This is a genomic window from Phocaeicola massiliensis B84634 = Timone 84634 = DSM 17679 = JCM 13223 (assembly GCF_000382445.1).
In the GTDB taxonomy this organism is placed as follows: domain Bacteria; phylum Bacteroidota; class Bacteroidia; order Bacteroidales; family Bacteroidaceae; genus Phocaeicola; species Phocaeicola massiliensis.
Genome location: NZ_KB905474.1, coordinates 286861 through 344531, shown reverse-complemented (window position 1 = coordinate 344531; position 57671 = coordinate 286861). Strand labels below are relative to the sequence as shown.

The following is a 57671-nucleotide window of genomic DNA, read 5'->3' as shown; positions in this document are numbered from 1 at the left end:
GCGAACAAGGGCGATGCGGAACAATTAGCCGCACAAGTTAAAAGTCTGGAGAAAGAGCTGGCAGGCATCAACAGGCAACTGGCAGACAAGCAGGAGAAGTTACAGACGGCTGACCGGCAGCTTGCCGAGCTGAAAGAGAACATGGATGCCATTGAGGAACGTACCGGGGAACTCAAGGAGGAAGCCTACAAATACTCCCATGATATACATTCCAAAGTGGACACGTTGCTCAAGGATGTCCTGCTGGAAAATGTGGTCGGCGAGTATAGGAACGTATCGGCACAGATGGACGTGGCGGAACGGCAACTGTTCGACGGCTCGCTCGTCCAGTCCATAGCGGAACAAGGTACAGACGTGATGCACTGCGCGACGATGCTGTTTCTCGGTATGGTCGATGATGCCACCACTTTTGCCGAAACTCGTGGCGGCGGAGGTGGCGGCAGCGACCTGAAATGGGGGCGCGATGAGGACGAGGACAACCGTGCATGGGCACTCCGCAGCATGAGGATGGCGAGCCGCATGATGCGTCCGGCCATTGGCAAGAAACCCAAACGGTAAGTGGCATACGTCTCATGACAAATCAAAAAGTATAACGAATAATATCATTGGAATATGACGAAACAAATCTTTTTTATATTGGCCGTGCTTTGCACGTTGCAGGCACAGGCAAGTATACAACCCGTACAGGTGGATACTGTACAACATACACCGTACTATAATGTCTCGGAGGAACTGCAACCGATACAGCCCGTCTATCTTGACGGAGTGGTACTTCCGGCATCCCTGACTGGCAACTGGTTTGTCAGTATTGCCGGGGGTACGTCCGCCTTTCTCGGCACACCTCTCGGCTGCGAAGACCTCTTCGGACGCTTGAAACCCTCGTACAGTTTCGCAGTCGGAAAATGGTTCACTCCGTCCGTCGGCGCACGTATCAATTACAGCGGTGTGCAGTTCAAAGATGGAACATTGTCCAATCAGGACTACCACCATATCCATGCGGATCTGCTGTGGAATGTCCTTGGCTGCAGATATGCCCGGCAAGAACAGGTACGCTGGAATCTTGCTCCCTTTGCCGGTGTCGGCCTGTTGCACAATGCCTCTAACGGGAATAATCCCTTTACTGTTTCGTATGGCGTACAGGGAGAATATCGGATTTCCAAACGAGTAAGTGCCATGTTGGAACTCTCCGGCACGACCACCTTTCAGGACTTCGATGGTTACGGACGCCCGAACCGCCTCGGCGACCACATGGTATCGCTGACCGCCGGTTTCACGTTTCATCTCGGAAAGGTCGGTTGGAAACGCGCGGTTGATGCGACATCTTACATTCGTCAGAATGAGTGGCTCGTGGATCATGCCAATATCTTATCCGGAGAAAACAAGCGTTATAAAGACTGGTACGACCGCAACCGACGGACGGTCGCAGAATTGAAGAAAATTCTGGAAATAGAAGGATTGCTTGACAAGTACGGTCATCTGGTTAATGACGATGAGACCGACCGCCGTCAAGGTTATCCCAGAAATAATTACAGCGGATTGAACTCACTACGGGCAAGATTGAAAAACCGGCATTGGGATGGAATCTCGCCGCTTGATTCTGCAAGTATTGGATATGGCAACAACGGAGATGATGCCGAGAAACCGGGCATAATCGTCTCTGAAAGGACGGAACTCATACAAGCCGGGAATTGCATCGGGTCGCCTGTCTATTTCTTTTTTAACCTCAATACGGCGCACCTGACGGATGCTTCCCAAATGCTTAACCTTGATGAACTGGCTCGCGTGGCCAAGAAATACGGATTATCCTTGAGAGTAACCGGTGCGGCCGACAGTTCGACTGGAACTCCTGTGCTTAATGGTTCATTAAGTACATCGAGAGCGGATTATATCGTTGCAGAATTGAAAAAGCGTGGCATACCGATCGAACGCATCGTCAAGGTAAGCAGAGGCGGCATAGCCGACCATGTACCGGTCGAAGTCAACAGGCATACGAAAGTAGAGTTGTTCTTTTAGTTTTTACATTCACTTTCATCGAGTCCCTCAATCTATAATTCGGATTGCAGGGACTTTTGTTATCAATGAGGGTAATAAGATTATAGGTTTCCTGAATCCTGATTACGCTTCGTATGACTGATAATATTTTCTGCCGAATTATGAAATAATCCGCTTACAATCACAAGATATTCCGGTAGAATACCATCCTTTCCCCAAAGCAGCTCTATCCCGAAAAGTTCCGAGAGTGTTCGTGTCATATCGAACCCGAATGCTTCAAGCGAGGGACGTACTTTGTCCGGATGCAGGCAAGGACGGTTGCATTTGCGGGCGCATTCGGAATCGGGACAGTATAGGCATTTTCCTACATAGGCGAATGCCCGACCTCCGTATCTGTGCTCCATTTCCAGCAATTCCCTTTCTATCCTGAGCCGTTCCGGTTTAATCAATTCCTGCGTTCTGTCTATCGGAATATTTTTCTCGACCGGAATTATTTTCGTGGCCATCAGGTGGGCATATTCATATTGGCGCAGAAATTCTCCGGTATCGAAATCGAACGGCGGGCATCCCCAACTATTACCGTAGTTGGGGCATTGTTTGCAAAATTCGACAAAACGTTTTTCGTCCCGGAAGCGTGAAATATATTCGTCCACGCTGATATTTGCTGTGAAATTCTCTATGATATATTCCTTAGTCATTGTCCCACTTTTATGAATCCTGTCGTGGCATCGAACGTCACACAATTATTTCGGAACAGCCGCTCGATGCAGCCGCTCCGGCGCATCTCTTCGGTCGGCATATACGACAACTGGGGTGGGTCGATAAGGGCTATCGCATCGGCAAGCGAGAGGGCGATATCCAGCTCGTGCGTGGAAAAAAGGATGCACTTGTTTTCTTCATGCGCCAGCCGTGCCAGCAGTGTACACAATTCGTAGCGGTTGGGCATATCGAGAAACGAGGTGGGTTCGTCGAGCAGGATAATCGGCGTATCCTGCGCCAACGCCCGTGCGATCATGATGCGCTGGCACTCGCCGTCCGACATCTTGTCCATCGTGCGCTCCGCATAAGCCTCCATGCCCACCGAGGCGAGCGACCGCATGACGATCTCCTTGTCGACCTCCTGCATCTTTCCAATCCAGTTGGTATAGGGTGCGCGGCCGATAGCCACGACATCCTTGCATTTGAGATTGGCGATGCGTGTGCGCTCGGTCGTGACGAATGCCAGCGTTCTGGCCATTTCTGCTGCTCGCATATCGGCGGCGTTATGCCCGTCGAGCAGGATTCGGCCGGTATAACGGCGGTTCAGTCCGGCGATGGCTCGAAGCAGTGTCGATTTGCCCGTGCCGTTGCGCCCGATAAGGGCAGTCAGCCTGCCCTTTTCTATGGTGGTTTCCACCTCGCAGAGCAAGGTGCGCTCGCCGTAGCCTATGGAAAAATCGTGTAACTTTATCATGCGGTGACGGATTTATTGCGCAAGACCACCCACACCACGATGGGGATTCCCAGCAATGCGGTGATGGCGTTGATCGGCAGGGTGAACATTTTAGAAACGAGGTCGCAAAGAAGCAGCACCGCCGCACCCGAAAGAACGGTTCCCGGTACGAGTACCCGATGGTCGCTGTTGCGGAACAGCATTCTCGTGACGTGGGGCATGGCCAGTCCGATGAAGCCTATCGGACCGCAAAAGGCGGTCACCGTACCAGCAAGCAGCGTCGTGGAGAGGAACAGCAGCCCGCGCGAGCGTCGGATGTTCAGCCCCATCGTCACGGCATACTCCTCGCCGAACAGCAGTAAGTTGAGCGGCTTGATCGTCACCACCGCCAACAACAGTCCGGCGATAATCGACGGGACGAGTACCGCAAGCTGGTCGAAGGTCACGTCGCCGAGCGACCCCATCGTCCAAATGACAAAGGCTTTCAGGGATTCTTCCTTGCTGAGATATTGCAATATCTGTACAATCGCGCCGACTCCCGACGAGAACATCATGCCGAGAATCAGAATCACCATGATGTCCTTGATGCGGTGGCCGACGGCGGCGATGACGACCAGCACGAGCGCCGCTCCGAGCCAAGCCGCCCCGGCAATGCCTATCGACGAACCGAAGCCTGCAAGCACGACGAGTGCCACGCCGAGGCTCGCGCCCGAACTGATGCCGAGCACGTAGGGGCCGGCAAGAGGATTGCGGAAGAGGGTTTGCATCTGAAGACCGCTGACCGACAGAGCTGCTCCGGCCAGCAACGCGACCACCGCCTTAATCAGTCGGATATTCAGTATAATTTTCGCCGTCGCCCGCGGGCAGTCGCCGCCCGTCAAAGCCGCCCATACATCGCCGAGCGGTACGGCGACTGCCCCCACCGCCAAATCCAGCAGAAACAGGAAAAGGGTGAGGGCGGCCAGCATGGCAAACAATATGGCGGAACGGGAGCGCATCTATTTCAGTTGCTTGTAATAGACGAAATCTTCCTCGACCAGTTCGGGGTGGAATATCTTCACGAGGTCTCGCAGCACGAGGTCGGGATTTACGACCGCCGACTCATAGTAGTCGTTGCCGCCAGCAGCATTGGTGCGGGCGTTGTTGTTATAGACCTGTCCACCACGGAAACAGCGGGTGTCGATGAACTTCGGGCATGCGGCTTTCAGTTCATCAAGCGTGTTCGCCATCCCCACATGCAGCCACATATCGGCTTGCGAGGCCAGCAGATACGCCTCTTCGAGGTCGATGGGCGCGGAAGCGTTTCCTGTGTTCTTCTTGTAGATGTAATCGCCTCCGGCATCTTTGATTAACCGGGCGACATAGCTTTCGGTCGAGGGCATGAACCAGCTGTCGCCGTAAGGCGTGTTGAGCATGACTGACGGAGCGTCGAGGATATTGTCCGCTACTTTCTTTTTCAGGACATTGTATCTGACGGGGATTTCCGCGAATACTTTTTCGCCCTCCGCCCGTTTTCCGATAACCTCCGAAAGTGCCACCAGCCATTCGGCTTTGCCCAGCGGAGACTCTTCGAGGTAATCGCCGACATACATGAACGGGATATCCAACTCTTTGAGCTTACCCTCCATCGAGCTTGCCCCGTTCACGCCGTAAAGCAACACGAGGTCGGGGTCAAGCGAGAGCAGCAGTTCGTAATTGATGTTCCCTTCGTAGCCCACATCTCCAACGCTGTCCCGCCGTGCCTGAATGTCGGGATTGGAGATGTAGTCGATGCCTGACACGCCGACTACGCGTCCCGTTTCGCCGATTGCGTCGAGCATGGCGATATGGGTCGAGGACATGCAGACGATGCGCTCGGCATCCCCCTTGAGCATCTGACCGGTGAAATCCGCCGGAACCTCTTCGTCATCACGGGCAATGAACAGGTTCGTAGTGATGCTGTCGGCGCCCTGCCAAGGGTTCGTGACGGTAACCAATACGCTCTTTTTGCCGTCTGCACCTTTTATGTCAAACCCCGAAGCGTATTCAGGTGTATAGACCGTTCGGTTGAAATCGGCGAGTTTTGAACTTTTATTGTGGCAGCCTGTGAATGCCAATACAAGTAGCAACAGCAGGCTTAAATTCTTTAATGCTTTCATATCGTTACATATTTGTATTTTCGGACTTTTTCTTGTTTTTCCCGAACTTCGGGGTAATGCCGATGAAGAACTCGAAGTTGATGCCGGGCATGGGGCGCGAGAGTACCGAAAGGTAGTCCTCGTTGAAGAGGTTGTTGACGGCGAATTTTAACTGGATGTCCACCGGTTTGAAAAACAGGTTTTTCTCCAACGAGACATTGCTCATGAAATATTCGGGCAGGTGTCCTGTCAGCGTATAGTCGTTGCTCGACATGGTGTAACGTTCCGAGTAGAACGCCCATTTGTAAAGGAACGCCCAAGTCCGCCACGACAACCGTCCGGTCAGCGATGCGGAGTGCTTCGGCACGTAGGGTAACTGCTTGCCCACTGACTGGTCAGCAGGCGACATCTTCTCACCTTCATTGATGGAGGGTGTCCACGAATAGGACCCGTTCAAGTCGATGAGCCAATCTTTCGCCGGCTGCACGGCGAAGTTCGCTTTGACCTCGACGCCGTAGGCGTGGACCTTCTTTACGTTGCGGGGCGAGAAGAAGCCCTTGGTGGTGGGCAGCCAGATAATCCAGTCGTCGATGTAGGAGTCGAACCAGTTCGCACCGCCGCTCAACTTGTAAATGCCTTTCTTGCCGACATCGAAACTCACCCCGGCATCATAACTGAAACCTTGTTCGTTTTTCAGGTTGGGATTACCTCCCGGCAAAAAGTATAGGTCGTTCAGAGTTGGGAAACGGTAGTTACGCGATATGGATGCTTTCAGCATCACATTTCCTTTCGGGGAAATGATACCGTCAATGAAGAAAGCCGGAATGAGTGGAATCCAATCGGAACCATACATCTCTTCCCGCAGTACCACCGACATACCCAAGCGGTCTATCGGCTGCCACTTGGCGGATACGGAGCCGGAGAGTTCCACGCGCCCCTTGTCATAGCCCACGATGGCCTTGCCACCGTCCTGCAAGATGATGTTCTTGTCCTCGCTCCGTACCAAATGCTGGTGTGCCGATACATTGGCGGTGAAAAACCATTTTTTATCCAAAGAATACTCTCCCTCCGCCTGACCGTAAAACGTGTTTACCTTGCTGCGGGAGCGGGTCATCGACGCCCAGTTGTCAGGTGCGACCTCACGCTTGTAGTCGTAGGCCATCCATGTGTGTATGTAACCGCCTTTCACGCCGAGTTTCCAGTTGCTTTTCATGTGATCCCAGGACAAGACGCTGCGGAACGTCTGTTCTCGCTGGCGGTTCTCGAAGTCGGTTGCATCTCCATAGTCGGTCGTCAACATCGGAAGTTCCCGGTTGGAGTTGATATACCAGGCGTTCAGCCCGAAACGGTCGCCTTTCCCGGTATTGTAATACACTTCCTGAAGCAAATGCAGGTCCTTGAACGCCCCGGAGCGGTTGCGCTCTTTCGGGTGATACTGTCCGACGATGTTCTTATCCTCGTCGTAGATGTTTATCTTTTTGTCGTGGTTGGTGTACTTGTAATCGTTAGGCGAGGAAGAATAGACCGCACGGGTGGAGACGTGCCACCGCTCACTTCCGTAGGTGAAGCGGGCGAACTCATCGAAGGTCTTGAACGAGCCGATGCCCTGCACGTACTGGGCGTTGAACCCTTCAGCGACTTCAGGAGCCGTGCCGAGTTTGACCAGACCGCCCAGTCCACCGCCCGTTTCGTTCACCGATGAAGTACCGTGCAGCAGCGATGCCCGGTCGATGAAGTAGGACGGAATGGTGGAGAAGTCGGTCATGCCGAGCATGGGGTTGTTGATGCGCATCCCGTTCCACGTCACCTGCGTATGGCTGGGCGACGTGCCTCGGAAGGCGACGGTCGAGAGCGTGGCGCGGCCGTAGCTCTTGACAAACACGGACGAGTTGAACGTCAGGATGTCCGCCATCGAGAGGGCGATATTTTCTTTCAGTGCGAGTGAATCGAACTTCGTCTTCTGCACGCCGATTTCCTTCATCGGCCGTTTGCCCCATACGGTCACCTCGTCTATCTGGTGAATACGCCGGGTGATTCCCTGCGCAGACAGCACGGATGGACAGACAACCAATATTGAGAAAAGTAAATATTTTGTATATGTCATTTCCTTTTGTTTTTAATATGGTTATTTACCGCAGCATATGCAGAGAATGATGCCCGCATAAAATCTTGATAGGCATTGAATCCGTTTTCTTCAAGCAGTTGGTCGTATTCGTCCTCGAATGAAAGTTCCTGATGAACCGTCTCTTGTTTCTCAATGTGGTGTTTTACCCGATTCAGATCATTGAATGACACGCTAAACGAATCAAATCCGGCTGCCCATCCTGAAAAATCCGCATATTCCGGATATTTTCGATAGACAACGCCTGTAGAACTTTTTACTTTATTGATAATCTTTGCGAAGTCCGTGGGAGATGGTATCTCTACAAGTATATGAACATGATTGAGAAAAGCATTGCAGGCATAGACATGACAGCCTTTCCTTGTGAAAATTTGTACCATCTGATCGAGAATCATTCCTTTGGTTGTCATTGGAATCGTCATCTCCTGTCTTTTCGTGATGAAAATAATATGGTATATATGCCGCAATTTATTCTTCATTTCCAACAAAATGCACCGGGGATAATCCCGACATAAAATTCATCTATCAATTTCCCTTCGGGCGAGTAGCGGTATATCATGCCCTGCTGCTGGTAATCGATGGCATCGGCGATGTACACTTCTCCGTTGGCGGGGTTTACCGTCAGTCCGTAATAAATCGTGCCGCTGTATTCGAGGAACGGACGTACCGGCACATGGCTGGCTGTCACGTCCATGCTCCAAATGGCCTTGTTGATCCAGTAGAGTTTGTCCCTGTCGCCATTGAGCTGCACCTCCGAGGGCCAGTCGCCCAACTTGAACTTGAACTGCTTCTCCACGGTGAAGGTCTCGGCATCGATGCGGTAGAGCGACGGGGCTTCGTAACCGTAGGGGCTGCCCTCATAACCGCCGTCGGTCACCGTCCACATTTTGTTGTACTTGTCCATGACCAGCGATGTCGGTTGTATGCCGACCTTCAGTTCATCGACTACTTGATCGGTTTCGGTGTCGATTTTGATGATGCGGTTCTGGTAACTCCAGCAGTTGCAATAGACGTATTTGCCGTACTGCACCATTTGCTCCGTCGAGCCGCTTTCCATCGTCATGTCCGGCACTTGAATATAGCCGGTAATTTCGTATTTCTTCGGGTTGATGATGAAGATGCGGTTGTCCCACAATTGGGTGACGTATGCTTTTTCGTCGCTTAGGAAATGAATGTAGCGCGGTGAGGTCAGGTTCTCGATGCGTCCTACCTCCTTGAAGGTGTTCAGGTCGATGGCGAAAATCACGTGGGAGTTGTTCACCACGACCCAGCCCTTGTTGTCGTAGATGGTCATCGACTGTGCCACGTCGCCGAGTTTCATGCCGTTGGCACGGAAGAAGATTTCGTTCTGCACCTGTTTGGTTGCCGGGTCGTAATAGGACAAGGTAGCATTGCCGTACTGGAAGTTGCCCTCGTTGGTGATGAACAGTCCGGCTCCCGTGGCGTTGAAATCTTCCACGGCATCGCCGTAGTCCCACTTCATGCAGGATGTCAAGGATAGTGTCACTCCGACAACTACGCTCCATAGCAGATATTTCAATTGGTGATAGGTCATACCGTTATTTTTATAGTTAATCCCCGGCAGCTTACCTTACGGTAAGCATACCGAGGATTGGCAGAAAATTTATTGTTTCGTTATCTATTCGGCAAGCTTGTACTTCCCGTCTTTCATCTCTTGGAAAGTGGGGTTGTAACCACATTCTTTGACAGACCATTGAGATTCTCCTGTTAGAACATTGTTTTCAAACAGGTATTTGAAAGAACTGAAATCAGTAACATCTCCTTGCCCGCTTATACTAATCCCTTTTGCTGATTTGAGACCTGAAAAATCAATGGACAAAATACCATTAGAACCAAAATCAGAATACGGGCATGTTATTGAAAGATTTTCGGATATTGATTCTACGTTAGGATAAGATACTTTATCTACTTCCATATCAAACATAAAAGAAGATGTTGCAATATCAAACTTCCCATTTATCGTTTTTAATTTGGGACATAGAATATTAGTAGCCTCAATCTCAAACTTAATTTGTGCATCAGCTCCATCCGTTCCAATGCTTTCCAGATTGGTAAACTCAATATCATTCTTAAGTTTGTAAGTCGTAACTGAACATGAACCGAGAATTTTTTTCAATAACGGGAAGGTAATATTATTTGCATTCCTATTTGTCCCTAATGTTAAGGTCCCTCCAATTTCCTGCAATTTAGGAAATTCGATTTCCGCCGCCGTATTAACACTTCCCGAATTCAATGCAATAGTCATATCTCCTGCCACACGAATAAATGGCATAACAAATTCTTTTACATAAAAATAATCTATGCATTGGAAGTCACCCTGTATATTTGAGATTCCTTCCAACGTAAATTCTGTCAATCGACAATCTTTAGGAAGTAGAAAAAGGCTACCGTTAAATGTTTCCGATCCTACGATTTTATTTAGTTGCTTACATTGTAGGGTAAGTGTATTTCCGTTAAAATTTATCTGGGACAAATCCAGTTCTTCTATGAGCAGATTAGTTAAAGTCATATCACCGAGTACATCTTTCAAAGAAGCTATATTGAGTTTATTGACTTTATTCGCATCCACACTGGTCTCTCCGCAGGAAATAAGACCGGGAAGTTCAACAATGGAAATTTCTTTGCAATTTTTTATAGTTAGTCCTCCAACCGAATGTAATTCGGTCATTGCAAGACTTCCGATGGAGGACATATCGGAGAATGAGGCAGTACCGGCCACACTTTCCAATGCCGGTAGATAAATTCCTTGCAGTTTGGGAAAATATTGGATTGTAAGTTCATTCCCGACCTGTTTGAGCGCTGAGAAAACAATGGCTTCGGTTGTCGCTGATTCTTTTTGTGCTACCGAACCTTTGACAATTAAGGAAGCTCCGACAGATTCAACGGCATTTGCATCCAAATCAAGTAAAGCATCGGAAGTTATATACATATCCTCACCAATGAACTCGACTTTGGGTATAGATATTTTTTCAATGACAGAACTGTTAACGACAAAATCACCGGTCACTCCAAGCAAAGAGGGCAGATTAACCGTTTTGAGCATTATGTTTTTACTGGCAGAAGTTGTCGAACCTAATTTGAAACTTCCGAGTTGTTCCAGATTATCCAACCCGGTCAAATCCGTTCCTTTGTAAGACGGATTGATGACAAGGGAGTTACTGATTTGTTTCAGGTTGGCAAGTCCGTCCAGATTGGTGATTTCTTCTCCGTCTGCCGTTCCGATGGTCAGGCTGCCTTCGATTTTGTTTATTCCTGTCTTTGCAAAATTATCAACCTCGGCTTGCGTGGCAAGTACTACGCTGCCGCTCTGTTCGATGTCTGTATATTGATAAGTATAGGAATATACTTTGCTATCCTGCATTTTGGAGGTAACTACGAATTTCCATTCATTCTCCCAATCCTCTATGGTCGATGGATTCGGGTTAATAGAGGCTCCCTCGCAAAGGGCATACTCTACGGTAGCCCCTTTCAGACTGGTATTATAAGGTATCTCAACTGTAATCTTGTCCCCGACTATCATGGCTTGATAGGTAATGCCATCTACAGTTAGAGCAAACTCGGAGATGAAGTGATCCTTGCCGTCTATTCCGCTTACTTCAGGGTCGTCATCACTACATGCAGCAAGGCAGAGCGTAGCGAAACAGAATAGGATGAAATGATATATTTTGTTCATAATGAATTTTATTTGTCGTTATTGTTGTTTTCATCACAGAACTTGAAAACTTCCGTGGAATTTTCCCCTAACCATCCGGCTTTTACATTGACTCCGGTCTGCACCTTGATAAAGTCGATATGGGAAAGGTTTGCAGACGTGCCGTCGATATTGAGCGCATCGGAAATCTTAAAATAGTTTCCAAGTGCTCCCGCGTTAGGATTGTCTTTATTGGGCATATCATCACCAATATTATCGGCATATCCCCACCCGAACGGATTATTGGACCACATGCCTGTCGACGGGCTTTGTTCGGTACGTGCTTTCAGGCATGTGCCGTATAACGTATAGGAATCCTCTTCAATCCACAAAGGATAATAAAACTCTTGCGGGTGATAGTTGCCGAGACGGTCAATCGCCCCTTTATTTCCCTTGTTGTCTTGCCATTGGGTGTCCATGTTGGGACCGGGACGGAAATAAGTTACGGCATAGTCCTGAATGGTTTCGGGTTTTCCATATTCAGAACCCTTCAGTTCATACCATTCATCGTTGGGCAAGCCGTCTCCATTGACATCTTGCATTACCCATACAATGCCCGGTTCATTTGACGAATCAAAGGCATTTCCTTTGATGGAAAAATCATAACCGCCTTTGTTTTCGATACTGTGGTCGAATCCTACTACAATATATCCTCCCCAACCTCCGAGAGAAACATATTGTTCATTATCAAGACGTTTTTGTGCGTAAGCACAGGCTGCTTCGTGCGTGCTTTCCCCATTGAAACCTGCTGTATTCGTTTCGTTTACAAATTGTCCCGGAGCCGGAACAAATTCATATACTTTATTGCTGTAAATGGAATTTCCGGCAGCAAAAGGTCTTTTTCCGGCCGCTTCACAACATTTCACCGGAATATTGACACTGACTTCATCGACACCGGAGACCGAAATATTACGGGTGAGCACTGCTTTTGTATCTTGATTGTCGTATTTCACAGTAAAGGTAAGCGTGTGTTCTCCGGTTTTAGCGGGTTTGAAACCGTAAACCAAAGAATTGGCTCCCTCAATCGGTTGCCCGTCCAAACTCCATTGATAAGAAGGCTCGGCACTTATTGATACAAAGGGGCGGACAAACAAAGTACGTCCTAATTCTACGTATTTGGTATTATTCTCGGTAAAATATAAAGATGACGGAACTACGATTTCAATCGGAAGTTTATCGACAACCTCAATAGAAACTGTCTTCTTTGATTGTCCGTCTTCATTTGTTACGGTTAAGGTCAGTTCATAAGTTCCCAACTCATCTTGCTTGAATGTATAAGTATTTTCCGTTCCGACTTCGTTTCCGTTAAGAGTCCACAAATAAGTAGCTCCTTCTGCATTTTGAATGTCGGGTGTAAGGATATACTCACGTCCTGCGACAACTTTAAGCCCTATAGAGGGGGTTACCAATGAAATAACGGGCGGAGCCAATTCATTGACATCCACACGAATTTCTTCCTCTGTGCTGGCATCCCTCGTATCCACACGCAGGGTAACGTAATACGAACCGCATTCGTTGAAAATGTATTTCAATTGAGGCTCGTCGGAAATGATACGACCGTTGCATTTCCATGAATAAACGGCGTAATCGACATTCTGATAGGTCGGCTCAATAACGACCTCTTTTCCTATCTTTACAACGTAGATTCCGTCCTCGCTATCCAACTCAATGACAGGAGGCAATATCACGTCCTGCGATATTTCTTCGTCTTTGTTGCATGCAAATAGAAATATCGTCAAGGAGAATAAAAGCAAATACTTCTTCATTATATTTATAATTTTAATGCTGAAATTCCCTTGAAGAAAGTATTTGATTCCAATCTCCATTGGGATATAATAAAAAGGGGCAAATACTTTGCACTTGCCGTTAAAAAGCATTTGCCCCAAATTCATGTTATTCGTTTACGGTTACATCAATATCGTCTATAGCAACGTAAGCAGGAGTGTTCAATCCGTATGCGCTTGAATCGCTTCCTTCGAAATTGATAGCTACAGTACATACGCTGTCACCTAAACCGCTTAAATCCACTTGATTCCATCCGGTACGGATTTTATTGGTCAAACCTGATTCTGCATCTTTACTGGAATCGAAGTTTGCCAAATAGTATTCTACTTCCTTACCTGTAGGTTTACCCGTCGCATCCAACGCAACAAATACCACCTTAAACCATCCTTTTTGTGCCGACAAAGAGCCTTGTGTAAACGAGTTGCCATCCTTCATGACTAAGTAGGTATAAGTCGTATTACAAACCCATACGCTGTTGAATTTACCATATTTCGGTGTACCCTTGACAGGAGTGTTTGTGGTAACGACTCTGTAGCCGGTTGCATCGGTCAGGTAAATCTTCGCACATTTGTCATAGGTTGCTTGTGAATCATTGTATGAATCGCTATAACCGAAAGCTACAGCAAAATTTTTACCGCTATGACCGCCGTTGGGCCAGTACACGCTACATTGGTTTTGATAATCCCCCTGTGTCAGATTATGGAAATTAGAGATGGCAAAACCACCATTCCAAAATTCATATTCCCAAGGCTGTCCGCTTACCCATTCTTGTTCCAAATAGTTAATCGGGAACTGAATGTACGTACCGGTTTGCCCGATTTGAGTGATGTAGCCGGTCGTTACCTGCTTGCCGTTGGCCGTGGCAGAATAGAGATTGTTTCCATACTGGTCAGAAGCCATTACGCTGGAAGGTACGTTATCAAAATCGATAAGCGCATTGGTAGAACTTATCGCGCGGGTTTGAATCGCACTCTCCTCATACGGAGCAAGGAAGTCATCGTCGGATGAACATCCCGTGAACACTGCGGCGGCCATTGCTACAACAGCCATTGCCAAGAATCTAAAATTCTTTTTCATAACTTAATTATTAAAAGTTAAACAAAAAGTTTAAACACACATTCGTTTTTATTGCGACAGATTTGCAACGAATGAGAAATCGGTTATCAAAAAGAATATAGGTGCCTGTGGACGAGCCTCTGTTCATTTTAATCTAATGCCAATTATCCCGTGGTCACTAAATCTATCTCATCAAGCAGGTCTTCTGGCTCATCCCGCTTATCGCGCCTTCCCAGCTTTCACCAGTGGCAAAGAGTGCGATAAACTTTAATAGGACTTACAGCTGCGAGTACAGCTCCGGATTTTCACCGGGATTCCCTTTTAATTCCGTTCGACGCTTCGATTGGAAACTTGACTGGTGCAAAGTTAATGGTTATTTTTTAATCTTGTTTCTTTTTCTGTGATTTTTATTTCAAGAAAGGATTATTTTATGGCGCGAATTGTATTTTCATGTTAATCAAGCATTTATAACAACCACGAATAGTCTTTTCCCCTTATGAATAATAGCGTTTCTCAATTATGGTCTCTTTTCATCTCACGTCGGCAATTCTCTTCGGAGAGATTTTATATGCAAAGGTACAGCGTGCGTCTGGTCGTCAAGTATCGCTTTCACTAACGGTTCCCGGATATTCTTCACGGCAGCCTTCCACAAATCGAAGATTGACTTTCACTCCCCACCTCGTTGCAGGGCATAGTCGGACGAGCCTGACTGTGCTCTTACATTGGGCGGTTGGGTATTCCGTTTCATCCCGTACACTGTTTACTTGCCTTATCCGTCCTTTTCCCGCTGTCAGTCCTGCATAAAAATCATTCCCCGACGAGAAGCCAAAAGAGTTTCAAGAAAAGGAAAAAAAGAAAATATTTGACAATCTAAAATTTACAATTATGCACAGCAGGATTTTTCAAATTTCAACGGAGCCGATAGACAAAGAAAACTATCTGAATGAGGACACACTCCAGCAAGGAGACGGGAGCTTCTATGACTATTGTTCAGAAATAGACGAGGAAGACCGTAAAGAGGATATTGCCAATTTGGTCAATCATGCCTTGCCCAAAGGAATGTTCGAGCTTATATCCGATGACACCATGCGCTATAATGGTGGAATAGAGCAATGGAAAGAGGAGTATGTCGCCAATATCAAAAAAAGAGCGAATGCTCTTACGGCAGATAATATGTTGGAATGGGGTTCGACCTATTATCTCAAACAGGCAGTGGAAAATCCGTTGGATGTCGCCTATCATTTCTATTTGGATGGCGATGGCTGCAGTCTTTTGCCGAACAGTCCTTTACGTTTATGGAGTTTGTTTGTAGGCTTGAACCGGGAACGATACTCTACATCGGAGGAGTTGTTGATTACCACTTCTGATGTTTGTCCGAAACATTGGCAACCACCCGCCTCAAAAGTGGGTGGTTGCTCTCTTTTTTGCACAGGCTCCCCGGTTACTTTTATAAATATGCTCTGCAGAGCTTCCGCCACCGGTTTCACAGCCGGTATATTCCTGTTTTAAGGGTATAATCCCTTCACAGCCCCGACATACGCCGCAGGTCTGTTTTCGTGTGCAAAGGTACGGTGGACGAACATTGCCCAAGTACCGCTATCGCTACCTGAAATAAAATTTGACGACAACTTTCCGTAATCGGAGATGACGGTATTTCATAAAATTTCATTGCAGGTTCCTTGCTCATCGTTCTTGCATCCCCCCGTTTGTGACGCACATGAAAACAACCCCTTTGGGCGAAGTCAAAAGGCTTCAAGAAAAGGGAAATAAAAAAAACAATAAATCAAAAGACAATGAGCAAGTACGATTTCATCAAGCAAGGCAACCTCCTTTTTTGGCACACTGCCGATAATGATATAGAATGTCGAATTATCTCAACTCCCGAAAAAGTGGATAGTGACAGCATCATCTTAATCTCAACAAGCTCTTCCGAGACAGAGGTTTTGGCATCGGAGTTATTACCTATTGGCTCATCAAGAAGCCACAAAGAGGAGTTTATGCGCTGGAAGAAAGAGCGTGAAGCCGAGGGCATGGAGTTTTTCAGCCGGTTGTCCGAAGTCATGGAAACAGACAGTGATTTGGCTGTAGGCGATATGGTGGCGTTTACAAACGACTACGGGGTGGTATTTGGCCCCAAAGAAGTATTAGCTTTCAGAAAACCTTGGAATGGCTATAGATGCGTATATATCGACAGTGATGCTTATTGGTTTCCAGACCGTCCCGAACAACTCACCATACTCAGCAAAGGAGGTACAGAATGACAACAAACGACATACTCAAACGACTTTGCGGCAATATTGCCGCAGGTCGTTTCAACTGGCGAAAATACTGCACGCCGCAATCTTACTTCGGTTGGGAGATTTGCGTTACCCCTCTGCATTGCTCTTACGGACAGATAGGCTACACCGTTCATTTCCCTTATACCAATATACCGGAAGTGGAATACGATTGGGAAATGGGCAAACTGACCATTGACGGCGAGAAATGGAAAAGTTATTTGCGGAACGAATAATAATAAATATCAATATGGCACAGAATTTTTATACCAAATGGCAGGACGCTATACTTGCAGATGCAGGAGACTATGTTTCAAAAGAGTACCGCAGTTTCCAGACAGCATTGGTGCGTGAGATTTCCAAATATGCCGCAGCCGTTGGTGCAAAGGTGGCTTCCAATTCAAAAGGGCATTATGACACCTCCTGCTTCATTGAGCGCAACGGCAAGTTCGTTTACATCAGCCACTCTTCCGGTCTGTCACGAATGGGCAGCGGCGTAAGAATTGAACTCGATTCGTTTCTGATACGGACAGCTCAAAATGGAAAGGACTACCGAGGGGGATGTAACCAGTATTGCGACATAGCAAATTTACAGTCTATGATAGACGGTTTGTTGGGGAAATAAACTGCAAAAAAGATGCGGAGCCAACCAGTTCCGCATCTTTTTCTTTCCATCCTTACCGGCGCATACCGCTGCCGTATTCTGCCTCTTGTAGTTCTGCCCGATACTCTTCCAGCTCGTTCAGCTTCTCGTTCACGGCTTGCAGATTGGCATCCAGCCCGACATTGTGGTCGTAAGGGAAACGATGCTGCGCGACCAGCCCGGCATTGGTGGGTTGCCCGACATCAAGCGTATCGGATTCCTTGTTATATTCGACATATAGCACTTCACCGTTCGGCATCTCGAAGGCCGGAATCTTTTGATACGCCAAAGCGGAGAACTGTTCCGCCGCCATCTCCCTGGCAACCCCTTTTATTGTATCTCCGGCGATATCGACACCGTAACGCCGGATATGGTCGCGAATTTCCTGCTCCGTGAATTTCAACATCACCTCGTAGGTTCCCCCGACACTCCCGTTGTACACGACAGCGAAATTCTCATCCTCGGCAATTAGGCTGTCACCCTTGTTGTTCGTGGCTGATAAATAAGTATGCTGTTCGTTGATGCCGTTGCCGTCGTAATACTCCTTGGCAAGCGTCAGCAATCCCTCGCAATCGCCTTTCTCCCGGAGTTCGTCAAGCGGCCTCGTGTCATCCGAAAATTGGAGATACGCGACAGAGGAATAAAATGTCTTCTCCTTTGCCGCCGCTCCGTTTTCCTGCTTCTCGCCGACATTTTGTTCCAGTTCTTGCGCTATCTTATCCACCTTCTGGGTAATTATCGAGGTTGCCCTTTTCACGTCCAGGAGCGTTGTCTTGATGAATTGCGGCGATTCCTTCAGCTCATCGAGCCATCCTTTGAGGTATGCACAACTTTCTTCCTTGATATGCTTGGTCATGCCGTAACGCTGTGCGACCAGTGCGCTACCTAACTCTGCCACCAGTTCCTCACGGGCATATTCAGGAGAACCGAAGGTAGTCGGCTTGAACCGATCGAGAACACCCTCCGCACCGGTCGAGTGCGTCATCTCATGGAACAGTGTCCCGTAAAACGATTCTCCCGATCTGAACTGTTCCTTTTCCGGCACGATGATTTCATTCTTCGTGATGGAATAGTAGGCGTCATTCTGATATTTCGGCGTAATCGGACAAATCCACAGGTTATCCCTTATCATCGTATCGACTGGGGCAAAACTGTAATGCTCGCCCTCCTCGATTGCCGGACGCGAATTTTCCTGCTCCAGTTTTTGCCACAGCTCCGGTCGCGCTTCCTGCAAATTGGTCTGCGCAACATTGAAGACCCTGAAAACCTGCATCTTCGGATAAACATTGTACTGTTCCTTTTCGTCATCGGAGAGTTTCTTGTAATCGTCATACTTGATTTTCTCCTTGGTCTCCTTATGGATACAAGTGAACGTGGTGAGCATGACCGGAAAGGACTTCTCGCCACGAAGCACGGAGACACGCGGCAGTTCCTCTCCATCCTTGCCGGACTTATTGAGCTTCTGAACACAATCGAAGGTGCAGAAACGGGGAATCTTGTACCCTTCTTTCTCGCAGTGCAAAAGCAGCATAAAAGCATTCATCCCGTTGTACTCGCGCCCGTGAAGGTTGCGAGGCCACTGCAACGCACCCTCGGTAAACCAAGGCTTTTTCCAGTCCTTTTGAATGCCCTCGATTTTCTCGATCATCATTTCGGCGAACAGGTCGAGAGCCTTGTCCTCGCTGTTCGGTCCGTCGGCATTCTTCTTTCTGTAACCGGCCATATTACTTACTGATTATAGTTAGACGAATCCGCCACATATTGCGTCAGTTCCTCCACCTTGCAGGAAAGATTGATTTTCCCGTTATGTGCCGACAGGTTCATTTCACCTATGGCATCCACCTTTATACCCGGCTGTAGCCACGCATCGCGCTCCTTGCCGAAACAGAAGAAGCGCACCCACTGGTATTCGAAGCCGTCATCGACCTTCTCCGCACTGAACGCCGAGAACACCGTATAAGGCTGGTCTTTCTTATCCCTTTTCTCCTCGATATTCTGGCCGACTTTACCACGAAATGCCAGCTCACCCTTGACGCAATCCGCATCATCCGTAGCGGCATTGCAGATTTCATCGGCGAACAGGTTGAAATAGAGCTTGTCACCCCGGCGTTTGAGATACATCGTACCCCTCACTTCCACACGGGAGCCGTTCCGATAACCGGTGGCTTCTTCCTGACTGCACTCCTTGCGGACATCCACCTCGATAGTATGCCGTCCACCCGTTGCCGGAATCTGTACCCGGAGCGGAAATGCCATAAACTCCTTTTCCTCTCTGTTCTTGCGAACCGACGCATCGCGGCCGATAACGCCGCATACCGTAACATTACATTTAATCATCTGTTTTTTGTCTTTAATGATACATGGATCATCCGACAAGTGATACATGGGTTGATTGATGTTGAACTGTTGGAGGGTACGGTCAGTCAGGCGCACGTATCATCGCCCAGACCATCCATCCGGCGATGGCTAATTGCACGCCCACGACAACGAGCGTCCCGATCCACCCCAACAGCAGGTAGCAGAACCGGACGTGCAACGCAAGGATGGAGACTCCCGCCAGACATTTGCATAGCTGTATCATCACGCATTTTACCATATCGCCATGCCTTTATCTTCGCAGGTTTTCCGTCTGTCCCTGTTGCCGGGACATCTCTTGCTCGAAATTCTGTGAGGCCGCTTCCGACAGGATAACCGTATTCAGCATACCGGTTACACGCATCCGTTTGGTCTCTTCCGTGAGTGTGCCGTTGTTCAACGTGGCAGACAACCGGTTCAGCTCGGAAGCGGTCAGCTCCCGCGAGACACGCAGTTCCCCATTGTCCGCTTTCAGAATGGCCTTGCCGTTCTCGCCGATAGTCAGGTCGCAGTTCTTCATATTCGGCAACAACGGCTTCAGGTCGATGGTACGAAGATCCATCGCGGTGGATATCATCGCCTTCTGTTCCTCTTCGTTCCGGTTGTCAATCTGTGTGGCCAGCAGCATCAGGGAGGCGAAAGCGGTCATCGCCATCTCCACAATCGGGTCGTTGCATCCCGACATTCCCACACCGCTATCCTCCGACGAAAGGAGTTTTTTCATCCATCCGTCGGGCGAAAGGTTCTTTTCAGGCACGGTATCTTCCGCCGCCTTGTATTTGGCGAGCAGGTCATTCCCGTTGTGCAGCATTTGCAATTTGATATGTCCTTTCTGTGCGATTTCAGCCAGATACGCCGCAGGGTCTATATCCCGTTTCGTCCCGTCGGCATAGATATTCTTCACACCGAAATGCAGATGTTCCCCGGTCGTCCGTGTTCCCGTATTGCCCGATGTGCCGAGCCGTCCGCCGGCCTGTACCGTATCGCCGACCTTGACGGAAATCTCCTTGAGGTGCATATAGGTACATTGTACCTTGCTGCCGTCCGTCCGGGCATATTCCACCGTCAGCGACTTGCCGCCGGGCGTATTCTTGTTCTGGTTTACCGCCACGACCTTGCCGCCGTTCTCCGTAGCCAGTACCGCATCGCCTTTGCAACGTATATCCACGCCCTTGTGCATCTGTTGCTTTGTGCCGTCCAACGGGTCTTGCCGTGTTCCGAACGGAGAGGTAATGAACAGAAATTCCTCCCGTTCCACCGGGAACGAATACCCCGTTCCATGTTCCGCACCTTCGGAGGTCTGGAGCGGATTGTGTTCTACCCCGAACTGCCTGCCTTGTGCCGCCATCTCCTGCATCACCTGCCTGTCATACTTCTGCAAGCCGTTCTGCTCAATGATTTTTTGCAGGTTCTCGGCATACTTGCCGCCTGTGGCGTAACCGGCTTTCTCAATGCTTTGTGCCCAGCCCTTGTAATCGTCCGGGGAGAGTTTGAAGCAACCGGCATAGCGGCTGTTCTCCTTCAAAAAGCGGGAGTGATGCTCGTATGAATCACCCACGCTGTCATAGCTGCAGAACTTTTCATTCGGCTTATCATCGGTGTAGATTCCGTATTTGCCGCCTCCGGCAATCCACGAGGGTGTCGCCTTGATGCCGAAATGGTTGTTCTCGTTCCTCGCCAGACGGCTCTGTCCGTTGCTGCTTTCCAGTATGCCTTGCGCCAATGTGACGGAAGCCGGAATGCCATACCTGCGCATCTGTGCCATCGCATAATCCGCGTATTGCAGTGCATATTCCTGATTCTTGCTCATAATCGTCACTCCTTATCTATGAATACCCCTATGTGTTTCCTGCTCGTCCTGCCGTTTATCCTGTAGCTCTATCTCACTGATGGCGACACGCTCACCGGCACGGACAAGTTTGGGCAGATAGCTGTCCAGTTGCGTCCTTGGGAACTCTGCGAAAGTCGAAAATCCATGTTCCGGATATTCCTTGACCGTAATTCCCAGTATTTTTGCTCCCTTTGCCGCATCCTCATTATAAAGCCGGTACACTTCTCCTGCACGAATCAGATACAGGGCGTCGGGATGCTTTTCCTTGAGGTTGTCCCAAAACTGCCGTTTCGGAGACATATTTTCATCATTCGTCTCTTCCGACCGATTTTCCGGCACCGTCTCATTCTGTTGCCGTACCTGCTCTTCCGCTTTCTGTTCCCCGACGGATTGTCCCTTTTGCAGCACATCGGCAAACAGCGTGGCCGCCAAATGCCGCTTGTAGCCGTCCCGGTCTTCCGCCACCCACATCCGTTGCCACTGCTGTGGAGTGACGCTGCGGGGCTGCAGCTTTTGTCCGTCGATGGTTGCCACACACTGGATTCCATCCTGCCTGGTCTTGAAGATGGCAACACGCTGAATACGGTTCAGGTCAATCTCCGGCGTATCGCTGCCGAACAAATCCACTTTCAGGTCGGGCTTGACCTCCGCCAGTGCATAATACTTGTGCGCCAGCTCCATCCGTACCTTGTCGATGTTGTCCATCGCCTGCTTGAGCGTGGAGAAAAAACGGTTCACATCCTCCTTATCGGGATAGACGCTGTACCCCTCCTTGTTTTCCGGCTTGATATAGAGTGCCCAACGGTTCTTGTCGTCCTGAATCATCTGCACGGCATCGAACCCGACCTCATTCGCCCGTCTGACCGCCTCCGACACGTCCAGCGTGGAGAGCTTTTCCAACGTGTAGTTCCTTAACCGGGCCAGTGTCACCATTTTTTCATTGAAATAGCTGTCATCGGGTCTGTAGCCCAATGCACCGTCAGTATTATAGAAACGCACCTGCTCGATACCCTCTTTCTGCAATGCCCGTTCGATACGTCCCTTGTTCATGCCGGGAATCTCGTTGTTCGCCTCGGTCGAAGCTCCTGCCGGCAAAATGACATCTGCCGATTTTGCCTCCCGGTCTATGACGAGGACGATGCTTTTCGCCGCCTTGTCCGGGTGCTGGCGGATTTCATTCGCCACAAAGTAATGCTTGTGCATCTGTTCCTGCATGGTCGTGGTCTGCCGTCTGTTTCGCAGGGTGGCGTACTCAATTTTCTCGCCCCGTTCCGCTTTTCGGATAACATCAAGCGCATTGTTCACGTCGCTTTCGAGAGCGTCCATCATACACGGATTTTCCTTGAACTCCCGGCACCAGTAATCCACCGTCTTCAGGCTTGCATCGGACAGACGGGCGGGCAGTCCCAGTTCCAGCATTTTGATACCCGAAGCCAGTTCCACGACCAACCTTTCATATTTTACCGCATCCTCCGACGGGGCCACGCCGTTCTTCATGACCATGCCTTCACGGGCGAGCCGCTGTTGATGCCCCGTAGCACTCACGATCTGCCGCAAGGCTTCCTGCATATAATCGTGGTAATGTTCAAAATCCTTTTGACGCGGCATATAGACCGCATCTTTGTCCGTCTCGTAATGAGGAACTCCGCTACCGTCCGAGCGCACGGGAACGAGGTTGTCCCGCATCTTCAATAGAAAGTCGTTGAACCGGGTGCGCAACCTGCGGTTGTCCGCCTCGGTATATCCTCTTTCCTGAACACTGCCATCCTGCTTTACCGCATCCTCGTAAGCCGGCTTGTCAACGTAGGGCAACGTCGTCTGGTCGATATTGAAAAGCGTGCGGATCTCCCGGTTGTGGACACCCTTGAACTGTGCCTTATGCTCTTCGTCCAATTGGAGATAGGCGGTACGGTCGATGGTCTCATCCGGATTGTTCCGGTTGACATACTTGTTCCAGTTATAGAACAGGAACGGTACGCCCTGCTCATGCTCCCGCACCGCAGCACCCCGTACCTTGGTTTCACAGTAAAGCGTGAACAGGTTGGTCTTGCATCCGTTATTGTCCGAATGCAAGGCCATAAAGAGGGCATTGAACGGGCTGGCCGAGACCCCTTGCGGATAGAGCCGGGGAAATCCCTTGCCCGATACGTTGAGCCAATGGCCGCCAGCGTTCGACGCCCCGCTCAGTGCGGCAGACAGCAGTTCCGCCTGCCTTGCCTCGGCTTTCTTCTCGATTTGCGACTTTTCTTTCATATCATCATGCTTTTATTGTTCATGGAATTATTGGATGCCCCGTGTACGCACGACCGTTTCCCGCTGTCCGTCATCGTAATTCTGCGAAGCGATATGGCGCAACTGGTCGCTCTTGGCAAGCACGGCGTTCGCCAGCGTGTTCAGCGGCAATGCCCCTGCACGGTAAGCCTCCGCGACGGTCGGCGTGAGCTGGATGGTACAAGGCACACGGTCTATCGTGGCGATGAGCGTACTGCCTTGCAGTACCGGGTTCACAATACGGGGATTGAGCGGTTCATCGGGATAACGGCGGTACTGGTTCTCCGTCTGTTCGGCAGCGGACGGCATGGGTCGCCCCAAAGCCTCGTGTCCCGCCTTGTTCAGCAGGTTTGCGCCGCCCAGACCGACAAGGAGCATCTTCAGCAGCGGGTTACGCACGAACAGACCGGCCACAATACTCGCTATCGGCAGCAGGTTGTCCCCAAAGCGCAACGATTGTGTCTTGCCGGTAAAAGCCCCCAACAGGATGTCGGGCAGCATGGCCATGACATATCCGAGGTTGCCCGTGATATCGCCCAATCCCTCTAATCCCAACGTACTGAGCAATCCGCTCCATCCGTTCGTGTTGGTCTGCACAGCCTCTCTCTCTTGCTTTTCTTCCTCACGTGGAATAACCACCTGCCGTTCCTCTTTCTCCACTTTTTCCCTCTGTTCCGTCTCCGGCTGCGTTGATTCCTTTTTGGCAGTTACAGCCGTTGCATTCTTATATTTCTCCAAATGCTTCAAATAGGCTTCTTCCTGTCCGGGAGCGACGACCAGCGGCACATCCTTGTACCGTTCGGCACGTTCATTCTTCTTTTCAGGGTGTCCGGGTATTTCTGGCATTTGGAAAGGGGTAAACTTTGGTGTCTGCATCCACTTCGGGAAACTGAAATCCATCACCGGTATTTTCTTCTTCAACCGCTCGTTGGCGGCCACGATGAGCGCACTGTCACCCGTCTGTACCGTTGCAGCCTCCTTGCGGAAGTCCGTAAATACGTTCCGTTCGCTGCCGAACACCCCTTTGCTGATACATTGCTCCACAGAGAGCTTGGGCGACTTTTCAGGCTCGAAGCGTGAGGCGACTGCCGAGATAGCCACGTCCGCCCCGACAAACTTCGCCAGTGTTGCCCACGAACCCACGCCTCCCATCATCACGGTATCTGCCGTTGCGCCCAGTACCCGACCCGCGCCTTTTTCCCATCCTTTCGGACGGTAGGCGGCTTCGCCCCGTGCCTCGATTTCCACAGCAAGCGGCGAGCGGTTGAAGGTCTGCGAAAGTCCAAGCAGGCTTGATTCTGCGGCTTTGCGGATGATGTAGTCGGCTGACGATTTCGGCATACGCTCCTTGACCAGCCGGTCGATCATCAGTTCCTCCACCCGGTAGTCCATATAGGCATAGGCAAGGTCGCCGCCTAATTGTTCCGACAGTTCATCGTAACGCTTGCGCCCGATTTCCTGCACGACAGTATCGCGCCATTGCCCGGCCATGTATGCGAGGTCTTGCTGTATCTCTTTGGAGCCGGTAATCTCCGCCTTGCACATTCCGATATAGTCCTCCGTTGTCTTCGAGTTCCATTCGCCCGTGACCTTGAGTACCTGGTACGGGTCGCCCATCGGCTGTGCCGCAGACGCCATCGCGCTGAGTATGCCGCCCAAAGAGGTGGAATACTCCCTCATTTCCTCGCCCTGTTTCTTCGTGAGGTAAGCCTGTGTCTTCGACATGACGGGCGCAAGGTGGCAATGGAAATAATCGCTCACAAGACGTTCTATTTCCGCGAATTGCCGGCTATGTCTGATTCCATCCATGTTGTGTATTATATATTTATCTGTTTCAATAGCTGTTCTTTCGTCTGCTCGATGGCGTTGTGGTAAACCTCCATCTGCCGGGGAAAGAACTCTTCCAGCCATGCGTCCTTTTCGATGTTGTCCTGCATGAACCGTATCGCCTGCTCCCGTTCGATTTCGACGGATGTCTCGCCCTCTTCCCGATTGTTGAACCATGCCTTGGTCCACCAGCGCACACCCGCCCGGTCGGGATAGACCGTGACAAGCCTCGGTATGTCGAAGCTCTGTATGTCGATGTCCAGTTCCGCCAACGGGTCTATGATGCCGCCATAGGTCAGGGCTTCGTCATGGAGTTTTTTTTTATGTCGCTGCTCGCAGTGGAGAGGTACACATCATGCCGCAGGGCGAGGTAATGCAGGAAATCCGCAATAAGGAGGTTCTGCACCTTGCAGGCCAGCGGCATGGCCTTGTGTCCCAGTCCGAGCGGATTGGCCATGCTCGGCATATTCTCGTAGAAATACTCCTTCATCGCACCCACCGTGAAGATGTGGCGTAGCGACTGCTCCGTATTCCGGGGCAAGGTGTATGCTCCATGCCGCAAATCCTCCATATAGTGCGGCAGGAAGTGCAGCATCAGTTCCTCTATCTCCCTTTTGTCCCGTTCATAATCGGTTTTCAGTTCCATCTCCAAGCCGGATAAATAGTCTGTCTCGTGTCCGCCGGCCTGACGCATTGCCTGGATATTCCCGTACAGCATTGTCAAGAATTCCAACGGGTTCAGTTCCTCGCCCTTGAAGCGGACGGTCATGTGCAGTTTGTCACCGCTCAAAGCTACCGTCTGTCCGGCCTTTACACGCTGTCCGAATTGAGCGAAGACATTGGACAGATTTCCGTATGTCACCTCATACTCCCCGTAGCGGATGGTCTGGCAGATGCCGTGTCCGGAATCGTTGCCCACGCCCGACACAATGCCGCTGGCGAGGGCAGAAAGCATATAGCACCGCACGTTGAAGTCAATGCCGTGATGAAAGAATTTCTCGCCCGTCGCCGGGTCGGTCTGTTCGCCGTAGCCGAGCGACAGCTCCACGTCTTTGCCCTGCTGTTCCTCGAAAGGCATACAATAACCGCTATCGGATTGCAGGATCATTTCTTCTGTATATTTCATGCTGTTTACCTATTGATTCATATCCCTATCTTCTCATCCCTCCGCCATGCGTCTGTTCCTCTGCCGGAAGTTCGGGCGTCCGGGTGCGCTGCACGTTTTCTGTCTCCGGCGTTCGGAAGACACCCGCATTGTTGCCGATGAGCATCATGCCGAGGAATGCGCCGGCAATCTTGCCCAGCCAGCCGAAGCGTCCGAATATGAGGAACGCCGCCGCAACCAGCCCGGCAATACTCAGCCCCGACACGTTGCCGCTGCCGAGGTTACGGAAAAAGTTGCCGAACATATCAAGGCCTCCGCCACCGGAGGCTTGGCGCAAAAAGTTCGACACACCGTTCAGCTTGTTGTCGATGCCGGTTACCGCACCGCTGACCGAACTGACGGCTTCCCCGGCCTTGCCCGTCAGTTCACGCACTCCGTCCGCCGTCTCCGCGAGGGTATTCGTTGCCGGTTCGCCGATGACCGCATCGCTCACGATACGCACCACGCTTTTGTCGGTGGTCAGCTTCTCCCAGCCCACATAACCGACCGCACCGCCGATGGTCGCCGTCTTGACGGCCTGACCCGCGCCACGCAAGGTCTGCGAAGGGTGCAGCACTGCCTTACCCATACTTTTGCCGGTAGTCGCTGTAGCCGTACCGACACCTTTCATGGCCTTGCCGCCATATTTCAATAGTGTACTCCAAACGCCCATACGTTGTCTGTTTTTAAGGTCTTACATTTCTTCCTATCTGCCGCCAGCGTCTTTTGGCGGCTTCCACGATATCCCGTTTGTCGGCTGCCGGGCGTGCCCCCTCGTCGATTTCACGCCAGATGTCGCCCATCGTCGTGTATTTCACCGCCTTGGTCAGCCGTTGCAGTTTCTTGTTCATCATCTTGAGCTTCGGACGGATGCCAAATACGATTTCCATGCGCTCCTTCTCCGTCATTTTGTTGTCTGACAGGCACGCCATGCGGATGTCATTCACAATCTCCACGCTGTTCATAATCAGTTCCCGGTAAATGCGGTTCCGTTGCGTGGAGAGAGCAACGGCCAGCGCGTTGGGACTATTGCGGCTTACCTGTCTGGTAAAGTCTCCCATATTGTCCGTCAGCCTTGATATTTCGTGGTAAAAACCGTATATCTGCGCTGCGTAGCAGATTATCGACCGGAAAGAGTCCAAATAGTTGTTGAACTCCCGTTGCAGGTCGGTCGTGGCTTTCACTTCCTCTTTCGTCCACAGGTGTCCGGTGGTCTGCATCAGCATGACTTTCTCCTGGTTCTTCAGCTCCTTTTCCGCCTTGTCGGTATAGAGCAGGATCATTCCGGCAAGCACGGGGTCGTTTTGCGCCCGAACCTTGCCGATACCGATGCACAACAATAAGATGCCTATCCAAATCGTCCGTTTCATTGTCAGTTCCGTTTTTATCGTGCGAGGACGGCAGCCCTGCGCCAACGGGTCATGGCCATCCGTGCCGCCTCCCCATTGTTGCGGTCGAGCATCCCGGCCGTCACATTGTTCCACACGTCATTGAGGGTATAGTATCGTATGCTCAGGTAGAGCAGGTGTAGCTTCCGGCTGAAAACCGAAAGTTTGTCGTTCAACGCCCACAAGGTCTTGCTGCGTTCCGCACCCGTGAGCATATTCTCTTTGCCGCCCTTGGCCACTGCGTCATTCAGGAGCGTGAAGACCGATACCAGTTCCGTTGCCGTCTCGATATACAGATTGTTCATGCTCATGGAGGCGATGATGCCCTGCGGGTTGTTTCGGATGGCGTTGCCCAATTTCCCTAACGTGAGAAAGATTCTCACGCCGTCGTTGTAGAGATGGGTGCAGGCTTTCAGCGATGAAGCGTAGCCGCTTACCGTCTTGAGATAACTGTTGTACTGCTTCTCCCATTTGTGGATGCGGTTAAACTCGGCGGCGATGCTGTTCTGCAGCATAGCTGTCTTCGTCTGACCATTTATCTGTTTCTCTATTTGGTCATTGATAACCTCGTTGCCCTCGGCCAACGCCATCCATTCCAACGGATTGGACGCCGTGATTTGGGCTTTTGCCCAGTGTGGCATCAGGCAGAGGGCAAAAATGACCAGACTAATGATTCGTGATTTCATATATTCCCTTTTTTCGTTTGTTATACTCGACCCGTTCCCGGATAAGCGTTACCACATCGAAGTTGTGTCTGATGCCTACCAAATCAAGCCGGGGTGTATTCCTGTCCATCGAGAAGATGCGTACCGTCTTTAGGCCGCAAAGCTGCTGCATGAGGCTTTGGTGTTCCACAAAGTCCACGATACGATATTGTTCCATGTAGTCCGTCTTCCGGGACAGCACCCCATGCCTGCTGATAAGCTGCTCGCTACCGATGTGGTAGCGTGTCCGGCGCAGATAGATGAAACGGTACAGCAATGCCAAAGAAAGCAATGCGGCAACCGATACGGCAAGAGCTGTCAGAGGCAGTCCCTCCATGCCACCGTACACCCATGCTGCACAGCACAATACGATTGCGGGCAGCTCGTCGATGACGAACTGTCCGGCGTGCGGTTGCAGCACGATGCTTTGGAAATGTCCTGTGGGTGCATCGGTCATCATCGGCGAAAGTGTGTTTGTTGTTCCTCTTCCGGTGACTGTTCTCTCGCCTGTGTCTCATCGACCGTCTCTTCCTGTTTCTGCCCGGCCAAAAGCTGTTCGTTCCAGTCCTTGTTGGGATAGGTAGGCTGTTCACGGACAAAAGAGGCGTCATTCGCCTTGTCCAGACCGAGGAACTCCCGCAATCCTTCACGGAACTCCTTGTAATTTCCGTTCATGATATCCGTCTGTTCCCGTATGTCGTCCGGATGGCACAGGCCGCTCGAACGCATCGACATGGCTTCTTCCCATGCGGATTCATATTTCCCGTAGCTCGACCGCAAAGCGTCGGGCAGCAGGTCTATGTCTCCTTCATCGAGGTTCTTGCCGTCAGCGACGGAATCCAGATAAGGCTTCCGCTCCGGTGTCTCCTCGATGGTGGAACGGACAGCCCGGTACATCTCCTGTTGCAGGTTCTTGGCAAACTCGATTCCCGCAAGGTCGGTATCGAAACAGATGTGTTGCTTGGCAGGAAGCGAGAGCGTGAGGACACCCCGCATCTGTTCCACCGTCGGGTTACCGCCGGTAGATATGAAGACCGCTTTCCGCAAATCCTTGTCGTTGGCCTGATGAAGCTGGTAATAGGCCATCGCGTCGTATGCACTCTCGAACCAGTAGATATGCTTGGCTTCGGTAAGCGTAGTTTTGGCTGGGCTGGCAATCCATAGCCCTTGGCTCGAATTGCTCCCTTCCGCCTTCCCTTTATAACTGCCGCTGCCATCCATGCGAGGGCGCCCTCGCTCTTCCAGACCGACAACCTGTCCCGTATCTTTCGGAACGGTCAGCGGAAAGGCGAGGTTGGTGTATTTCATGCCGTCCTCACGGTGTTTCGTCGCCAGACAAAAGTTCCGGTGGAAGGCGTATTGCGTGTAAAGGTCGATGCCCCGATGCTTGAAGAACGGATAGAACTTCTTTTGTGTCGCCCGATCCTGCGGATTGAACTGGTGAATGTCGTAATCCGCCATGTCAAACGGCTTCACATCCCGTTTAGGCTGGATAATCCGGGTATCCCGGTCAGCGACGGGATGGTTCAGCAACCGGTTGCAGACAAGGTTTACCAGTCGGTCGGGAGACACACCGGCATGGTATTCCGCAAAAAAATGCGGATGCTCCTTGATAAAGGAAATGATGTTATACGACTTCTGCTGTTGCGGTTTGAAACAGCATTTCCCTTGCTGCGTGACAATGAACTTGTCGTTGCGGATGCGCCGCCCCTCGCTGTCCAACCGGACATACGAGGGATAGCGCAGGCCGTCACGCCGGTTCAGGTGATAGCCCGCGTCGATAAGCACGTCCTGAATGTTCAGCCTGCGCAGAAAATCGTCATAAGTCAGTTCGCCCTCTCTCATGGTTTACCTCCCCATTCTCATATCATTGATTTCACGGTTCATCTCTGCCTCGAAACAACGGATGGCCACATCCCTCGGCGTATCGACACCCGGCTTGAAGTACGGGCGTGGCGGACCGCCGAAACACTCGCCGTAGAACTCCGGGGCATGGCAGTGATGGTGGATGCCGTGTGCGACACCCGCCGCGACTACCGTACCTGCGGTGAGGGCGGCAAAGATTTTCGTGCCGAGACCCCGCTGTGCTTCCGGGCGTGTTTTCATGTCCACTTCGCTGAAAATCTTGGAAAAGAGCTTCATCCGGTGATAGTCATCCACAGCAAGGAACTTGTCGTAGTCCCGTTGGGTTATCTCATGGCTGATAGCCTGACCGTCGATAACGGCGGTCATCCTGTATTTCCCCTCGGTCTGTGCCGGTTGAACGGCTATCTGGCTCACTTCGACTTCCCGCCCGTGTTTCTCTTCCCGATACCATCCCTTGTTTTCATTCAAAAACTGGAGGTCACGCCCGTCCACTACCGCACCGATATTTCCCTGTACGGATTCCTCTTGCTGTTGCAGCGAGGTTTTCACTGGCATAAAAGCCTCTTGCTCCTGCCGTTGGCGTTGTTTCAAATCCTGCTGTACTTCGGGATGCAGACCGATAGCGATGCGTTGATCGCTGTTGAGAGCCTCCATCGTCACTTTGTCGGAAAAGTCAGCCCCGATAATGCCGTTCAGCAGTTCCAGACGTTTCTCTACGGGCTGCTCCTCGATGGGTGCGGCAACCAGTGTCCTCACTTCCTCTTCCGTCAGGTCATAGACCATATCGGCTTGGACGCTTTCCGACTGCACGGTCAGCGTCTGCTTTTCCGCATCCACGACAAGACCGTGCGAGGCAAGGCACTCCGCCCATTTCTCGTTGGAGAAATAGACCGGAGAGGCTATAAGCTCCTTGTACGGCCGTGCCGGTTCCTTGCTGCGTGGACGGCTGACCATCGGCGTGATAGCCGCCTGCAAGTCCTGCAGCACATCCCGTTGCTGTACGGGCTGCTCCTGTTGATGCCCCTTGTAATAGAAGCCGTAACCGCCTGATTGCAGTTCGCCGGGCTTCATGCGCCCGTCGGGGCGTTCGGGTACGATGGACGGCCCCGGAAAGAACAGTTGGCCGCCGACCCTGCGAAGGTGGAAGCCCAACTGGTTGCGAGGTGTCCAGCCAAGGAACGGCGGGGGCATTCCCATACGCCCCATGCGCCCGTACTCGCCGATGACGATGCGGTAGCCGTGCAGCCCCATAGCCACACGACCGTTGGCATTGCGGGCATGGACGAAGTTCTTGGGCATATAGAAGTCCTTGCCCACGATGCTCGTCAGCACGTTGTAGGCCTTCTTGTTGGCAGTGTTCGTTCCCCAGTCCGTGAGTGCCAACATCTGACGTTCGGTGATCGGATAGACCAGCAGGGGCGAGTCATGTCCCTGCACGATCAGCCGATACCCTGCATCGTCAAGTGCAACATGGGCTTGAAGCCCGTTGCGCATCAGCATATCGCGCATTTCGGGCTGCAAGTCCATCTGCCGGGGATTGGTATTCGTTCGTATCGCCATAGTCTGATTGTTTTCGTTATGCGTCTCCGCTTTCCATTGCTGCCTCCAACTGTTCGTCCTTGAAGCGGACGAACTCGGCGGCGGATTCGTTGCCGACTGCAAGCCCTTTTTCCTCGCAGTAACGGGCGTATTCCTCCTGCCAGTCGGCGGAGAAATGATTGACGTAATCGAGCCAGCCGTATTCGCCGCTCTGCATCTTCCCGACAAGTACGTCTTCGGGATAATATTCGTTCTGTGCCATAATGTACGGATTGATGTTTTACTTATGGAGAGCTGTCGCACGATTGCGCTCGCCGCTCTTCTTCTGTTCGTTCCACAGCTCTTCGGTGTAGTCTTCCTCCGAAACGTAGTCAAGGTTACCGTCATCGTCCATGACCCAGCAGCCGTAGCACCCGAAGGTGTATTTGTCCCACTCTCGCTTGGGTTGGTTGCGCCATTGCTGCGCGTCGCCCGAACAGATGCGGATGCCGGTCTTGGCATGAAGGTCGATGCCCACTGTGGCAGGCTCGCCGCCCACGACTACCGTCAGCGGCTCGCCGTGCTGCATCCCGTTTACCTCCACCGTACCGAGGCGCATGACCTCGGCCAGCACTTTCAGGTTGCGTGCGATGATGGGCGTGGGGACATACATCACCTGTTTCGTCTCGGCGTCAATCTGTACGAAAGCCTTGCTGCTCCGTCCGTCCGACATTTCCACATCGGCGACAATCGCCTTGCCGTCGAGCAACTGTTTCTGCTGTGCTTCGTCATACCGCTCCAGTGGAGAGGATTTCAGTGCCGGATAGAACACCACATCCACCTGACCGTCGTCCATGCGGATAAAGGCAAAGCGGCTGCGGCTCTCGATTTGCCCGCCATGCTCGTCAGTGACACGCACGGGAAGCACGGGAGAATGCCGGCCGTTGCAGATGTCTTCCAACACACGCATCGGCAAGTCCTCGATCATTTCCCTTGTAAGACCGAATCGTTCCAGTGTCGAAAAGGGTAATTCATCAAATTCAATCTGAACTTTTTTCATACTATATTCATATTATAAAATTGTACTATACAAAGATAGAGACATCTTATTATGACGGACAAAAATACAGCTATATAAATGGTTGTAATATGCTGTTTTTATCTTCATTAGTACAATTATCTAATCAAAATCGTACTAATAGACGCAAAATATCAAACCAATACAAGAAATGACGGTAGTTTGTTTCCGACATGAAAACTCCCGTTATAACTTTGCCGAATGAGAAAAATTTTACTGATAGCAATATCGGGTGTTTCATTCTGCACGATGCCCGCTCAGGCGCAGTTCAACACGATTGCCAAGACACCAGAAAGATACAAGGTAGAAGCCTTGCAGGAGGGTATGAAAAAGCCGGAGCCGACACCCGAAAGCATGGCTCCTGTACAGGAGACTTCGACAAAACCTGCCGATGAAAGTAAGAAGTTGTGGATTGACCGTTATCTCAGTGTGTCTTATCCATTGCAGCGCATCAGAATTACATCACCATACGGCTACCGGAAAGACCCGTTTACCGGAAAGAGGAAGTTTCACGGCGGTATCGACCTGCACGCACGGGGCGAGCAGGTATTGGCCATGATGGAGGGGGTGGTCGTCAAAGTGGGACAGGACAAGACGTCCGGCAAGTATGTGACCCTGCGGCACGGAAATTACACCGTCAGCTATTGCCACCTTTCACGGGTGCTGACCGCCAAGGGTACGGTAGTCCGTCCCCGTGATGCCGTCGGTATTACCGGCTCGACCGGACGAAGTACAGGCGAGCACTTGCACATAACCTGCAAGCTAAATGGCAAGAGTGTCGATCCGTCGGTCGTTTTCGATTACATCCGGACTACACAGCAGGAGTGCATTTCAGCTTTGAGCAGACTGTTGTAAGAGTGTTTATGTCGCCAAACGCTAATCGAAAAGAGTGTCATTAGGTGATGTGGTTTTCGATTAAAACAGGGAACTTTTCATTTTGGAACTTATCGTAATTTTTTATTTGAATGATTGTGAAACCAAGACCGAGTAGGGAGATCGGACTCTAACGGTCTATCCCGTTGCGGGAGAGGACGCCTTCCGTGTAATAATGTTTGACTTCTCGCATCTCCGTGACCAAGTCGGCTATGTCGATCAATTCTGCCGGAGCGTACCGTCCCGTGATTACCAACTCTGTCCCGGAATGTCGTCGAGAAATCGCCGTCAATACCTCCTCAATAGAAAGCAACTCGTAATACAGGGCAATGGTTAGTTCATCGAGCACGACCAGATTATACTCTCCCGAAGCGAGAATTTGTTTGCAGCTTTCCAATCCCGCATAAGCTGCGTCAATATCTTCTTGTGCCGGCTTCTTTTCAATAAAGCACCCCCGACCGAATTGCTGGATGCGGACGTTGTTAAACAGATGTTCGATCTTGGTTTCATTATATTTCATGTTCTTTACGAATTGTCCGATGAAGACGCTTCCTCCGGCACACAAAACTCGAATGGCAAGCCCAAATGCGGCCGTTGTCTTTCCTTTCCCGTTGCCAGTATAGACATGTATATATCCTTTGTTTTCCATATTGTTGATTTATGATTGCAAATGTAATCCGTGTTATGGTTCGGCGGAAAGATGGGCAAAACAATAAGTATAGGTTTGAATCGTGCCATCCTCAAGCCGGATGTCATAACTTTGGCTAAAGGGAGTTCCCAGTCGGAAAAGTACGGGTGAGGAGAATATCGGTCCGTCGTAGCAGAACGTGTGGTATTCTCCGTTTTCTCCGTTGTGATCCATTTCCTTGGGGAGAGAGGCAATAAAGTCGGCATCTACCTCGCGACCGATGGCATCCATTCCCAAGCCATCGGCTTGCGTGGTCACGATGACCGTCTTCAGTCCGGAAGCGAGGTATTGCTGCATGACGATTTCCGAGGAGACTACTCCCCATAACGGCTCCACAACCTCTATTCCGAGTGGTGCGAGTTGTCGCTCCCTGTAGGCACGGACATCGTGCAAGTAAATATCCCCGAAAATAAAATGGGTTACTCCTTGCTCCTTGAAATGTAGGGCTGCGCAAGTCATGGCCTCTGCGTAATTTTCAAGGTTCCCCTGGGGTGTGAGATTCACGATATGCAGGGGAATACCTATACTGTCTGCTTGTGCCTGAAGCAAGGGGAGTGGGATACCGTGCATGCTGGAGCGTTGCGAGTCACGATTGATTGTGGTGAGCAGGGCAACGATGTCGTATAGCTCCGATTGACGAGCTCGCCAAAGGGCATGCGCGGAGTCTTTTCCCCCGCTCCAGTTGAATACGGCTTTTATCTTTTCCATTCGATGTTCGTAAAACTTCATGCTTCCAATAACTCACTCGTTTTTGCCCAATAGTAGTAGGCTTCCGGTAGGTTGCTTCTCAGCTTATTCAGTTTGTTGGGCAGCGAAGGTCGGATGACCATATCCTTTATATCGGCAGGGTTGTTGGAATAAGATTCTATTTCATTGATTCCCTTTTCAATTAACGTGGCTAAATAAGCCGCTCTTGCTGCATCAATAATGGCATGGTCTATCAGATAACGCTGCTTGTACATGAATGATTTGACACGGATGATTCCGTCTTGTATCAGGTCGAAGTCTCCTTCTCCGGCTTTTCCCCGTGTGGAGATACAAAGTGCCGTTTGGCGGATGTCATTGAAAACTTGCCCTATGTCCGTTCCGAAAGACCGGTATGAAAGTTCGACCACCGCAATCTTACGGAACGCTTCTTTGGTAATCTGCAGGTCTGAAACATTTTCAAACAGCCGCCCCACATCATAAAGCTGTTTGGCTATCTCCATCGAACAGGACCTTCCATTCTTGTAATAAGGTATTCCAGTTGTGTTGGGAGCGAAAGCCGTCAGTTTATCGCCCAAAATATCTTCTGCGGACGGGACTGTTACCATCAATGGTTTTCCTTCCAACCGTATGAACGGGCAGTTGATAGCTATTTGTTGGGTACGGAAATAATGAATGTCCTCGTAGAGTACATCCAGCAGGATATAGGATTGTGCATCGGTGTCATTTCGGTATGCAATCTGATAGAAAAACTTGGAATGGCTCTTGGGAATATCCGCATCATCCCGTTGCTTGCGTTCCACAAGTTCCAGATTGATGAAGCCGAAATCGGCAAATGATTTCAGATAGTCTTCAATGTTGGTTCCAGGGGGACAGATAAGATCAATGTCGATTGACAGACGATGAGCAGATTTCCCAAGTATGAGCATAAGTGCCGTTCCTCCCTTAAAAACCAGTGGACACCCGGCTTTAACCAGCATTTCAAGCAGGGACAGGGCACGGATTACTTTCTCTATCAGATTTTTATCATTATAGTGCAATTCGGATGAAACCTGTTCGATCCATTCTGCCGTAAAACACTCCTTCTTTATCATTTTATGTTCAGATTTTCTAATATGGACAATATTTCTTCTTTTGCCTTACGTCTGCCGGCATACCTGAATAGCCGATTTCGATTGACAGCGTACAGATTAAAGGCATTTTCAAAGATATGCTCGCTTTCACTGCCTTGTAGGTAGAAGAAATCCGCATCCCTCAATATATCCACCAACAGCTTTTCCAGTGTAGGCATCGGTACATCTGATACTTTCTGCAAAGGAGCTTCCGAGACCAAATTTTTCACAAAAAAGACACGGCTGTCCATATCTACATATCGGTAAATCATATCTTTGTCCGGTCGCAGATAGACGTCACGGTTCCCGTCTTTCAAAAAGTTGAAAACCGTTTCTGCCGAATCCCTGTCTGTTTCCACATAGACAACACGGTTGGAAGAAAGGTGATGCTGCAAGGTTGCGATAATATCCCCCTGATAGACGCAGAACTTCGCAAATGGGAAATTGACCAGCAACGAATCGTAAATTTCTCTTACTTCACCTATGAGTTTAGGAACAAAGGACTGTTTCATGACTTTAGCATACATTCCGCGTCCGGTTCTGACCAATGCATTTTCATTCACGAGCTTGAACAGATACCATGACAAGGAAGACTTGCTTATGCCAACCTTTTCGTGAAGATAGGCAAACAAGTCATCCATGCTGAAATCACGGTGTACTTCAGCGTATTCAAGTATGGATGTCGTTGTTTTGTTACTCATATTATATCCTGTTTTTGCCTGCAAATATAGCAAATTTTCGGCACTATTTCTGAATAGTGCCGAAAATTTGTATTTATTTAAAACAATCTATATGTAAATAACCTTTTGTCATCATCTACTAAATATCGGCACTAAATTAAAATTGTGCCGATATTTAGTGATTGTTCAATATTGTACAATGACAATTTACCAAATCGTATTTTCCTGTTTTATTGTTGTCACATCTCGTTTATCGGCAGGTCATTCTTTACTCTTTTCGTCGGCGAATGTAGGACGAAGCGCATAATCGCCAAGCCGCATTGCATTCGGATGACGAAAACAGACTGTTGCACGGTCGGTTTTCTATCCGGGTTTGGCTTATGATGCCACAGCTTCATCCTCTGGCTGCCTCAAAAAGCTGAAAACAAACCTGCACGGCAAACGAAAGCAGGGAAAAATAAAAATCAGCATGATAGTTCAACCAATTAAAAGTAAACAAGTATGGTAGAAGAAATTAGACAAGACGGCAGAGTGATATTGTCGAGCGAAGACGGTTTTTCCGTCCCTATGATTTTCAACAACCTTTGTGGAAAGAATTTCATTGGCAAAGAATACAAGGACTATATCAGGCATATAGCCTTTGAGGAAATGGGACTTAAGCCGGGTATCGTGTCCCATTATCGGAACGGTGTTCTATATAAGAACGGCACAATCCCGGAACTTTGAACAGGTAAACCAAAATAGGAACAGCAAAAATCAAAATTTATACAAATTTATACAGATATGGAAACAACAACAATTCATCCGGCAGAAGCCTATCTACGCAACGAACAAAATCCTACATCCTTATATGTAAGGATTGCAGGAAAACGCAGACGGCTGTTTATCAACCGCAACGAAAACGTCATCGGCATTATCGCACTCGGAAAACGCAAAAGCGGGTACATCTTCACAGATTGGGCAAGCATTGAGAAGATATACTATCCGTCATCCTCTCCCGAAGATGCAGCGGACATAGAAAAGAAACTGGTCTTGAAATACCAGAAACTTGCCCGGCTTGCCACGCATACGAATGATTGGCTTCGCAAAATCGCTAATGCCGATTTGGATAAATCCCTCTACGAGAACCGCATCACGACCGGCACACGCATCGACGGCAAGTGTATCGGACTTGCCACCATCGAGAAGTATTGCGGCAGTTGGGATATGGCTCGTTTCAGAACGGCACTGAAGCAAGGTGAAAAGTTTTCCACCGGACGCTTCGACTTTTGCGGCTATGACGGTACGCTGTGGTGCGAGCCACGCGAAAATGGCGATATGGCGGCAGGATTCAGCAAAGAGTACCGGAATTGTGGCAACGGCTACTATTATCTGCTTATCAACGATGAATACATGATAGGCTATGACATAGACTGAGTTATATGCAGGGCAACGACAAGACCGTATCGGGCAAAGTCTCGGTACGGTTTGTTGTTCCGATCGACCAACGACCTTTTATAAAACTCCTGTTCTCCCTCTTATAGCCTTACATCCTGCGGCCAGTTTGCTTCAAGCAACCTCACGCATTTTGTGTAACATGTTACATAAAGTGTGTGAAGCCCCTTTTTGCAAAAGGACGGACACGGACAGACTTGGCATTACAGGGGGCGGGATAAATCCTGCCCTCTGTAGTCCCAAGACAGTCCGTCGGAAAGTCCGTCCCGGCTGACCGCTTCACTCTTTTACCCATAATCTTTCCTTTTCTAACGGATTCCCATTAAACCCAAGTCCGCTGCCGTGCGACCTACGGGATAGAATTTTCCGCAAAGGTAACCGACCGTGCCAATCTTGCCAATGCCGACGTGCCGCCGCGAGTGACACGCAAAAATCTTCCTCTCCCTCTGTCGAGCGTATTTTTCCGGTTCAGCCTTGTCCGATTGTCCCTCGCCACCTTCCGAAAGCAGAAAAATCTTCCCGGCGGTCGCAAACAGACCGAACAGAGGGAAATAAAAAGAAAGGTTAAATATGAGTTACAACAAATTGAAATCATTGGTGGCAAACGTGGAAGCGATAAAGACAGCGTTACAAATCCACATTCAAGGCAGACAAGCCACACCAGAGGAAAAAGAAACCTTATCCCAATATTCGGGGTTTGGCGGTATCAAAGAAGTGCTGAACATCGGCACAGACAAGCCTGTAAGTGGCGACATGGAAGAACCGATAAGGCGGTTGCAGGAACTTATCGACACCTATCCCTATTTCACGGAAGCCATGAAAGCCTCTGTCCTGACAGCGTTCTACACCCCGAAATTCCTTATTGATGTAGTCGCAAAGCAGATACACGCCACATTCAAGGACAATGAGCTGCAAATGCGCTCATTCCTCGAACCGAGTGCAGGCATTGGCGGTTTCCTCCCGGTAGCCATGTCCGACACCTGCGGCTATGCCATTGAAAAAGACCCGGTTTCGGGTCTGATACTCTCCCTGCTGAATGACAACACGGTTACACGGACAGCCGGGTTTGAAACGATAGACGAACAGGGTTTTGAACATACGAAATTCGATGTCATAGCCTCCAACATCCCTTTCGGTAACTTCCGTGTGTTCGATGCGGAACTCTGGAAGAAAGGCGGCATATACGAGCAGGCTACCAAGACCATACACAATTACTTTTTTGTCAAGGCTTTGGAGCTTTTGAACGAGGGCGGCCTGCTGGCTTTCGTCACATCAAGAGGTGTGGCCGATACACCAAGCAACAAATTCGTGCGTGAATACCTTGTGAACCATGCCGATTTGATTAGTGCTATCCGTATGCCCGACACGCTTTTCATGTACACAAGCGGCATCGAGGTAGGCAGCGATTTACTGATCTTCCAAAAGCATACTCACAAGGCGGCACTCTCGCAGAGGGAACAGCTCTTTTTACAGGTCGGCAGGGAAAAGGCAGACACGACAGGCGCAATGACCGAATACGCCAACAAACTTTTCACATTACCGAAAACCACCCTCGCCACAGGCAGCCGCATTGCGATGAACCAGTACGGCAAGTATGTACGCAAATACCAGTGGCAGGGTGATGAAAACGCCATGTCGCAGTATCTCGCCGCATTGCTCAAACTCGACTTTGGCCGCTATTTCCGCAAAAGCCTTTTCACAAGTGAGGGACAGGACGGCATACACACGCAAATGTCCCTTTTCGGCAGTGTGGCCGTTAAGCAGCCACCAAAAGGCAGACGAGCCTATACGGACGAGCCGGAAGCGTGGATGAAAGAGGGTGCAATGGTACTGTTTGAGGGGCAGGTGGGCATTATCCGATACCGCAAATCCGAACTATACCAAGAGACGGCCACCGATTTTGTCCCGGTGGACGAGGGCAAGGTGAACACGGAGAGGGCTAACGACTATTTCTCTATCCGCAAGGCATATTTTGAACTTGCAATCAAAGAGCAGGAGGAACAGACGGAACAGCCGCATTTGCGTGAACGGCTGAACGCTTGCTATGATGCTTTTGTCGCCAAATGGGGCTTTTTCCACTCTAATGACAACAAGGAGTTTATCATGCTTGACAGCCTCGGCGTGGAAGTGTTCACGATTGAAATGCAGGTCAAGGGCGACATATTCAAATCCGACATCATGCGTGAGCCTGTAGCGTTCAAGAAGATAGACACGACCGTGCAACTGACACCGGGCGAAGCGTTGGCAAGCTGCCTTAACTTTTACGGCTGTGTGGATATGGACTATCTGATGCAGACCACAGGCAAGGACGAGGACGAGGTTATCGACGACCTCAAAGGCGAGATATTCTATAACCCTGCCACCGGAGAATGGGAACACAAAGGCAAGTTCATAGCCGGAAACGTCATCGCCAAAAGCAAGGAAACAGGCTCTTATCTTCCCGATCTCACAGGCAAGGAAAAGGACTGGACGGAAACCGCTGTAAAGGCATTGGAGGAAGCCATACCCGAAGCGATACCCTACGAGGAACTCGACATCAACATGGGCGAGCGTTGGATTGACACGAAGCTGTACGCCGATTTTGCCACAGAACTTTTCGGAACGGAAACCGATGTGATGTATTTTGACGTGAACGACACCTATTTAGTGCGGCTACAAGGATATTCCCCTGTAGTCTATAACACCTATTCCGTAAAGAATTACAACGGAGAGGATTTGTTCGTACACGCCCTGCAGGACACCGTTCCCGAAATAACCAAAGAGATAGAGCGGAACGGCGAAGCGGTACGAGTGCCGGACGAGGAAGCCATACAGGAAGCGGCCACCAAGATACAGGAGATAAGAAACCGTTTCAACCAGTGGCTCGACTGTCAGCCGATAGAGGTAAGGGACGAATTGGTAAGGGTGTACAACGAGCGGTTTAACTGCTATGTCCGTCCGCATTATGACGGCTCGGCACAGACCTTCCCGCAGCTCTCTTTCGAGAATTTTCCGTATGACAGCCTCTATCCCTCACAGAAAGATGCCATTTGGATGATTAAGCAGAACGGCGGCGGTATCTGCTGGCACGAGGTAGGCACGGGCAAGACGATGATAATGTGCGTTTCCGCTTACGAAATGAAACGCCTCGGATTGGTGCAGAAACCGCTCATTATCGGCTTGAAAGCCAATGTTCACGAAATAGCCGACACGTTCCGCAAGGCTTACCCCTCGGCAAAGGTGCTTTATCCGGGCAAAGAGGATTTCACTCCTGCTAACCGCAAAGAGGTATTCTCGAAAATCAAGAACAACAACTGGGACTGCATCATTCTGACACACGACCAGTTCGCCAAGATACCGCAATCGGAACAGACCATGATAGATATATTCACCGAAGAACTGGCCGATGTGGAGCGCAATTTGGAAGTCTTGGAACAATCCACCATGCGCTACCGCAGCGGAAAGATGCAGGACGGTCTGGAGAAGCGCAAACAGAACCTCGCAGCCAAACTTAAGGAATTGAAAATGAAAATCAACGAGCGGAAAGACGATGCGGTGGACTTTCACTCGATGGGCATAGACCACATATTTGTCGATGAATGCCACATTTTCAAGAACTTAATATTTCAGACACGCCACACGAGGGTTGCCGGTATCGGCAATACCAAAGGCTCGCAAAGGGCGATGAACCTGCTGTTTGCCATCCGTGACATTCAGCACCGGACAGGACGTGACCTCGGCGCAACATTCCTTTCGGGCACGGTGGTTGTGAACGCCCTGACCGAACTGTATGTGATGTTTAAGTACCTTAGACCAAGAGAATTGCAACGTCAGCAGATTTCTTGCTTCGATGCGTGGGCGGCGATATTTACGCAGAAAACAGCCGATTATGAACTGAACGTGACAGGTGCAATCAAGCGTAAAGAGCGTTTCCGCACCTACATCAAAGTGCCGGAACTGGCAATGTTCCTGCGTGAGATTACCGACTACCGCACCGCCGACATGATAAACCTCGATGTACCGGATAAAAATGTGCGCTTTCTTTCTCATGCGCCCACTATCCAGCAGGAGGAAATGATAGGCCGTTTGGTTTCCTTTGCACACAGCGGACAGTGGGAGGATTTGGGACTTGATACGCCCGAACCCGACAATCTCGACAAGGCAAAAATGTTGGTAGCTACCAATGTGGCACGAAAAATGGCTCTCGATATGCGTTTGTTGGGCGACAAGTTCAGCGACGATGCCGAAAACAAGGCTTCAATCTGTGCAAGAACAATCTATGAATATTATATGCGCTCAAATGAAAACCGGGGTACGCAGTTCGTGTTCAGCGACCTCGGCACATACAAGCCGAATGAGTGGAACGTATATACCGACATCAAAGAAAAGTTGGTGAACCTCGGTATTCCGACCGATGAAGTGCAGTTTATCCAGTGTGCTACCACCGAAAGGGCAAGAAAACGCCTGTTCGAGGACATGAACAACGGCAAGGTGCGTGTGCTTTTCGGCAGCACCACCATGTTAGGAACAGGGGTGAACGCCCAGCAGAGGGCTGTAGCGGTGCATCATTTGGAGATTCCCTGGCGACCGGCTGACATGGAGCAGCGCAACGGCAGGGCGGTACGCAAGGGCAACACCGTGAAACTGTGGGGCGGCAACGTGGTGGATGTGGTGATTTACGGCACGGAAAAGACACTTGATGCCTACAAATTCAATTTGCTGAAAAACAAGCAGATGTTCATCAACCAAATCAATAACGGCACAATCGCCGTGCGCCGTATCGACGAGGGCGGCATGGACGAGGACAACGGCATGAACTTCGCCGAGTTCGTGGCAATCCTTTCCGGCAACACCGATTTGCTGAACAAGGCAAAACTCGACAACAAGATTATGCAGTTGGAAAAGGAACAGACCATTTTCAAGAAAGAACGCATCCGTGCCGAGCGGAAAATAACCGCCGGACAGGAAGATATGGCAAAGACACAGCGTACAAAGGCCGGTTTCATCAAGGATTGGGAATACTTCAACTCTTACGAGGGGACAAAAGTAACACAACTTCTCAACCTGCCACAAGCTACAGCCGAGGAAACAGGCCGGGAATTACACCGCATCGCCAAAACCTACCGTAGCGGAGCGTATGGTACGATTGGCACGTTTACAGGGCTGAATTTGCTGGTACGCAGCGAGTACAGCATAAACGGTACATTTGACCGAAACACGTTCTTTGTCGAGGGGACAAGCGGGCTTAAATACCGTTGTGGACTGACAGGTGCGTTACCGCTTGGCTTCGTGGAATCTGCTCAATATCCGCAGGCTACACTAAACAAATTGCCCTCACTTATTGAGAAGCAACAAAAGACGGTGGAGCGGATTGAAAGCGAAATCCCCATATTGCAGGACATCGTTGGCCGCCAGTGGAGCAAAGCCGATGAATTGGTAAAACTCAAACTGGAGTGCAAGGAGCTGCAGCGGAAGATTGACGAAAGTCTCAAGGATGCGGAACGCTCTCTAACTCCATCCGAAACAACGGCTGCCGAATACGAACCTACTACTAAGGCCGCTTAAACCATAATCATATCTTAACCTTTTCCCTCTGTTCGGTTGCGATAACTCGACAGGGGGATTTTTCTTGTACTCCGATCTGATGGCGGCAATATCCATTTATATACACCTCCCAAATAGGCTTTACTTCACTGCTATACAGTCGATACTAAATGTAGTACATACTAATGTTAGTAAAGTAGGATATCAGGAAATCTCCCGTTGCAAAGGATAGTATGCACTACATTTAGTCAATCAGTATTTTAGTATAGTAGTAGATACTACGATACTAAAATGTAATAAAGTAGTAAAATAGTACACACTAATCATAGTAAATACTAAAAATAGTAGTATCTTTGTATCAGAAATAAAGATAGGAATTTATGGCAAAGATAATCGCTGTTTTGAACCACAAGGGCGGTGTCGGAAAGACGACCACCACCATCAATCTTGCTGCCGCATTGCAGCAGAAGAAAAAGCGTGTACTGCTCATCGACATGGACGGTCAGGCAAACCTCACGGAATCCTGCGGTCTCTCCATCGAAGAGGAACGGACGGTGTACGGAGCAATGAAAGGTGAATACCCGTTAACGGTATTCGAGTTAAATAATGGCCTTTCCGTTGTACCGTCCTGCCTTGATTTGTCAGCGGCAGAATCCGAGCTTATCAATGAGCCGGGGCGGGAATTAATACTGAAAGGGCTGATTGCAAAATTGCTTGAAACCCGTAAATTCGACTATATCCTGATTGACTGTCCGCCCTCGCTGGGTTTGCTGACACTCAACGCACTTACATCTGCGGATTTCTTGATTATCCCGGTACAGGCGCAATTCCTCGCCATGCGCGGAATGGCGAAGATTACAAATGTGGTCGAGATTGTCAAAACCCGTTTGAACCCGAATCTGAACATCGGCGGAATTGTCATCACACAGTTTGACAAGCGCAAGACGCTCAACAAGAGTGTTGCGGAACTCATCAACGAATCATTCTGCGACAAAGTGTTCAAGACCGTCATCCGGGACAATGTGGCATTGGCCGAAGCTCCGATAAAGGGTCTGAACATCTTTGAATACAACAAGAACAGCAACGGGGCAAAGGACTACATGGAGTTAGCAAAAGAAGTGTTGAAATTAAAGTAAAGACGATATGAGCAAAAGTGATTCATTGAAAAACGGCATGAGAAGCGGACTGGACGGCTTGCTGTCATCCACCGGGAAGTCCACGCAAAAGAAAGAGCCTGCACCGGTCAAAGCGGAAAAAGAACCTGCCGTGCATTGCAATTTTGTTATCGACAAGAGTATTCATACCCGGATGAAATACCTCGCTATCAAGAAGAATATGTCGCTCCGAAATATTGTGAACGAGGCGATGAAAGAGTATTTGGAAAAGCACGAGAAATAACCGGGGCGGCAATCCGCCCAATCAACTTTTATACCATACCGCTATCTTATGGCACATGTCCACAAGGTAGCGGTTTTCCCGTTTATACCCCTGGCTGTTCTCCTGCTCTATTCGCCTCTTATAGCTGCAATGCTGCATTTCCCCTTTCTATCCATTCCTCTTGCCGCTTGTCCGGTCTCGTTCCTGCCATCGCCGGTTGGTTTTCCAGACGCAAATTTGGACTGCCGCGCTTGATTTCATCGCTTTGAAGTGCATTTCTCGTAAAATTCTTCCTTTCCGTGAAAGAGTAATTTTCCGGAAAAAGCGTTGAAAATAGCTTGTTCGTCAGTCCCTTGAAGCATCTGTAAATCCCAAGCGGTTCAGGCAGAAAAAAGAACCGAAAAGAGGGAAAAATAACAAAACAAATATCAACCAATTAAATTTTATGATTATGGCAACAACAGCAGTTCAAGCAGTAGAGAAGAACATCACATCGGTAGCATTGGCAGACATTCAGTCGAGCAGTTACAACCCACGCAAGAACTTTGACGAGACAAGCCTTGCGGAACTTGCCGAGAGCATCCGTCAGCAGGGAGTGCTTCAGCCTATCGGTGTGCGCCCTATTGCGGACAACCGTTTCGAGATTGTCTTTGGAGAACGCAGATACCGTGCTTCCCTCATGGCTGAATTGGCGGAAATTCCGGCTACCGTCATGGAAATTTCAGACGAGACAGCCGAGGAAATGGCAATCACCGAGAACCTGCATCGCAAGGATGTTACCCCGATTGAGGAAGCCAATGCCTACCAAAAACTCATAGACAGCGGTCGCCACGATGTCCAATCCTTGACCGTGCAGTTCGGCAAGACGGAAGCGTATATCCGTACACGACTTAAATTCGTTTCCTTGATACCCGAAATCGCCGTGCTGTTGGAACAGGACGAAATCACAATCAGCGTGGCAAGTGAAATCTGCCGTTATGGGGAAGAGATACAGCGTGAGGTGTACGACCAACATCTGAAAGAGGGGGTGCAGTACAATAGTTGGCGAGGCATGAAAGCCTCCGAGGTGGCACAGAGCATCGAACGGCAATATACCGCAGACCTCAATCGCTATTCATTTGACAAAACCCTTTGTCTTTCATGTCCCCACAATACCAATAACATGATGTTATTCTGTGAGGGTAGTTGCGGAAATTGCGCCAACCGTGCTTGTCTTGTGGAAATGAACACATCGCACCTTACCGAAAAGGCTATGCGGCTCATGGAACAGCACCCTGCCGTTCCCCTCTGCCACGAAAGCTACAATTACAATGAAGCCGTCGTCGACCGACTTACCGCTATAGGCTACGAGGTGGAAAGTCTTAAAACCTATGCAACGAAATACCCCGAATGCCCCCAAGCTCCTCAAAAAGAGGATTACGATACCACCGAGGAATACGAGGAAGCAGTAAAGGATTACGAGCAGAAATTGAACGGCTACACCGAGAAATGCGAAGCAATCCGCACCCGAAGCGAAGCAGGAGAAATCTCCCTCTATCTCCGTATTGAGAGCAACGACATTACACTGTGCTATGTTGCAAATACCGCTACAACCGCAAACGGTACGGCAACCAAAATGCCGCTTTCACCTATCGAGAAGTTGGAAAAGCAGGACAAACGCAACAAGGAGATTGCCCTCGAAAAGACCGTTGAAGACACCAAAAAGCGGATTTTAGAGGTCGATATGTCAGAGCGCAAATTTGGGCAGGACGAGGAGAAAATGGTGTATTTCTTCCTGCTCTCCTCACTCCGCAAAGAGCATTTCAATGAGGTGGGAATTGAAGATAAAGGCTCTTATTACTACCTTACGAGCGAGGACAAAATGCGCATCATCGAGAACCTTACCGCCAAGCAGAAAGCCGTTATCCGCAGGGATTATCTGATTGCCAATTTCAAGGACGCATTCGGTAACAACGCCACAGCCTCCCTGTTGCTTGACTTCGCTCAAAAGCATATGCCCGAAGAACTTGCCAATATCCAAGACGGATATAATGAAGTGTACGAAAAGCGACACCAACGCATCGAGGAAAAGAAAGCCGCTTTGCAGGAACAAGCCACGCAGGAAGCGGAACAACCCGATGAACCGCAACCCGAAGCGGAAGCACAGACCGAACCGCAAGCGGAAGAAATAGCTGCCTGACAAATGTTGTTGTCATAACGGATAGGGGGAGGGAGAAATCCGCCCTCTATTCATTTTTGTATGCTCCGGACAAAGGACCCAAGTACCTCTTCTAACTTTCTGACGAACCCGTCACCACCCGCCCTTCTTCCATTCATAGCTTCCGTTTCCTCTCTTTTTTACCATTTTCAACTTCCCTTTTATAGCGTTTCCCCGGCTTCGTCCCCTGTCAGCCCCGGTTTGGTTTTATCAGATGCAAAGGTCGGCCGTCGCGCTTGATCCGGCGGCTTAAAGTGAATTTCCTGCAAATTCTTCCTTTCCTCAGAAAGAGTAATTGGCAGGAAAAGCCTTCCGTATGAAGCTGTACCGACAACCGTGTACCGCATCCATAAAATCCCAAAGCGGTTCCGACAGAAAGGAACCGAACGGAGGGAAGAAAAAAACAAATCATTAAAATTCAAGATTATGGACAACATCAAGGAAAGCAAGGAGTACCAGCTCGCCAAAGACTGGGAAAGGGCAGTGAACGATTACGGCTTCAACCCCAAACGGTTTGCAGCCGCTATCCCCGAAATGCACCCCACACTGCAGCAAAGCCTTTACAGGTTGGTAAAAGAGTGTATCGTGGTCATGGCGGACGAGACACGCAACTACGACGACCGCAACCGTGCATCGCACGAGGAAGCGAAGTGCATCATGGAATACCTCAAGGCTCACGGGAAACACATCCCATTAAGATAACAGATGTATGAAAACGAAAGAACTACAATTTGACGGCAATATCTACATCTGCCGTATCGTGAAATCCAACGAAGGTGAAGAATTACTTATCGGCTCTACCGCTCTGCTCGATGCACTTCATCCGGGCAGTTTCGAGGACGAAAACGAAGGTTTTGCAAGTAAGGAAGCCGAACAAATATATGACGAGGTTTTCTTTTTCACCGATGCGAAAACCCTCAAATTACCGGACGATGAACTCATCACGGAATTAAAAGAGGATAACCCCGAATGGTTCAACTAACATAAATCAATAATCATATTAAAAATCAAAGTTATGGATAAAGAGTATGTAATGCACATCGCACAGACCATCAAAGAACAATTGGTATCACTTACACCCATGCCCATTCTTATGTCGTGGGGAATCGGCGATTTTGTCGCTACGGTATTCCGGGATTTGCCGGCATTGCGGATTAAAGTAAACGGGCGGTTGCACGCCGGAAATGTCGTTATCGCACTCAACGGCTCCGATTATTATGAGGTATATCTGCTGAAAGAGAACGGTGCGGAGTGCGTCAATGAGGAAGTATGCTTCGACGAGTTGGGCGATGTCATTGACCGAGCCGTCGAAAGCGGTACGGACAAAGAGGAATACGACAAATTCTGCGACCGGCAACTTGCCGTACTTTTAAGCGGTACACGAGCCTGAATAAGCGAGCGACCGAATAACACCGCCCATTTTTCTACGTGGGCGGTGTTTTCGTGTGCGGTTGGATGCGTCCAAGCCGCAATATCCTATTATAAACTCACTTTTGAAGTCCTTGTTCCACTTTTACCGTTGTTACGGCTTGTGGGATTGTCCGGCTCCGTCATTTCCAATACCCCTGTACCAATCATCGGATTGATATAGACCTCCATAAGATTTTCCCTATCTTTCAATCCTAAATGTTGCAAAATATCAGATAGGTATTGCGGCTCAACACAGAACTCCAAGATTTGCTCTTTTCTCAAATCCTGCTTGCGAGGTTTTCTTGCGGGTTTTCTTGTCGGGTTTTCATCCCTAACTGCAAGGTCAGCACAACATAGTCCGGACGTGTTTCCTCGGCTACAGTAGGAAGCGGCCAACCCAAAGACTGCCAACCGCTCACAATCTTATCCACACCGCTACCAGCTTTCTCGGCACGCCCCAGACGCATGAACATCTGAGTGAGTAGATTGGCAGCAAAGCGAGTGCAAGACACCGGAACGCTAAAAATACCGAATAAGACCCACGCGGCACTATAATATGTTGGCATTCTGCCCTGTATATCCCGTATTTTTCGTACCTTTGCGGCACAAAAACGTATGTATATGGAACAACAGGTTATCCCATCGGATTATACACAATATGCAGAGGCAGTAGAGATAATCAAACATGCCATCGAACGCTGCCGGTATAGAAGTGCGGCTGCGGTCAACAAAGAAACTCTCTCGTTGTATTTTGGAGTGGGGAAATTCGTGTCTGAAAATTCCCGCATCGGCTGTTGGGGTACTAAAGCATTGCCTACCATATCAAAGCTCCTTCAACGGGAGTTGCCCGGTCTGCACGGCTTTTCTGAATCGGGGTTGAAACGGATGCGCTCATTCTATGAGGAATGGAGGACGTTTTTAATTCGTCCAACAGTGTTGGGCGAATTGGAAAACCATTCGTCGGAAAAGGGTACGGCTTTAATTCATCCAACAGCGTTGGGCGAATTGGATATTGACGAGCATCTACTGCTGCAACTTATCGGGCAACCGGTCAATACCGAATTTACCTGGGACGATTTTGTCAAGATCAGCTTTTCACATCATATTGAAATCCTGACTCGTTCAAAAGACATCGCGGAACGGTTGTTCTATATCCATTGTGCCGCTCAAAATGCGTGGTCGCTATCCTCTCTCAAAAATTACTTGAAAGAAGACATCTATTCAAATCGCGGATCTTTGCCGAGCAACTTCCTTCAAGTGCTGCCCGAAGCCATTTATGCCGTAAAAGCGATATTGGCGTTCAAGGATGAGTATATGCTCGAAATGGTTAATCTGGAGAATGTGGGAGAACGCGAACAGGACTGGAACGAAAAGGTCATCGAAAACCAAATCGTAACCAATATCAAGCAGTTCATTCTCCGTTTTGGAAACGACTTCACTTTTATCGACAGTCAGCATCGCCTGATAGTTGCCGGAGAAGAAATGTTTGCTGACCTTGTATTCTTCAACAGAGAACTGAATGCCAGCGTAATCGTGGAGTTGAAACGGGGCAAGTTCCGCCCGAATTATCTCGGACAGCTTAGCGGCTACCTGACGGTGTATGACATGACCGACAAGAAACCGCACGAGAACCCTTCAATCGGTATTGTCCTATGCCAGGATGCCAACCGCAAGTTTGTCGAAATCATGGTGCGCGACTATGATAAGCCTATGGGCGTGGCGACATACCGCACAGCCCAAGAAATGCCGGAGAATCTGCGCAAGACTCTACCGGACATCGACAAATTACAAAATCTGCTATCGGAAAACGATTCCAAATCGGAAACTGTCAGATAATTCATTTACGTCCGTAAAACCGGCTTTATGCCCACAAGATTTTGGGTAACTGAAATTGAATATAAAAATCCCTGCAATAATTTCGTGATTATTGCAGGGATTTTGATTTATTTCGCCCCACGCTTGTTCAGTACATCCGTTATCATGTCTTTTACATCCTGTCCGACTTGTATGAAATTTTTATACAAGATGCGTTCCCGTTCCTCCCTCGACTTAAAGGTGTAGAACTTCGGTAGCGGTACATAGGCCGCTTCCTCCGCTTTTATCTCCTTCATATCGAAATCCGTCTTGCAGAAGAACTTTGTAGTCTTGAACTCTTCCGATTCCTGAATGTTCATCGAGCCTCCTGTACCGGTTTTCGTCTTCACGAAATCCCTGGCCGTCTGTCCGCAAATCCATCCCGTCGCCATATCCGAAATTTTCGAGGCGGGTACAAGGCTGTCCATATTCTCATTGAGATTGATGCTCGTCTTATCCCGGTCGATGGTCACGCCCTTTTTGACCTGTACTACCTTGCCGAAAATGTCATTCGACAACCATTCCAGTGTCTCTTTTGCGCGAGCTGAACCGCTTACCACGTTGCCCACTGTCGTGATGATTTTTTGCATTCCCACTTTTCCGTAGTCAGCCTCCAACTGCGGCAACTCCTGAAAACCCAGCGTTACGCTTACCTTGTTGCTTCTCGCCGTACCTATCAGTCGGTCTATCTTGTGGAAATACAGTGTCGGCAGCTCATCCACGATGATGCTGACCGGAATATTCTTCCCCTGCCCGGTGTTCACACGGGTAACGAGACGGTTCAATATCAGAGCGTTCAACGCTCCGATGATACTTTCCATTTCCGGATCGTTGGCTATCAGCAGATAACTGGGTGACTTGGGGTCACTAACTTTCAGGTCGAAGTCGTCCCCATCCTTGTGGAATATCCAGTAGGATTCCTTGGTGGCCAAACGGCTGGTATAGACACGCAGCGTACCAATCATACCCTCTAATTGTTCCATTGCCTTGTTCTTGAAGGCCGTCTGGAACGGGCCGAGCAACGGCGCGACCTCGTTGTCCGTCTCCAGTACCTCAAAAATAGTCTGGTAGCTCTCATTGAGAAATGAAAGGATATGCGGCATATCCGAGTATTTTCCCAGCCAATAGGCAGGTTCCACGATGCTGCCACCCTCACGGTCACGAACGACACCCGTCGGCTTCCAGAACTTCGTCTGCGGATCTTGCCGTTTCTCCGCATATAGTTTCTTTCCGTTTGCATCGTAGGGTTCCCGCTCGTAGTTCACGAAAAAGTAGATACAGGCGGCAAGAAAGTTCACGGCAGAAGTCTGAAAGAACTGGTCACTGCCTCCGCCTCCCTCTTTCTTGCCTTTCTGCAGGGATTCCAACAGGGTTTCCGCCGTTTCGCTCGCCGCCGCAAGATTATTGATGTACTTTGCCTGAATGGGGTTCACCCGTTTGCTGTACTCCACATCCACGAAGTTGATGATGTTGAACTTGCACCCTTTGGGCAGTTTTCCGAGCTTCTGGTTTTTCTTGTAATGATAGTAAAGTTTAGTGGCAAGTGTCGGAAATTTGTAGTCATAGACCACCATCGCAAAGCCCTTGGCACTATGTTGGCGGATGAACGGTTCTATGATGCTGAACGTCTTACCGCTGCCCGGAGTTCCGACTACCCATGTTCCTCTGAAACAGTTGCTTATCGACACCCATCCCTTGCGAAATTTACCTTTGTAATAGTACCGCATCGGTATATTCACGCTATACTGGTTCTCAACCTTCTCTTCGCTCTGCTCGAAACTTTCATTCTCAAAGTTGAACCGGTCTTTACCCAGTCCCTCCTTGATGAACTTCGAGATGTTATCCAGTGCGATATGTACCAATATCACACCGACAAGCGTGGTCGCCATGTAGAAGATGATATTTAGTGGCAACGTGTAGAGCCTCGTTTCCATCGGATGATGGTACAACCACACGGAGAACACAATCAGGAACAGTCCGCTGATTAGCGGATATAACACCTGTCTCCGGGCATCGAACTCCAGATGCTTCTTGTTCCTCGTACCGATACAGGTGATGCAGATAAGCAGGAACGTCGCAATCTTGCTGTACACAAGATTACCGTCATTGTAAATCATCCACTGCTTGATGCGCCCGTGAATATCAATCAGTATGCCACCCCAGTGGTCGAGCATGGCAGGGTCGATGGCATACTCGAAGAACTCCATCAGCACGGAGATATAGATGACCGCACGGAATATCTTGTAGAACCCTTGTAATTCTTTGCTCTCTTCCATGAATCAATCCGTTGTTAATTCTTGTTTCCGACGATACCAACGGTCGTTGATTCGTATGACATCCATACCGAACCACACACCGTTTTCGTTCAGTTTCGTCTTTATTCTTTCAAGTGCTACCGGTCCTAAACCCCAGATTTCCATGAGATATTCCTCGTTGAGCTGAATCAGGTCGCCGACATACAATATCCCATGAGATTCGAGTTTGCTTCTGACTATAGGCGTCATTTTCATGCTGAATATCGGCTGTGAGAGATAATGCACCTCTTCTGCCTGAATGTTGTCCAAGGCTATCTCAAGCCCTTCTTTGACTCTCTGGACAGAATTGATGTATTCTTCCTGCTGTTGGATTTTAATTTCCTGTTGCTGTATCTCATCACGCAATTCAGAAGCCTTCCTTAAAAGTTCGGCATTGCTTCGCTTCAATTCGTCATTAACATCCGTCATCGACCGGTTGTTTAACTCAAGTTCCTTGCGTTTGCCGTTCAACTCCTTGACAACTTCCTCCAATTTGGCAATCTGGCATCTCAGAGCCGAACCTTTCCCATTGTCTGCCGCCATGTTATCCAAAAGGTAGCTGAAGCGTTGAATCAGATAATCAATGTCCTTTTTATCAGACGCAACAGAATCGGCGAGCTTTTTCAGTTTTTGCCGAGGTGATTCATCTTTGATGGGATAGTATATGAGGAAAGCCCCCAATACCATCAATACTATACAGAAAAGCATATCTATATTCATATCGTTGCACATTTTATTTGTTCATGGTAATTATAGGCCGCAGCTTATGCGCCTGTGTCTTAGGTGTCTCCTGCATCGCGCCGCTTCCTGTCGAGTAAAGCCACGCTTTCGCCGTCTCTTGTCCGGACACTTCCGTCGATGTCCAGTACCAGCAATCGTATTCATCCAACGGCAACGGATGACCGCCGCACCGTTCAATGACAGGATTGACGGTTTCCCGGACAGCATACAGCAACCGCATCTGTGCTACCGACGGGATATAGGCACTCTGTCCGTACCTCCACAGGTCAAAGACCGCTTCCGCCATAGGCGAAGCCGTCTCCCTTGTGTCGTACAGCGCAAAGGTGTTCATGTTCCCGTCCAATGCCCCGATGTCGGCCGACGTCCCTTGTGCGACACCGAGGCTGTCGGCGAATGCCGCCGGAGCAATGTCCCACAGGTAAACCGCATAGCCGTTCCCTTCCGTTCCTTCACGGCGTTCGGTATCAAAGACAACCGCTATTGCCCGCTTCCCCGATTGTTCATACTGCGCATAGGACAATGCCGTGCCGTCCTCGCAGAGAATATGCCCCGGACGTACCGCCGTATCGGGTACGTCGATATGGGCGTCACAGGCAGCGCACAATACCGCCGCCACTACCATTGCAATCCATTGAATCTTTCGTATCATGTCATTTCCGTTTTTTTGTTTTTCCTTTATTTTATCGGCAGTTTTACACCCAGCACGATACCTGTCCGCAGCAAATCCGCCCCTTTTATCATCATGTCACTCTTGACCTGCCAGTACAGCGTCCATCCCGACCGCAGCTCATAATTGTGCTCGTAACCCACATGGATTCCGGCAAGAAACTTGTTCGTGTCGCTCCCTGCCGAAGCTCCGATACGCAAGTTGCCGTAATGGTTGCGTCCACGCACCACACAAGGTTTGTACGCCACACCGAAACCATAAGTGCGGTAGTTGCGCCAGAAGGATTCCGGACAAATATGACCGCAAGATTTACATTCCGTCCATTTCAGATAGCCGTTGGCGAAGAACTCCCACGCATGACGGTAGTTCATTTCATGCTCGTAAGCAAGCGTTACGTCCATGCCGTTCTCATACAGCAATCCCACGCCGAGCGAGAGGCGGCCGCCGTTGCGTTGCGCATGGGCATTGGTGGCAAACCCTATGCAGACAAGCATCAGTAACAAAACTGTTTTCAACGTCTTTTTCATCGTCATTCCTCCTCCAATAAAGCGGTGTTAAATGAATCGGCCGACAGCACATCCTCGTAGTCGATGTTCAGGCTGATATTGCGCCCGCTGATTTGTTGTTCCGTCATTTCGATAGTCAGCAGCTTGTCGTTCGGAAAGGTCATCTTTTTCACGACAATCACGTTCCGGTAGCCGTGCTTGAACGTCTTGCCGTGTTCCAATACCAGGGCAGGAGTCAGCTCGATGGTCTGCGCGTTAGTTGCCTTCGAAAGTTTCTTGTCCGACAGTTTCACCCGTATCTCGTCGATGTCGAAACGGATGTTCGTTTTGTTCTCGATGGAAAAGTCGATGAAGAAGTAGTCGCCCACCGAGTAAATATTGTTCAGGCGCATCACCATTCGGTGCGCCTTGGTCGCCACGTTGCGGATTTTCGCGGGCGAGTTCCACACCCGTCTTGCAAAACGCACCATGTCGGCTGTGGACATCGAGACCGTAGGATTGTTGTAGGCATCCCGTTCCTGTAGCTGAATTTCCTTGTCTGCCACCGCCTCGCTTATCCGCGTGGTGTAGATGAGTGCATACTGCGTGCGATAGCGTTCCGTTACGATGGTGACGATGGCCAGCACTTCACCGTCCTCGTGTCCCGTCTCTTTGGGCTTTAACCGGATGATGTTCTCAATGGGTTGGTCGCCCGCCACCTTGTCTGTGGAAATATCCACGAAGCGGACCGGTTCCGAGGCTGTGATGACGGTCGTTACCTGTTCATTGACAGTCAGCCGTTCCATCTCTTCGTATGTACGCTGAGCCTGTGCGTTCCGTGTGGCAAAAAGTCCTGCCGCCAGAAGAAATGCAGTTATAATTATTTTCTTGTTCATATCGTTTCTGTTGATATTTTTTATTTTTTTATTTCTTTATTTCCCTTATTTCGCTTTCTTTAATCCCATGACCACGTTCCAGTTCCTCCCGAATCCGTCGTCCGGCAATTTCGCAATACGTCGGTTCAATCTCGAATCCGATGTAATGCCGTCCCGTGCGGATGGCGGCAATGGCGGTCGTACCCGAACCGATGCAGTTGTCCAGCACCACATCGCCCTCGTTGGTATAGGTGCGCATCAGGTACTCTATCAAGGCTACCGGCTTCTGTGTCGGATGATAGAATGCTCCTGTCTTGTGTTCCTTGGGTATGGAAATGACAGAGGTCGGGTACTTGTCTTCGGCAACACGCACCGGAGCCAGTTTCATTTCACCGTAACAGCGGTTCGTGAAACCGTCCGTCTTGCGCCGTCCATGATTTTTCCGTTCCGGTGGACACGGCATCATCTGAGGATGATATACCGGCTGACGGTCGTAGAACACGATGATGTCCTCATGCTGGCGTAGCGGCATCCGGTTGGCATTCAGGTGACCCGTTACCCGGTCTTTCCGCCACACGAGGTTATACCGCCACATCCGGGGTTGCGAGAGCATGAGCCGCGCCGAGAAGATGCCCTGCGCAAAGAGGATAACGGGGCTTCCCGGCTTGGTGATCCTGCGGTACTGTTCCCACAACGCTTCGAGCGGTATCTGCCTGTCCCAGTGTACCGCCTTGTTGCTACGGTTCAACACGCCGTAAGGCAAATCCGCTATCACGGCATCGACACTGCCGTTCGCCATGAGCTTCATGCCCTCGATACAGTCCATATTATATATGTTGTCAATCTCTATCATGGCTTCCGTTTTTACTGTTTCTCACGTCCGTTCACCAGATAGACGAAAGTGCCGTATTTCAGCTTTACCTTATTTTTTTTGATAGCTTTGCCGATGGCATTGCTCGTTTTCTGGTAGGCATTCGTAGCGGCTTGCATTCCCCATTGCGAGAGACTGTTGCCGTAACTGCCGGTATTCATGTTCAGATTCCCCGACACCGCACCGCTTGCCACATCCTTGCTCGTTTCCCGGAACTGGCTGTTCGGTACATAAAGCCCCTCCATGCCGTCCGTGTCGTAAAGGGACAGGCTGACCTTCACCAGTTCGTCCTCGATGAGAATGCTGGTGATGTTCCCCTTCACACGCCCCGACGAGAAGCCGCTCATGGTGGCATACAGATACGACCCTCGTTTGACCACGCACTCGTTGATCTCCACGTCGTCGAGCAGACGCAACCGCACACGCGAGCCGTCCACCGCTTTGATGTCCTCGTCGATAATGGCCTTTATCAGTTTCGGTTCACGGGCATTGACCGCAAGCGTATTGAAGTAATCCGAAGCCGTCTTTACCTTGCGTACCACTTCGCTGGGCGGTTCGTTCTCTGACGGGGCTTTTACCGAACGGCTCTCTTCCTCTATTTTTCCCTTAACCTCTATGGTTGCCGTCGGGGGTTGCGCCGATGCGGTACTGTCCGTATCGGTCGCCGGTAATACCTCATTGCGTCCTCTCAACCTTGCTTCGGCAAGGGCTTTCTCCAGTTCCGCGAGAGCTTCTTGCTCGCGCGTCTTGGCATCGGCAATTTGCGCT

General features: G+C 49.7%; 54 protein-coding genes, 1 pseudogene and 1 riboswitch (2 of these 56 only partly in view). Of the genes and pseudogenes, 17 read left to right on the top strand and 38 right to left on the bottom strand.

Features of this window, described 5'->3' with window-relative positions; translation table 11 throughout:
- Positions 1-558, top strand: the final stretch of a protein-coding gene (mobV, locus tag HMPREF1534_RS02120; RefSeq protein WP_007482776.1) for a MobV family relaxase. The gene continues 900 nt to the left of window position 1, outside the view; only the last 558 of its 1458 coding nucleotides appear in the window; its start codon lies off the left edge, out of view; it ends in the stop codon at positions 556-558.
- A gap of 54 nt (positions 559-612) precedes the next feature.
- A complete protein-coding gene (locus HMPREF1534_RS02125) occupies positions 613-2013 on the top strand; it encodes an OmpA family protein (RefSeq protein WP_005680020.1) in 1401 nt (466 codons plus the stop codon).
- A gap of 80 nt (positions 2014-2093) precedes the next feature.
- Here the strand turns inward: HMPREF1534_RS02125 and HMPREF1534_RS02130 are convergent, their stop codons facing one another.
- The 10 genes from HMPREF1534_RS02130 to HMPREF1534_RS02175 all read right to left on the bottom strand — a co-directional run bounded on the left by HMPREF1534_RS02130 (position 2094) and on the right by HMPREF1534_RS02175 (position 14237).
- Complete coding sequence (locus tag HMPREF1534_RS02130) at positions 2094-2690, bottom strand: DUF2284 domain-containing protein (protein WP_004320579.1); 597 nt, start codon at positions 2688-2690, stop codon at positions 2094-2096.
- Complete coding sequence (locus tag HMPREF1534_RS02135) at positions 2687-3445, bottom strand: ABC transporter ATP-binding protein (RefSeq protein WP_004320578.1); 759 nt, start codon at positions 3443-3445, stop codon at positions 2687-2689. The genes HMPREF1534_RS02130 and HMPREF1534_RS02135 overlap by 4 nt, the downstream gene beginning before the upstream one ends.
- Entirely contained in the window at positions 3442-4422 is a 981-nt protein-coding gene (locus HMPREF1534_RS02140; protein WP_004320577.1) for a FecCD family ABC transporter permease, read from the bottom strand. The genes HMPREF1534_RS02135 and HMPREF1534_RS02140 overlap by 4 nt, the downstream gene beginning before the upstream one ends.
- A complete protein-coding gene (locus HMPREF1534_RS02145; protein WP_004320576.1) occupies positions 4423-5562 on the bottom strand; it encodes an ABC transporter substrate-binding protein in 1140 nt (379 codons plus the stop codon).
- 4 nt (positions 5563-5566) lie between these two features.
- Complete coding sequence (locus tag HMPREF1534_RS02150) at positions 5567-7645, bottom strand: TonB-dependent receptor (protein WP_005944265.1); 2079 nt, start codon at positions 7643-7645, stop codon at positions 5567-5569.
- Complete coding sequence (locus HMPREF1534_RS02155) at positions 7642-8142, bottom strand: transposase (RefSeq protein ID WP_004320573.1); 501 nt, start codon at positions 8140-8142, stop codon at positions 7642-7644. Before HMPREF1534_RS02155 ends, HMPREF1534_RS02150 begins: the two co-directional genes overlap by 4 nt.
- Positions 8139-9218 carry a glutaminyl-peptide cyclotransferase gene (locus HMPREF1534_RS02160; protein WP_004320571.1) on the bottom strand — a complete coding sequence of 360 codons (1080 nt, stop codon included), beginning with the start codon at positions 9216-9218 and terminating at the stop codon, positions 8139-8141. The genes HMPREF1534_RS02155 and HMPREF1534_RS02160 overlap by 4 nt, the downstream gene beginning before the upstream one ends.
- An 84-nt stretch (positions 9219-9302) precedes the next feature.
- The gene (locus HMPREF1534_RS02165; protein ID WP_004320569.1) at positions 9303-11357 is read right to left on the bottom strand and encodes a DUF4971 domain-containing protein; all 2055 of its coding nucleotides are present in this window, start codon (positions 11355-11357) and stop codon (positions 9303-9305) included.
- A gap of 8 nt (positions 11358-11365) precedes the next feature.
- On the bottom strand, positions 11366-13267 hold the full coding sequence (locus tag HMPREF1534_RS02170; RefSeq protein ID WP_004320567.1) for a PKD-like domain-containing protein: 1902 nt from the start codon (positions 13265-13267) through the stop codon (positions 11366-11368).
- Between the two features lies 1 nt (position 13268).
- A complete protein-coding gene (locus HMPREF1534_RS02175) occupies positions 13269-14237 on the bottom strand; it encodes a DUF4465 domain-containing protein (protein ID WP_004320565.1) in 969 nt (322 codons plus the stop codon).
- Between the two features lie 157 nt (positions 14238-14394).
- Positions 14395-14586: riboswitch (cobalamin riboswitch) on the bottom strand.
- 515 nt (positions 14587-15101) lie between these two features.
- On the opposite strand from HMPREF1534_RS02175, the pseudogene HMPREF1534_RS02180 reads away from it, so the two are divergent.
- From HMPREF1534_RS02180 to HMPREF1534_RS02195, 4 genes and pseudogenes are all read left to right on the top strand, one after another.
- A pseudogene (locus HMPREF1534_RS02180) lies at positions 15102-15583 on the top strand (hypothetical protein).
- A 426-nt stretch (positions 15584-16009) separates the two neighbouring features.
- Positions 16010-16477, top strand: coding sequence for a hypothetical protein (locus HMPREF1534_RS02185; RefSeq protein WP_004320562.1), 468 nt, complete (start codon positions 16010-16012; stop codon positions 16475-16477).
- A complete protein-coding gene (locus tag HMPREF1534_RS02190; protein ID WP_004320560.1) occupies positions 16474-16728 on the top strand; it encodes a hypothetical protein in 255 nt (84 codons plus the stop codon). The genes HMPREF1534_RS02185 and HMPREF1534_RS02190 overlap by 4 nt, the downstream gene beginning before the upstream one ends.
- 14 nt (positions 16729-16742) lie before the next feature.
- Positions 16743-17117, top strand: a complete 375-nt coding sequence (locus tag HMPREF1534_RS02195; protein WP_004320558.1) for a hypothetical protein — start codon at positions 16743-16745, stop codon at positions 17115-17117.
- 52 nt (positions 17118-17169) lie between these two features.
- On the opposite strand, the gene HMPREF1534_RS02200 is transcribed toward HMPREF1534_RS02195, so the two are convergent.
- The 15 genes from HMPREF1534_RS02200 to HMPREF1534_RS02265 form a co-directional block, all read right to left on the bottom strand.
- On the bottom strand, positions 17170-18858 hold the full coding sequence (locus HMPREF1534_RS02200; RefSeq protein WP_005944257.1) for a zincin-like metallopeptidase domain-containing protein: 1689 nt from the start codon (positions 18856-18858) through the stop codon (positions 17170-17172).
- A gap of 5 nt (positions 18859-18863) precedes the next feature.
- On the bottom strand, positions 18864-19472 hold the full coding sequence (locus tag HMPREF1534_RS02205) for a hypothetical protein (RefSeq protein WP_005944254.1): 609 nt from the start codon (positions 19470-19472) through the stop codon (positions 18864-18866).
- Between the two features lie 271 nt (positions 19473-19743).
- Positions 19744-21300 (bottom strand): glucosaminidase domain-containing protein, encoded by a 1557-nt coding sequence (locus HMPREF1534_RS02210; RefSeq protein ID WP_004301292.1) that lies wholly within the window; start codon positions 21298-21300, stop codon positions 19744-19746.
- Positions 21301-21312: 12 nt separating this feature from the next.
- Positions 21313-23574 (bottom strand): MutS N-terminal domain-containing protein, encoded by a 2262-nt coding sequence (locus HMPREF1534_RS02215; protein ID WP_005944250.1) that lies wholly within the window; start codon positions 23572-23574, stop codon positions 21313-21315.
- A gap of 27 nt (positions 23575-23601) precedes the next feature.
- Positions 23602-25401 carry a hypothetical protein gene (locus HMPREF1534_RS02220; protein ID WP_005944248.1) on the bottom strand — a complete coding sequence of 600 codons (1800 nt, stop codon included), beginning with the start codon at positions 25399-25401 and terminating at the stop codon, positions 23602-23604.
- 8 nt (positions 25402-25409) lie between these two features.
- Positions 25410-25691, bottom strand: a complete 282-nt coding sequence (locus HMPREF1534_RS0119315; protein WP_004301295.1) for a hypothetical protein — start codon at positions 25689-25691, stop codon at positions 25410-25412.
- A gap of 23 nt (positions 25692-25714) precedes the next feature.
- Positions 25715-26545, bottom strand: coding sequence for a M23 family metallopeptidase (locus HMPREF1534_RS02225; RefSeq protein WP_004320543.1), 831 nt, complete (start codon positions 26543-26545; stop codon positions 25715-25717).
- Positions 26546-26570: 25 nt separating this feature from the next.
- On the bottom strand, positions 26571-27236 hold the full coding sequence (locus tag HMPREF1534_RS02230; RefSeq protein WP_004320541.1) for a hypothetical protein: 666 nt from the start codon (positions 27234-27236) through the stop codon (positions 26571-26573).
- Between the two features lie 13 nt (positions 27237-27249).
- On the bottom strand, positions 27250-27933 hold the full coding sequence (locus tag HMPREF1534_RS02235) for a hypothetical protein (protein WP_005944246.1): 684 nt from the start codon (positions 27931-27933) through the stop codon (positions 27250-27252).
- Between the two features lie 14 nt (positions 27934-27947).
- Positions 27948-28637: a hypothetical protein gene (locus HMPREF1534_RS02240; protein WP_005944244.1), complete on the bottom strand. Its 690-nt coding sequence runs from the start codon at positions 28635-28637 to the stop codon at positions 27948-27950.
- Positions 28618-29115 (bottom strand): PH domain-containing protein, encoded by a 498-nt coding sequence (locus HMPREF1534_RS02245; protein ID WP_004320535.1) that lies wholly within the window; start codon positions 29113-29115, stop codon positions 28618-28620. The genes HMPREF1534_RS02240 and HMPREF1534_RS02245 overlap by 20 nt, the downstream gene beginning before the upstream one ends.
- A complete protein-coding gene (locus HMPREF1534_RS02250) occupies positions 29112-30500 on the bottom strand; it encodes a toprim domain-containing protein (protein ID WP_004320533.1) in 1389 nt (462 codons plus the stop codon). The genes HMPREF1534_RS02245 and HMPREF1534_RS02250 overlap by 4 nt, the downstream gene beginning before the upstream one ends.
- A gap of 3 nt (positions 30501-30503) precedes the next feature.
- Positions 30504-32081, bottom strand: a complete 1578-nt coding sequence (locus HMPREF1534_RS02255; protein ID WP_004320531.1) for a hypothetical protein — start codon at positions 32079-32081, stop codon at positions 30504-30506.
- A 16-nt stretch (positions 32082-32097) separates the two neighbouring features.
- Positions 32098-32322, bottom strand: a complete 225-nt coding sequence (locus tag HMPREF1534_RS02260) for a hypothetical protein (protein WP_004320530.1) — start codon at positions 32320-32322, stop codon at positions 32098-32100.
- 18 nt (positions 32323-32340) lie between these two features.
- Entirely contained in the window at positions 32341-33099 is a 759-nt protein-coding gene (locus tag HMPREF1534_RS02265; RefSeq protein WP_004320528.1) for a DUF4099 domain-containing protein, read from the bottom strand.
- Between the two features lie 219 nt (positions 33100-33318).
- Between HMPREF1534_RS02265 and HMPREF1534_RS02270 the strand changes: the two genes are divergently transcribed.
- Positions 33319-33972 carry a M23 family metallopeptidase gene (locus tag HMPREF1534_RS02270; RefSeq protein ID WP_005944242.1) on the top strand — a complete coding sequence of 218 codons (654 nt, stop codon included), beginning with the start codon at positions 33319-33321 and terminating at the stop codon, positions 33970-33972.
- A gap of 148 nt (positions 33973-34120) precedes the next feature.
- Here the strand turns inward: HMPREF1534_RS02270 and cobO are convergent, their stop codons facing one another.
- From cobO to HMPREF1534_RS02290, 4 genes are read right to left on the bottom strand one after another with little or no spacing between them, the layout of a single operon-like run.
- Complete coding sequence (gene cobO, locus HMPREF1534_RS02275; RefSeq protein ID WP_004301307.1) at positions 34121-34639, bottom strand: cob(I)yrinic acid a,c-diamide adenosyltransferase; 519 nt, start codon at positions 34637-34639, stop codon at positions 34121-34123.
- 33 nt (positions 34640-34672) lie between these two features.
- Positions 34673-35386 (bottom strand): Dph6-related ATP pyrophosphatase, encoded by a 714-nt coding sequence (locus HMPREF1534_RS02280; RefSeq protein ID WP_032931883.1) that lies wholly within the window; start codon positions 35384-35386, stop codon positions 34673-34675.
- A gap of 17 nt (positions 35387-35403) precedes the next feature.
- Positions 35404-36477: a nucleotidyl transferase AbiEii/AbiGii toxin family protein gene (locus HMPREF1534_RS02285; protein ID WP_005944240.1), complete on the bottom strand. Its 1074-nt coding sequence runs from the start codon at positions 36475-36477 to the stop codon at positions 35404-35406.
- On the bottom strand, positions 36474-37196 hold the full coding sequence (locus HMPREF1534_RS02290; RefSeq protein ID WP_004301310.1) for a DUF6577 family protein: 723 nt from the start codon (positions 37194-37196) through the stop codon (positions 36474-36476). Before HMPREF1534_RS02290 ends, HMPREF1534_RS02285 begins: the two co-directional genes overlap by 4 nt.
- Positions 37197-37676: 480 nt before the next feature.
- Between HMPREF1534_RS02290 and HMPREF1534_RS02295 the strand changes: the two genes are divergently transcribed.
- The 9 genes from HMPREF1534_RS02295 to HMPREF1534_RS02335 all read left to right on the top strand — a co-directional run bounded on the left by HMPREF1534_RS02295 (position 37677) and on the right by HMPREF1534_RS02335 (position 49096).
- Positions 37677-37901 (top strand): DUF7688 family protein, encoded by a 225-nt coding sequence (locus HMPREF1534_RS02295; protein WP_004301314.1) that lies wholly within the window; start codon positions 37677-37679, stop codon positions 37899-37901.
- A 57-nt stretch (positions 37902-37958) separates the two neighbouring features.
- Positions 37959-38591, top strand: coding sequence for a hypothetical protein (locus HMPREF1534_RS02300; protein ID WP_004301315.1), 633 nt, complete (start codon positions 37959-37961; stop codon positions 38589-38591).
- Between the two features lie 588 nt (positions 38592-39179).
- A complete protein-coding gene (locus tag HMPREF1534_RS02305; protein WP_005944238.1) occupies positions 39180-44153 on the top strand; it encodes an N-6 DNA methylase in 4974 nt (1657 codons plus the stop codon).
- Between the two features lie 359 nt (positions 44154-44512).
- Entirely contained in the window at positions 44513-45268 is a 756-nt protein-coding gene (locus HMPREF1534_RS02310; protein ID WP_005944236.1) for a ParA family protein, read from the top strand.
- Positions 45269-45275: 7 nt separating this feature from the next.
- On the top strand, positions 45276-45530 hold the full coding sequence (locus HMPREF1534_RS02315; protein ID WP_005944234.1) for a hypothetical protein: 255 nt from the start codon (positions 45276-45278) through the stop codon (positions 45528-45530).
- Positions 45531-45960: 430 nt separating this feature from the next.
- Positions 45961-47688 carry a ParB/RepB/Spo0J family partition protein gene (locus tag HMPREF1534_RS02320; RefSeq protein ID WP_005944233.1) on the top strand — a complete coding sequence of 576 codons (1728 nt, stop codon included), beginning with the start codon at positions 45961-45963 and terminating at the stop codon, positions 47686-47688.
- A 444-nt stretch (positions 47689-48132) separates the two neighbouring features.
- Entirely contained in the window at positions 48133-48408 is a 276-nt protein-coding gene (locus tag HMPREF1534_RS02325) for a hypothetical protein (RefSeq protein WP_005944231.1), read from the top strand.
- A gap of 7 nt (positions 48409-48415) precedes the next feature.
- Positions 48416-48688 (top strand): hypothetical protein, encoded by a 273-nt coding sequence (locus HMPREF1534_RS02330; RefSeq protein ID WP_004301325.1) that lies wholly within the window; start codon positions 48416-48418, stop codon positions 48686-48688.
- Between the two features lie 33 nt (positions 48689-48721).
- The gene (locus HMPREF1534_RS02335; RefSeq protein WP_004301326.1) at positions 48722-49096 is read left to right on the top strand and encodes a hypothetical protein; all 375 of its coding nucleotides are present in this window, start codon (positions 48722-48724) and stop codon (positions 49094-49096) included.
- A gap of 89 nt (positions 49097-49185) precedes the next feature.
- Here the strand turns inward: HMPREF1534_RS02335 and HMPREF1534_RS21285 are convergent, their stop codons facing one another.
- The gene (locus tag HMPREF1534_RS21285) at positions 49186-49305 is read right to left on the bottom strand and encodes a hypothetical protein (RefSeq protein ID WP_018452185.1); all 120 of its coding nucleotides are present in this window, start codon (positions 49303-49305) and stop codon (positions 49186-49188) included.
- Positions 49306-49394: 89 nt separating this feature from the next.
- Entirely contained in the window at positions 49395-49682 is a 288-nt protein-coding gene (locus HMPREF1534_RS02340) for a putative DNA binding domain-containing protein (protein ID WP_004301328.1), read from the bottom strand.
- A gap of 55 nt (positions 49683-49737) precedes the next feature.
- On the opposite strand from HMPREF1534_RS02340, the gene HMPREF1534_RS02345 reads away from it, so the two are divergent.
- Positions 49738-50952 (top strand): PDDEXK nuclease domain-containing protein, encoded by a 1215-nt coding sequence (locus HMPREF1534_RS02345; RefSeq protein WP_004301329.1) that lies wholly within the window; start codon positions 49738-49740, stop codon positions 50950-50952.
- Positions 50953-51059: 107 nt separating this feature from the next.
- On the opposite strand, the gene HMPREF1534_RS02350 is transcribed toward HMPREF1534_RS02345, so the two are convergent.
- The 7 genes in view from HMPREF1534_RS02350 to traM are tightly spaced (at most 28 nt apart) and all read right to left on the bottom strand, a layout consistent with a single transcriptional unit that may run on beyond the window.
- Positions 51060-53246, bottom strand: coding sequence for a type IV secretory system conjugative DNA transfer family protein (locus HMPREF1534_RS02350; RefSeq protein ID WP_004301330.1), 2187 nt, complete (start codon positions 53244-53246; stop codon positions 51060-51062).
- Positions 53247-53249: 3 nt separating this feature from the next.
- Positions 53250-53984 (bottom strand): DNA-directed RNA polymerase subunit alpha C-terminal domain-containing protein, encoded by a 735-nt coding sequence (locus tag HMPREF1534_RS02355; RefSeq protein ID WP_005944229.1) that lies wholly within the window; start codon positions 53982-53984, stop codon positions 53250-53252.
- Between the two features lie 13 nt (positions 53985-53997).
- Entirely contained in the window at positions 53998-54654 is a 657-nt protein-coding gene (locus HMPREF1534_RS02360) for a hypothetical protein (RefSeq protein WP_004301332.1), read from the bottom strand.
- A gap of 26 nt (positions 54655-54680) precedes the next feature.
- The gene (locus HMPREF1534_RS02365; protein ID WP_004301333.1) at positions 54681-55205 is read right to left on the bottom strand and encodes a hypothetical protein; all 525 of its coding nucleotides are present in this window, start codon (positions 55203-55205) and stop codon (positions 54681-54683) included.
- Entirely contained in the window at positions 55202-56053 is an 852-nt protein-coding gene (gene traN, locus HMPREF1534_RS02370; RefSeq protein WP_005944228.1) for a conjugative transposon protein TraN, read from the bottom strand. The genes HMPREF1534_RS02365 and traN overlap by 4 nt, the downstream gene beginning before the upstream one ends.
- Positions 56054-56081: 28 nt before the next feature.
- Positions 56082-56885 (bottom strand): DNA-methyltransferase, encoded by an 804-nt coding sequence (locus tag HMPREF1534_RS02375; protein WP_004301335.1) that lies wholly within the window; start codon positions 56883-56885, stop codon positions 56082-56084.
- 11 nt (positions 56886-56896) lie between these two features.
- A protein-coding gene (traM, locus tag HMPREF1534_RS02380) for a conjugative transposon protein TraM (protein WP_018452180.1) crosses the window boundary here: on the bottom strand, positions 56897-57671 show its 3' portion. 377 nt of this gene lie beyond the right edge of the window; the window shows 775 of its 1152 coding nt (coding positions 378-1152); its start codon lies off the right edge, out of view — the gene reads right to left on this strand; the stop codon is at positions 56897-56899.

Coding starts and splice junctions, on each gene's coding strand:
- HMPREF1534_RS02125 (WP_005680020.1), top strand. CDS start 613: ATGACGAAACAAATCTTTTTTATATTGGCCGTGCTTTGCACGTTGCAG.
- HMPREF1534_RS02130 (WP_004320579.1), bottom strand. CDS start 2,690: ATGACTAAGGAATATATCATAGAGAATTTCACAGCAAATATCAGCGTG.
- HMPREF1534_RS02135 (WP_004320578.1), bottom strand. CDS start 3,445: ATGATAAAGTTACACGATTTTTCCATAGGCTACGGCGAGCGCACCTTG.
- HMPREF1534_RS02140 (WP_004320577.1), bottom strand. CDS start 4,422: ATGCGCTCCCGTTCCGCCATATTGTTTGCCATGCTGGCCGCCCTCACC.
- HMPREF1534_RS02145 (WP_004320576.1), bottom strand. CDS start 5,562: ATGAAAGCATTAAAGAATTTAAGCCTGCTGTTGCTACTTGTATTGGCA.
- HMPREF1534_RS02150 (WP_005944265.1), bottom strand. CDS start 7,645: ATGACATATACAAAATATTTACTTTTCTCAATATTGGTTGTCTGTCCA.
- HMPREF1534_RS02155 (WP_004320573.1), bottom strand. CDS start 8,142: ATGAAGAATAAATTGCGGCATATATACCATATTATTTTCATCACGAAA.
- HMPREF1534_RS02160 (WP_004320571.1), bottom strand. CDS start 9,218: ATGACCTATCACCAATTGAAATATCTGCTATGGAGCGTAGTTGTCGGA.
- HMPREF1534_RS02165 (WP_004320569.1), bottom strand. CDS start 11,357: ATGAACAAAATATATCATTTCATCCTATTCTGTTTCGCTACGCTCTGC.
- HMPREF1534_RS02170 (WP_004320567.1), bottom strand. CDS start 13,267: ATGAATTTGGGGCAAATGCTTTTTAACGGCAAGTGCAAAGTATTTGCC.
- HMPREF1534_RS02175 (WP_004320565.1), bottom strand. CDS start 14,237: ATGAAAAAGAATTTTAGATTCTTGGCAATGGCTGTTGTAGCAATGGCC.
- HMPREF1534_RS02185 (WP_004320562.1), top strand. CDS start 16,010: ATGAGCAAGTACGATTTCATCAAGCAAGGCAACCTCCTTTTTTGGCAC.
- HMPREF1534_RS02190 (WP_004320560.1), top strand. CDS start 16,474: ATGACAACAAACGACATACTCAAACGACTTTGCGGCAATATTGCCGCA.
- HMPREF1534_RS02195 (WP_004320558.1), top strand. CDS start 16,743: ATGGCACAGAATTTTTATACCAAATGGCAGGACGCTATACTTGCAGAT.
- HMPREF1534_RS02200 (WP_005944257.1), bottom strand. CDS start 18,858: ATGGCCGGTTACAGAAAGAAGAATGCCGACGGACCGAACAGCGAGGAC.
- HMPREF1534_RS02205 (WP_005944254.1), bottom strand. CDS start 19,472: ATGATTAAATGTAATGTTACGGTATGCGGCGTTATCGGCCGCGATGCG.
- HMPREF1534_RS02210 (WP_004301292.1), bottom strand. CDS start 21,300: ATGAGCAAGAATCAGGAATATGCACTGCAATACGCGGATTATGCGATG.
- HMPREF1534_RS02215 (WP_005944250.1), bottom strand. CDS start 23,574: ATGAAAGAAAAGTCGCAAATCGAGAAGAAAGCCGAGGCAAGGCAGGCG.
- HMPREF1534_RS02220 (WP_005944248.1), bottom strand. CDS start 25,401: ATGGATGGAATCAGACATAGCCGGCAATTCGCGGAAATAGAACGTCTT.
- HMPREF1534_RS02225 (WP_004320543.1), bottom strand. CDS start 26,545: ATGAAATATACAGAAGAAATGATCCTGCAATCCGATAGCGGTTATTGT.
- HMPREF1534_RS02230 (WP_004320541.1), bottom strand. CDS start 27,236: ATGGGCGTTTGGAGTACACTATTGAAATATGGCGGCAAGGCCATGAAA.
- HMPREF1534_RS02235 (WP_005944246.1), bottom strand. CDS start 27,933: ATGAAACGGACGATTTGGATAGGCATCTTATTGTTGTGCATCGGTATC.
- HMPREF1534_RS02240 (WP_005944244.1), bottom strand. CDS start 28,637: ATGAAATCACGAATCATTAGTCTGGTCATTTTTGCCCTCTGCCTGATG.
- HMPREF1534_RS02245 (WP_004320535.1), bottom strand. CDS start 29,115: ATGATGACCGATGCACCCACAGGACATTTCCAAAGCATCGTGCTGCAA.
- HMPREF1534_RS02250 (WP_004320533.1), bottom strand. CDS start 30,500: ATGAGAGAGGGCGAACTGACTTATGACGATTTTCTGCGCAGGCTGAAC.
- HMPREF1534_RS02255 (WP_004320531.1), bottom strand. CDS start 32,081: ATGGCGATACGAACGAATACCAATCCCCGGCAGATGGACTTGCAGCCC.
- HMPREF1534_RS02260 (WP_004320530.1), bottom strand. CDS start 32,322: ATGGCACAGAACGAATATTATCCCGAAGACGTACTTGTCGGGAAGATG.
- HMPREF1534_RS02265 (WP_004320528.1), bottom strand. CDS start 33,099: ATGAAAAAAGTTCAGATTGAATTTGATGAATTACCCTTTTCGACACTG.
- HMPREF1534_RS02270 (WP_005944242.1), top strand. CDS start 33,319: ATGAGAAAAATTTTACTGATAGCAATATCGGGTGTTTCATTCTGCACG.
- cobO (WP_004301307.1), bottom strand. CDS start 34,639: ATGGAAAACAAAGGATATATACATGTCTATACTGGCAACGGGAAAGGA.
- HMPREF1534_RS02280 (WP_032931883.1), bottom strand. CDS start 35,386: ATGGAAAAGATAAAAGCCGTATTCAACTGGAGCGGGGGAAAAGACTCC.
- HMPREF1534_RS02285 (WP_005944240.1), bottom strand. CDS start 36,477: ATGATAAAGAAGGAGTGTTTTACGGCAGAATGGATCGAACAGGTTTCA.
- HMPREF1534_RS02290 (WP_004301310.1), bottom strand. CDS start 37,196: ATGAGTAACAAAACAACGACATCCATACTTGAATACGCTGAAGTACAC.
- HMPREF1534_RS02295 (WP_004301314.1), top strand. CDS start 37,677: ATGGTAGAAGAAATTAGACAAGACGGCAGAGTGATATTGTCGAGCGAA.
- HMPREF1534_RS02300 (WP_004301315.1), top strand. CDS start 37,959: ATGGAAACAACAACAATTCATCCGGCAGAAGCCTATCTACGCAACGAA.
- HMPREF1534_RS02305 (WP_005944238.1), top strand. CDS start 39,180: ATGAGTTACAACAAATTGAAATCATTGGTGGCAAACGTGGAAGCGATA.
- HMPREF1534_RS02310 (WP_005944236.1), top strand. CDS start 44,513: ATGGCAAAGATAATCGCTGTTTTGAACCACAAGGGCGGTGTCGGAAAG.
- HMPREF1534_RS02315 (WP_005944234.1), top strand. CDS start 45,276: ATGAGCAAAAGTGATTCATTGAAAAACGGCATGAGAAGCGGACTGGAC.
- HMPREF1534_RS02320 (WP_005944233.1), top strand. CDS start 45,961: ATGGCAACAACAGCAGTTCAAGCAGTAGAGAAGAACATCACATCGGTA.
- HMPREF1534_RS02325 (WP_005944231.1), top strand. CDS start 48,133: ATGGACAACATCAAGGAAAGCAAGGAGTACCAGCTCGCCAAAGACTGG.
- HMPREF1534_RS02330 (WP_004301325.1), top strand. CDS start 48,416: ATGAAAACGAAAGAACTACAATTTGACGGCAATATCTACATCTGCCGT.
- HMPREF1534_RS02335 (WP_004301326.1), top strand. CDS start 48,722: ATGGATAAAGAGTATGTAATGCACATCGCACAGACCATCAAAGAACAA.
- HMPREF1534_RS21285 (WP_018452185.1), bottom strand. CDS start 49,305: ATGGAGGTCTATATCAATCCGATGATTGGTACAGGGGTATTGGAAATG.
- HMPREF1534_RS02340 (WP_004301328.1), bottom strand. CDS start 49,682: ATGCCAACATATTATAGTGCCGCGTGGGTCTTATTCGGTATTTTTAGC.
- HMPREF1534_RS02345 (WP_004301329.1), top strand. CDS start 49,738: ATGGAACAACAGGTTATCCCATCGGATTATACACAATATGCAGAGGCA.
- HMPREF1534_RS02350 (WP_004301330.1), bottom strand. CDS start 53,246: ATGGAAGAGAGCAAAGAATTACAAGGGTTCTACAAGATATTCCGTGCG.
- HMPREF1534_RS02355 (WP_005944229.1), bottom strand. CDS start 53,984: ATGAATATAGATATGCTTTTCTGTATAGTATTGATGGTATTGGGGGCT.
- HMPREF1534_RS02360 (WP_004301332.1), bottom strand. CDS start 54,654: ATGATACGAAAGATTCAATGGATTGCAATGGTAGTGGCGGCGGTATTG.
- HMPREF1534_RS02365 (WP_004301333.1), bottom strand. CDS start 55,205: ATGACGATGAAAAAGACGTTGAAAACAGTTTTGTTACTGATGCTTGTC.
- traN (WP_005944228.1), bottom strand. CDS start 56,053: ATGAACAAGAAAATAATTATAACTGCATTTCTTCTGGCGGCAGGACTT.
- HMPREF1534_RS02375 (WP_004301335.1), bottom strand. CDS start 56,885: ATGATAGAGATTGACAACATATATAATATGGACTGTATCGAGGGCATG.